This is a genomic window from Nocardia exalbida NBRC 100660, assembly GCF_000308575.1.
Taxonomy (GTDB): domain Bacteria; phylum Actinomycetota; class Actinomycetes; order Mycobacteriales; family Mycobacteriaceae; genus Nocardia; species Nocardia exalbida.
In genome coordinates this window covers 226,253-282,357 of the sequence record NZ_BAFZ01000089.1, presented here as the reverse complement: position 1 = coordinate 282,357, position 56,105 = coordinate 226,253, and the positions used below count along the sequence as shown (strand labels likewise).

50 protein-coding genes and 1 pseudogene (1 of these 51 cut by a window edge) are annotated in these 56,105 nt (G+C 69.5%); 16 read left to right on the top strand and 35 right to left on the bottom strand.

Translation table 11 applies throughout. The features are described 5' to 3' along the window. Positions 1-167: 167 nt before the first annotated feature. Positions 168-2,372, bottom strand: coding sequence for a hypothetical protein (locus ON29_RS22155; protein ID WP_040869005.1), 2,205 nt, complete (start codon positions 2,370-2,372; stop codon positions 168-170). A gap of 491 nt (positions 2,373-2,863) precedes the next feature. Here ON29_RS22155 and ON29_RS22150 point away from each other — a divergent pair, with 491 nt between their 5' ends. Next, on the top strand, positions 2,864-3,193 hold the full coding sequence (locus tag ON29_RS22150) for a TfoX/Sxy family protein (protein ID WP_040869004.1): 330 nt from the start codon (positions 2,864-2,866) through the stop codon (positions 3,191-3,193). Positions 3,194-3,205: 12 nt separating this feature from the next. On the opposite strand, the gene ON29_RS22145 is transcribed toward ON29_RS22150, so the two are convergent. After that, entirely contained in the window at positions 3,206-4,909 is a 1,704-nt protein-coding gene (locus tag ON29_RS22145) for a metallophosphoesterase (protein ID WP_040869109.1), read from the bottom strand. Between the two features lie 154 nt (positions 4,910-5,063). After that, the gene (locus tag ON29_RS22140; protein WP_063825359.1) at positions 5,064-5,762 is read right to left on the bottom strand and encodes a TetR/AcrR family transcriptional regulator; all 699 of its coding nucleotides are present in this window, start codon (positions 5,760-5,762) and stop codon (positions 5,064-5,066) included. Positions 5,763-5,895: 133 nt separating this feature from the next. Here ON29_RS22140 and ON29_RS22135 point away from each other — a divergent pair, with 133 nt between their 5' ends. Further along, positions 5,896-6,342, top strand: coding sequence for a cupin domain-containing protein (locus tag ON29_RS22135; RefSeq protein ID WP_040869003.1), 447 nt, complete (start codon positions 5,896-5,898; stop codon positions 6,340-6,342). A 53-nt stretch (positions 6,343-6,395) separates the two neighbouring features. Here the strand turns inward: ON29_RS22135 and ON29_RS22130 are convergent, their stop codons facing one another. The 12 genes from ON29_RS22130 to ON29_RS22075 form a co-directional block, all read right to left on the bottom strand. After that, positions 6,396-7,676 (bottom strand): ATP-binding protein, encoded by a 1,281-nt coding sequence (locus ON29_RS22130; protein WP_040869002.1) that lies wholly within the window; start codon positions 7,674-7,676, stop codon positions 6,396-6,398. A 155-nt stretch (positions 7,677-7,831) separates the two neighbouring features. After that, positions 7,832-8,566, bottom strand: a complete 735-nt coding sequence (locus tag ON29_RS22125; RefSeq protein ID WP_040869105.1) for a TVP38/TMEM64 family protein — start codon at positions 8,564-8,566, stop codon at positions 7,832-7,834. Between the two features lie 152 nt (positions 8,567-8,718). After that, positions 8,719-9,018, bottom strand: coding sequence for a gas vesicle protein K (locus ON29_RS22120; RefSeq protein ID WP_040869000.1), 300 nt, complete (start codon positions 9,016-9,018; stop codon positions 8,719-8,721). Continuing rightward, the gene (locus ON29_RS22115; RefSeq protein WP_040868998.1) at positions 9,011-9,241 is read right to left on the bottom strand and encodes a gas vesicle protein; all 231 of its coding nucleotides are present in this window, start codon (positions 9,239-9,241) and stop codon (positions 9,011-9,013) included. The genes ON29_RS22120 and ON29_RS22115 overlap by 8 nt, the downstream gene beginning before the upstream one ends. Next, positions 9,238-10,032, bottom strand: coding sequence for a GvpL/GvpF family gas vesicle protein (locus ON29_RS22110; protein WP_040868996.1), 795 nt, complete (start codon positions 10,030-10,032; stop codon positions 9,238-9,240). Before ON29_RS22110 ends, ON29_RS22115 begins: the two co-directional genes overlap by 4 nt. Next, the gene (gvpJ, locus tag ON29_RS22105) at positions 10,029-10,418 is read right to left on the bottom strand and encodes a gas vesicle protein GvpJ (protein WP_040868995.1); all 390 of its coding nucleotides are present in this window, start codon (positions 10,416-10,418) and stop codon (positions 10,029-10,031) included. The genes ON29_RS22110 and gvpJ (ON29_RS22105) overlap by 4 nt, the downstream gene beginning before the upstream one ends. Next, the gene (gvpO, locus tag ON29_RS22100) at positions 10,415-10,747 is read right to left on the bottom strand and encodes a gas vesicle protein GvpO (RefSeq protein WP_051175457.1); all 333 of its coding nucleotides are present in this window, start codon (positions 10,745-10,747) and stop codon (positions 10,415-10,417) included. The genes gvpJ (ON29_RS22105) and gvpO overlap by 4 nt, the downstream gene beginning before the upstream one ends. 28 nt (positions 10,748-10,775) lie before the next feature. Then, positions 10,776-11,006 (bottom strand): gas vesicle protein GvpG, encoded by a 231-nt coding sequence (locus ON29_RS22095; RefSeq protein WP_040868994.1) that lies wholly within the window; start codon positions 11,004-11,006, stop codon positions 10,776-10,778. A 3-nt stretch (positions 11,007-11,009) separates the two neighbouring features. Next, entirely contained in the window at positions 11,010-11,771 is a 762-nt protein-coding gene (locus ON29_RS22090; protein ID WP_051175456.1) for a GvpL/GvpF family gas vesicle protein, read from the bottom strand. Next, positions 11,771-12,187 (bottom strand): gas vesicle protein GvpJ, encoded by a 417-nt coding sequence (gene gvpJ / locus ON29_RS22085; RefSeq protein ID WP_157172854.1) that lies wholly within the window; start codon positions 12,185-12,187, stop codon positions 11,771-11,773. Before gvpJ (ON29_RS22085) ends, ON29_RS22090 begins: the two co-directional genes overlap by 1 nt. Beyond that, complete coding sequence (locus ON29_RS22080) at positions 12,184-13,392, bottom strand: SRPBCC family protein (RefSeq protein WP_040868992.1); 1,209 nt, start codon at positions 13,390-13,392, stop codon at positions 12,184-12,186. The genes gvpJ (ON29_RS22085) and ON29_RS22080 overlap by 4 nt, the downstream gene beginning before the upstream one ends. Positions 13,393-13,397: 5 nt before the next feature. Further along, positions 13,398-14,060 carry a hypothetical protein gene (locus ON29_RS22075; protein WP_040868991.1) on the bottom strand — a complete coding sequence of 221 codons (663 nt, stop codon included), beginning with the start codon at positions 14,058-14,060 and terminating at the stop codon, positions 13,398-13,400. Positions 14,061-14,379: 319 nt separating this feature from the next. Here ON29_RS22075 and ON29_RS22070 point away from each other — a divergent pair, with 319 nt between their 5' ends. After that, a complete protein-coding gene (locus tag ON29_RS22070) occupies positions 14,380-14,835 on the top strand; it encodes a VOC family protein (RefSeq protein WP_040869100.1) in 456 nt (151 codons plus the stop codon). A 111-nt stretch (positions 14,836-14,946) separates the two neighbouring features. Here ON29_RS22070 and narI read toward each other — a convergent pair whose 3' ends face one another. Genes narI through ON29_RS22050 form a run of 4 tightly spaced genes read right to left on the bottom strand, consistent with a single transcriptional unit; the run spans position 14,947 to position 21,812 of the window. Continuing rightward, positions 14,947-15,705, bottom strand: a complete 759-nt coding sequence (narI, locus tag ON29_RS22065) for a respiratory nitrate reductase subunit gamma (RefSeq protein ID WP_040868990.1) — start codon at positions 15,703-15,705, stop codon at positions 14,947-14,949. Further along, the gene (gene narJ / locus ON29_RS22060) at positions 15,702-16,382 is read right to left on the bottom strand and encodes a nitrate reductase molybdenum cofactor assembly chaperone (protein ID WP_040868986.1); all 681 of its coding nucleotides are present in this window, start codon (positions 16,380-16,382) and stop codon (positions 15,702-15,704) included. The genes narI and narJ overlap by 4 nt, the downstream gene beginning before the upstream one ends. After that, the gene (gene narH / locus ON29_RS22055) at positions 16,379-18,091 is read right to left on the bottom strand and encodes a nitrate reductase subunit beta (protein ID WP_245549064.1); all 1,713 of its coding nucleotides are present in this window, start codon (positions 18,089-18,091) and stop codon (positions 16,379-16,381) included. The genes narJ and narH overlap by 4 nt, the downstream gene beginning before the upstream one ends. A 10-nt stretch (positions 18,092-18,101) precedes the next feature. Continuing rightward, positions 18,102-21,812, bottom strand: a complete 3,711-nt coding sequence (locus ON29_RS22050) for a nitrate reductase subunit alpha (RefSeq protein ID WP_040869098.1) — start codon at positions 21,810-21,812, stop codon at positions 18,102-18,104. A 480-nt stretch (positions 21,813-22,292) separates the two neighbouring features. Here ON29_RS22050 and ON29_RS22045 point away from each other — a divergent pair, with 480 nt between their 5' ends. Further along, positions 22,293-22,628 (top strand): SDR family NAD(P)-dependent oxidoreductase, encoded by a 336-nt coding sequence (locus tag ON29_RS22045; protein ID WP_083863992.1) that lies wholly within the window; start codon positions 22,293-22,295, stop codon positions 22,626-22,628. 137 nt (positions 22,629-22,765) lie between these two features. On the opposite strand, the gene mtnC is transcribed toward ON29_RS22045, so the two are convergent. The 9 genes from mtnC to ON29_RS22005 all read right to left on the bottom strand — a co-directional run bounded on the left by mtnC (position 22,766) and on the right by ON29_RS22005 (position 30,648). Then, positions 22,766-23,458 (bottom strand): acireductone synthase, encoded by a 693-nt coding sequence (gene mtnC, locus ON29_RS22040; RefSeq protein ID WP_040868982.1) that lies wholly within the window; start codon positions 23,456-23,458, stop codon positions 22,766-22,768. Beyond that, on the bottom strand, positions 23,455-24,030 hold the full coding sequence (locus ON29_RS22035; RefSeq protein WP_040868981.1) for a 1,2-dihydroxy-3-keto-5-methylthiopentene dioxygenase: 576 nt from the start codon (positions 24,028-24,030) through the stop codon (positions 23,455-23,457). The genes mtnC and ON29_RS22035 overlap by 4 nt, the downstream gene beginning before the upstream one ends. Then, complete coding sequence (locus ON29_RS22030; protein WP_063825361.1) at positions 24,027-25,673, bottom strand: bifunctional S-methyl-5-thioribose-1-phosphate isomerase/methylthioribulose 1-phosphate dehydratase; 1,647 nt, start codon at positions 25,671-25,673, stop codon at positions 24,027-24,029. The genes ON29_RS22035 and ON29_RS22030 overlap by 4 nt, the downstream gene beginning before the upstream one ends. A gap of 78 nt (positions 25,674-25,751) precedes the next feature. Continuing rightward, positions 25,752-26,093, bottom strand: a complete 342-nt coding sequence (locus ON29_RS22025) for a DUF1330 domain-containing protein (protein ID WP_040868978.1) — start codon at positions 26,091-26,093, stop codon at positions 25,752-25,754. A gap of 170 nt (positions 26,094-26,263) precedes the next feature. Beyond that, complete coding sequence (locus tag ON29_RS36035; RefSeq protein ID WP_157172853.1) at positions 26,264-26,434, bottom strand: hypothetical protein; 171 nt, start codon at positions 26,432-26,434, stop codon at positions 26,264-26,266. A gap of 486 nt (positions 26,435-26,920) precedes the next feature. After that, positions 26,921-28,663: an NTP transferase domain-containing protein gene (locus tag ON29_RS22020; RefSeq protein WP_040868976.1), complete on the bottom strand. Its 1,743-nt coding sequence runs from the start codon at positions 28,661-28,663 to the stop codon at positions 26,921-26,923. Between the two features lie 82 nt (positions 28,664-28,745). Beyond that, complete coding sequence (locus ON29_RS22015) at positions 28,746-29,501, bottom strand: VOC family protein (RefSeq protein WP_040868974.1); 756 nt, start codon at positions 29,499-29,501, stop codon at positions 28,746-28,748. Between the two features lie 54 nt (positions 29,502-29,555). Beyond that, positions 29,556-29,867 carry an MGMT family protein gene (locus ON29_RS22010; protein ID WP_040868972.1) on the bottom strand — a complete coding sequence of 104 codons (312 nt, stop codon included), beginning with the start codon at positions 29,865-29,867 and terminating at the stop codon, positions 29,556-29,558. Positions 29,868-29,871: 4 nt separating this feature from the next. Next, entirely contained in the window at positions 29,872-30,648 is a 777-nt protein-coding gene (locus tag ON29_RS22005) for an alpha/beta fold hydrolase (RefSeq protein ID WP_040868971.1), read from the bottom strand. 72 nt (positions 30,649-30,720) lie between these two features. Between ON29_RS22005 and ON29_RS22000 the strand changes: the two genes are divergently transcribed. Both ON29_RS22000 and ON29_RS21995 read left to right on the top strand, forming a co-directional pair. Further along, entirely contained in the window at positions 30,721-34,152 is a 3,432-nt protein-coding gene (locus tag ON29_RS22000; RefSeq protein ID WP_051175466.1) for an ATP-dependent helicase, read from the top strand. Positions 34,153-34,195: 43 nt separating this feature from the next. Continuing rightward, the gene (locus tag ON29_RS21995; protein ID WP_083863977.1) at positions 34,196-38,371 is read left to right on the top strand and encodes an ATP-dependent helicase; all 4,176 of its coding nucleotides are present in this window, start codon (positions 34,196-34,198) and stop codon (positions 38,369-38,371) included. Here the strand turns inward: ON29_RS21995 and ON29_RS21990 are convergent. Then, a complete protein-coding gene (locus ON29_RS21990; RefSeq protein WP_040868969.1) occupies positions 38,328-38,741 on the bottom strand; it encodes a DoxX family protein in 414 nt (137 codons plus the stop codon). The two genes, ON29_RS21995 and ON29_RS21990, sit on opposite strands and share 44 nt — an antisense overlap. A gap of 141 nt (positions 38,742-38,882) precedes the next feature. After that, positions 38,883-38,951 (bottom strand): annotated as a pseudogene (locus ON29_RS37220) (hypothetical protein); the annotation flags it as partial. Positions 38,952-39,600: 649 nt separating this feature from the next. Here ON29_RS37220 and ON29_RS21985 point away from each other — a divergent pair. Both ON29_RS21985 and nudC read left to right on the top strand, forming a co-directional pair. Continuing rightward, positions 39,601-40,656, top strand: a complete 1,056-nt coding sequence (locus tag ON29_RS21985) for a potassium channel family protein (RefSeq protein WP_051175454.1) — start codon at positions 39,601-39,603, stop codon at positions 40,654-40,656. Between the two features lie 46 nt (positions 40,657-40,702). After that, entirely contained in the window at positions 40,703-41,608 is a 906-nt protein-coding gene (nudC, locus tag ON29_RS21980; RefSeq protein WP_040868968.1) for an NAD(+) diphosphatase, read from the top strand. A 43-nt stretch (positions 41,609-41,651) separates the two neighbouring features. Here the strand turns inward: nudC and ON29_RS21975 are convergent, their stop codons facing one another. After that, positions 41,652-41,882 carry a mycoredoxin gene (locus tag ON29_RS21975; RefSeq protein ID WP_085994930.1) on the bottom strand — a complete coding sequence of 77 codons (231 nt, stop codon included), beginning with the start codon at positions 41,880-41,882 and terminating at the stop codon, positions 41,652-41,654. A gap of 117 nt (positions 41,883-41,999) precedes the next feature. On the opposite strand from ON29_RS21975, the gene ON29_RS21970 reads away from it, so the two are divergent. From ON29_RS21970 to ON29_RS21950, 6 genes are all read left to right on the top strand, one after another. After that, positions 42,000-42,422 carry an SRPBCC family protein gene (locus ON29_RS21970; RefSeq protein ID WP_040868965.1) on the top strand — a complete coding sequence of 141 codons (423 nt, stop codon included), beginning with the start codon at positions 42,000-42,002 and terminating at the stop codon, positions 42,420-42,422. A gap of 108 nt (positions 42,423-42,530) precedes the next feature. Continuing rightward, the gene (locus ON29_RS21965) at positions 42,531-43,010 is read left to right on the top strand and encodes an EVE domain-containing protein (protein ID WP_051175453.1); all 480 of its coding nucleotides are present in this window, start codon (positions 42,531-42,533) and stop codon (positions 43,008-43,010) included. 9 nt (positions 43,011-43,019) lie between these two features. Then, entirely contained in the window at positions 43,020-43,484 is a 465-nt protein-coding gene (locus ON29_RS21960; protein WP_040868963.1) for a MarR family winged helix-turn-helix transcriptional regulator, read from the top strand. Positions 43,485-43,822: 338 nt separating this feature from the next. Beyond that, positions 43,823-45,970, top strand: a complete 2,148-nt coding sequence (locus ON29_RS21955; RefSeq protein ID WP_040868961.1) for an ATP-dependent DNA helicase UvrD2 — start codon at positions 43,823-43,825, stop codon at positions 45,968-45,970. Positions 45,971-46,080: 110 nt separating this feature from the next. Continuing rightward, on the top strand, positions 46,081-46,419 hold the full coding sequence (locus tag ON29_RS36025) for a hypothetical protein (protein WP_157114251.1): 339 nt from the start codon (positions 46,081-46,083) through the stop codon (positions 46,417-46,419). A 136-nt stretch (positions 46,420-46,555) separates the two neighbouring features. Next, complete coding sequence (locus tag ON29_RS21950) at positions 46,556-46,879, top strand: WhiB family transcriptional regulator (protein ID WP_157114250.1); 324 nt, start codon at positions 46,556-46,558, stop codon at positions 46,877-46,879. A 345-nt stretch (positions 46,880-47,224) separates the two neighbouring features. Here the strand turns inward: ON29_RS21950 and ON29_RS21945 are convergent, their stop codons facing one another. The 3 genes from ON29_RS21945 to ON29_RS21935 form a co-directional block, all read right to left on the bottom strand. Further along, positions 47,225-48,568 (bottom strand): ABC1 kinase family protein, encoded by a 1,344-nt coding sequence (locus tag ON29_RS21945; protein WP_040868959.1) that lies wholly within the window; start codon positions 48,566-48,568, stop codon positions 47,225-47,227. A gap of 48 nt (positions 48,569-48,616) precedes the next feature. Beyond that, a complete protein-coding gene (locus ON29_RS21940) occupies positions 48,617-49,492 on the bottom strand; it encodes a hypothetical protein (protein WP_040868958.1) in 876 nt (291 codons plus the stop codon). An 85-nt stretch (positions 49,493-49,577) separates the two neighbouring features. Next, a complete protein-coding gene (locus tag ON29_RS21935) occupies positions 49,578-50,990 on the bottom strand; it encodes a zinc-dependent metalloprotease (protein WP_040868956.1) in 1,413 nt (470 codons plus the stop codon). A gap of 127 nt (positions 50,991-51,117) precedes the next feature. Here ON29_RS21935 and ON29_RS21930 point away from each other — a divergent pair, with 127 nt between their 5' ends. Next, on the top strand, positions 51,118-52,143 hold the full coding sequence (locus ON29_RS21930) for a YlbL family protein (RefSeq protein ID WP_217999266.1): 1,026 nt from the start codon (positions 51,118-51,120) through the stop codon (positions 52,141-52,143). 262 nt (positions 52,144-52,405) lie between these two features. Here ON29_RS21930 and ON29_RS21925 read toward each other — a convergent pair whose 3' ends face one another. Continuing rightward, positions 52,406-52,987, bottom strand: coding sequence for a PPA1309 family protein (locus ON29_RS21925; protein WP_040868954.1), 582 nt, complete (start codon positions 52,985-52,987; stop codon positions 52,406-52,408). 210 nt (positions 52,988-53,197) lie between these two features. On the opposite strand from ON29_RS21925, the gene ON29_RS21920 reads away from it, so the two are divergent. After that, a protein-coding gene (locus ON29_RS21920) for a UPF0182 family protein (RefSeq protein WP_040869089.1) crosses the window boundary here: on the top strand, positions 53,198-56,105 show its 5' portion. Its footprint extends 95 nt past the window's final position; the window shows 2,908 of its 3,003 coding nt (coding positions 1-2,908); its start codon is at positions 53,198-53,200; the stop codon falls past the right edge of the window.

The following is a 56,105-nucleotide window of genomic DNA, read 5'->3' as shown; positions in this document are numbered from 1 at the left end:
GCTCTCGGCATCCCCTTCACGGCGAATCTCCGCCCCGCGGGCACGCATGCCTGGACCTATTGGCAGGACGACGTGCACGAGTCCTGGCCGCTGTTCGCGGGCGCGCTGGGCGTCTGATCGGGACGACCCGGCGGCCGGGCCGGATCGACCCGGTACGCGCGAGTTCGCTACGGATTCCAGGGGTCGAGTCCGCCCTCGGGATCCAGGTGGTCGAGGTTGGCGACGCGCCTGGCCGATCGCATCAAGGCTTCCCGGTTGATGTCGTTCGGATTCTCGTAGTAAGTACGGGCCGCCTGCTGGTGCAAGGTCGCGACTCGGTGCCCGATCGCCCATCGGGTGTCACGCCCCGCGCCGTCCCACTCGTCCGGCGTGATCGCCGCCCGCAGCGCCCGGTCCGAATGCCAATTCTGCTCGACCCGCTGTACGAATCCGTGATCGATGGCAGCGCCGGGGGCCGGTGCGTTGCTGTGCCGGACGAAACTGTCCGCCGCGATGACCGCCTGAGCGGCGAAGGCGTCGTGCGCTTCGTGGTCGACATGGTTGTCCACCGCCCAGGCCGCCGCGATCGCCTTCTGCAACGGTGCGAAGCTGTACGGATTCTGCGATGCCGTCGATTCCTGGACGGAGTACGCCGTGAACGCGTGGGTCACCCGCTCGTGGGTGGCGCCGGAGGAGAGCAGAACGGCATGGATCCGTGAATCGGGAACCTTGTTGTCCCGAAGCACTTTCAGGGCACGGGAGACGCCCAGCTGGGTGCGCATGCCCCCCATCGGCACGGCCGCGTCGACCGCGACGGCACGCCAGTTCGTGCGGGCCAGCTGGTGCTCGACGTACCCCTCTTCGCGGCTGGTCAGGATTCTCCTGGTGGAGCGTTCGATCCTCCTTCGTGTGCTCGACAGCGGGTTCAACGGATTGACCCGTCCTCCGGCGAGCCATGCCGTCACCGGCGAGGAGTTGACGGCATTGAGCGTGGTGAGGGTGCTCACCAAACCCATTCCGGGCGCGGACTTTCCAGCGCCGCCACCACCCATGCCGAGGGCGGTGCCGCTGCCGCCGCTCGCGGACTTGCCCTGACCCTGGATCGCGAGACCGAACCGGTTGGCAATCCAGTCGTTGCCGCGGCTGAGGCCGCTGCTGAGGCGTCTGAGCTGGAACACGGCGACGATCTCGACGGTGCCCGCGATGATGATCACCGCCATGACCTGGCCGCGGGCCTGCGCGAACAGGTTGCCCATGAACAGGATGTAGACCCCGAGAAAGATGGTGTACGCCGTCATGCGCGCCGCCGCGACGAAGCTGTCCACGATATTGCGAACCAGGAAGGTCTGCGTCGGGCCGTACACGAATCCGCCTGCGGCGAAACCGAATATCGACATGAACCCGTGATAGATCGTGTCCAGCGCGGCCTTGATCACCTTGAGCCCGAGGTACATCGCGAAGACCAGCAGGATGCCGCCGCAGGTCAGCAGCATGAGCCCGGTGGCGACCTGCCCCATGGAGGGGTTCTCGGCCTTCGCGTGCGCGGCGGCGTCGCCGCACGACTTCAAGCCGCTGATCACCCGGGCGTCGTCGCCTGCCGCCACACCGGCCGACCACGCCGACCGGCAGGCGGGCCGCTGGTCGACCGTATGGCCGAAATTCCACACCTGCAACGGCTGCCGGGCGAAATTGTCGGCGAGATCGCTCTGCATCGTCGCCACCAACTGGGTCGGATTCGGATCGGCGTCGCCGTTCAAGCCCGCCGCCACCGAGATGCCGAGATCGCGGCCCTGCGCCAGCAACCCGTGCGAGGACAGCACGTCGGCCAACGGCTCGGCCAGGAACAACGGACCCAGCAGCGCCACGCCCACCATCGTCACCACCTGAATGGTGGCCTTCGCGTGGTAGCCGCGCGCGATGAACCACCCCACGCAGACCGCGCCGATGCTCGCCGCGGTGACCAGCATGATCGGGGTGGCGATCTGTGCCGTCATGGCGTCGGCCACGCCGTGCAGGGCCGCACTGAACATGTCCAGCCACCGGAAGCTCAGCGCGTAGCCGATCAACCAGATCGCCGTCGTCACGATGGCTATGTAACCGATGAACTCGAAACCCAGCACGGCCCACAGGATGGTGGCGCGCGGCTTGAACAGGCTTTCGTCGCCGGTGGCGAACCGGTAGTCCGACAGCGCGATACCCGACGAGTCGTGGATGTTCATCCAGCTGAGGCCGTCGATCTGGGAGGTTCCGGCCGTGCCGCCCGCCGCGTCCTGTGCGGCGGCCAGCGCGCCGACGAAACCGGGGAAGACGAAGAGCGCGAAGATGATCAGGGCGGTCCAGACGGCCCGGCGCCGCCAAGGACCTGTTTCGAGACGCGGCCACCGGCTCGGCACCCCGCCGCGCAGTGCGCGCCCTGCCGTGCGGAACGTACCCGGGAACGGAATCGGATGCCGCCTCGACGACCTACGGCGGACAGCGCGTGATCGCACCGCTGGGGGGCAGATGTGCACGGAAGAGTCCTTCGTCCCGTCTGTGGGGGCGCAGCCGACTGCGAGAAGTGGAACGGATTGCGCGCTGAGGCCGATGACAATGCGTGGCCCCGTCTCACGCATGTATTACAGACAGGTACGGAAACATCCGCTTGAACGTCCAATGACAACCAGGCGGCTCGGGAGTGTACGTACGTACCTCGGCCGTATACCTAGAGGTCCGATCAAAAAGACTGTGGTGCAGTGATTTTCAGTGTCGGCCACGGTCGCCGGATGCATGCCGCGTCATCGATGTGCTCGGCCGCCTACGCGGCGCCGGGGTCCCGGAGACGACACGCGGGCGTTCTCGACCGGCGGAACGCCGACTTGTCGGATAGCCGGTGAACAATGCCGCTATGGCATACGACGAGGAACTGGCCGAGCGGATCCGGGAACTGATCGTGCCCGGCCCCGAACTCACCGAGCGGAAGATGTTCGGCGGACTCGCCTTCTTGATCGGTGGCAATATGGCGGTCGCCGCCAGCAGGCAGGGCGGTCTGCTCGTGCGGGTGGATCCCGACGAGGGCGAGCGGCTCCTGGGTGACGCCGTGCAGCCCATGGTCATGGGCGGTCGCGAGATGGTCGGCTGGTTGCGGGTCACCGCCACCGACGACGACGAAGTCCTGCGGGAATGGGTCGAGCGCGGCGTCGCCTACGCCCGGACCCTCCCGCCGAAGAAGAAATAGAACCGGCCCGGCTCAGGGCCGGACCTGCCGCCGGAACAGCACGCGGTCGAATTCGCGGCCGTACTCGTCGACCGCGACCACATCCATCTCGCTGGCGAACACGCCGGGCCGGACGTCGACGCGCAGGAACGAGTAATTCCGGAAGCGGACCCGTGACCATGGCGCGGCTTCGTCCTGCTTGCCGCCACCCGGCGTCCAGACGTAGCTGTTCGGCACCCCGGTGTCGGGCAATTCGTTGCCGCGGAAGGTCTCTCGTGAGCCCGGCTGGAATTCGTAGCGCGGGCGTCCGCCGCCGCCCACGGTGTAGTAGACGGTCCCGTCGGTCTCCGGGTAGACGATCGAGTTGTCGCCCGCGACCTTCGTCGCCTGGCCGCCGCGGATCGGATCGGTGCGCTCGTAGACGTGGTTGTGGCCTTGCAGCACCAGATCCACCTGGAATCGGTCGAACAGCCCTACCCACGCGTCCCGCACGCCGCCGTCGCTGGCATGCGATTCGGTGGTCGAGTACGCGCAGTGGTGGAAGAAGCAGACGATGAAGTCGATGTCGGGGTCGGTGCGGTAGGCGGCCAGGGTGCGCTCCACCCAGCTCGTCTGCGCGCCGCCGGAGTAGCCGCTGTTCGCGCGGATCTCGTAGGAGACGTCGTTGGCGTCCAGCGAGAGCACCGCGACGTTGCCGTAGGTGAACGAGTACGCCGACGGGCAGCCCGCCGGACCGTTGCCGGGGAAGTCCAGGCGCGCCAGGTGCCCGCCGTAGCCGTGCTCGCCGTAGGTGCCTTCCATGTCGTGATTGCCGGTGGCGAACATCCACGGCGTCTGGGCGGCGCTGGACTCGATGGCGTTGAAGTAGACGTCCCAGACGTAGGGGTTGTACTTGTCGAACCCGCTCGCCGGTCGGGCTCCGTGCGCGGCGAACTGTCCCGGCTTGCCCGCCCCGGAAGGATCGGCGTAGGCGATGTCGCCTGCGAGGATGTGGAAATCGGGCCGCGCGGCGGCGATCTGGCGCAACACGTTGCTCGCGTGCGGCGCGGCCGGATCGTTGTCGGCCTTGTAGTACTTGTCGTCGTAGTCACCGGGAGCGACGCCTTCGGGCAGCGCCGGGGTCTCGTCGGTGCCCTGGTCGCCCATCATGGTGAAGCGGAACGGAAGGACCGCGGGGCGTGCGCTGGGCATCGCGGGCGCGGCGGCGCGGATGTCGCCGACGAATCCGTCGGAGGTCCGCCAGCGGTAGAAGTGCGGCACCCGGCCGGGCAGGCCGTCCACCGGGGCGTGGACGTAGAACTGTTCGGCCGCGAGCACGCCGCCGTCGTCGGTGGGCAGTTGGGTGAGCAGGTTGCGCACTTCGGCTTCGACCGTGGCGCCCAATGCAGGCGTCGGTCCGTGGTCGAGGTAGACGGTGGCGCCCGCCGGACGCCGGGACAGCTGCGCCGAGAAACGCAACTGGCCGGCCGCCTCCGGGCCGAAAGCGACGCGTCGTCCGCCCACCGCCAGCTGGGCATCCTCGGCGTAGGCGCGCCTGCCGAACGGCGCCGTGCCGATCGTGGCCACGGCGGCGGCCGCCGCGGCGCCGCGCAGGATATTGCGCCGCGACACCGGATGACGGCGCAGGTAGGCGCGGTGCCATTCGTGCTGCTCGGTCATGGTCATGTGAGCGGCGAGATGGCCGGGGATTCCGGTGTCGGGAACGTCGCCTGCTGGATTCAGCGGTGTGGACGGCATACCGCAGATGCTGTACCGGCCGGGCGCGCGGAGCAACTCGCACCGCACCGCGGGCGGGAATACTCCGCGAACGGGCTTCGGCGTGTGCGAAATAGGCGCATGCCGGAACCGAACTGCGCAGGCCGTGCCTGGCGCGGACGCGGGTCGGCTCGGTCTACGCCGGTGGCTGGTCCGGCGGGTTCGGCGACTGATCTGGCTCGGCGGGGAGATCGGGGGTGAACGGGGAGACGAGCGAATCGCTCCACGCGAAGCTCCGCGCACCCGGTCGCGCGCGCCCGGCGGCGGCTGCCGATGGTTCGTTGTTCCCGGTCAGCCTCAGGACGGTCCGCTCCAGGGCGGGCAGGATCTCGGTGATGTCGAGATCGGCGTTCGCGAAGCGGCCGATCAGCGCGTAGGTCATATGGGTCAGCACGAGCGCGATGTCCGCGGTGTAGTCGGGGTCGGCGTCGGCGAAAAGGCCTGCGATGGCGGGCAGCACGGCGTTGAAACCTTGGGCGTCCAGTCGCCGGCCGCCGGGACCGAATCGTGCGCGATAGTAGGCTTCGAGCATCCGGGGATTTCGTTCCCAGGGTTCGAACACGTACCGCAACAACCGGATCAGGCCATCGCGAAGCGTCTCGCCTTCGATCTGCGGTGCCGGGGTGGCGTAGGTATTGGTCGCCATCCATCGCTCGACCGCGGCGAGCATCAGATCGTCACGGGTGGCGTACCGCTTGTAGACCGTGGCGAGGGAGACGTGCGCGTTCCGCGCGACCGCCCGCAACTGGACCGCGTCGTAGCCGTCCGACTCGAGCATCGACAACACGGCGTCGATGATCTTCGCCGCCGAATCCTCTTCGTCTGTCCGGACCACGTACCTACGGTAATCCAGTGATCTTGTCGTGGATACTCGCCACGACAGCGGTGTCGCTCGGCAGGATTCCGATTATCCCGCATCGTCACCGAACGAGGTTCCGGCGCGACACCCCCGTGACTAGGCTGCGGGGATGACGCTCTTTCTCCGCGTCGCCGTGGTGCCGGTGGTAGTCGCCGCCGCCCTGGCGAGTGCGGCGCAGGCCGACGCGACGCCCGGTAGCGACATCACCGCCGTCACCCTCGGTGAGGCCCGGATTCCCGCCGGGCTCCTACCGTTCGTCGCGGGCACGGATCTGGTCGTCCGCGAGATCACGATCGGCCCCGGCGGCTCCACCGGCTGGCATTACCATGTCGGCCCGGTCTTCGGCTTCGTCCGATCCGGAACGCTCACCCACCCCGGTCCCGAGTGTGACGCACCGGTCTATCGCACCGGCGAATTCATCTACGAGCCCGCGGGCGAATGGAACGTCCACGTCGGTCTGAACCGCGGCAGCGAACCGCTCGTCCTCGACGTCGTCTACGCCCCACCGGCAGGCGAGCCGCTGTTCATCGACGCACCCGCCCCATCCTGCGCGTAAGAAGCAGGCGCTGCGGGTGGGTTCGGCCTCCACCGGATGCTGTGCGCATTCCCTCACAGTCGGGTGTAGTCCTTTTGGTCCTGTTCGAACGCGGTCAGGATTCCGGGGGTCAGGGTCGGGCGGGTGCGGGCTACGGCGGTGAGGAAGTCCTCGGTGGTCGCGGGTTCGCGCGTGTCGTCGAGCATTGCGCGTTCGAACGCGGACTGCGCGCCGGCGCGGGCCGCGTACTCGATGTCGGCGGGGGTGAATTTCGCTGTGGCGCACACCAACCGCTCGAGGTCGACAGTCTCGGCGGCGGGGCCGAGATAGCGTCGCCAGATCGCCTTCCGCGCGGGTGCGTCGGGCGGGCCGATCGGGATCACGTAGTCGAATCGACCGGGTCGCAGGAATGCCGGGTCCAGCGCGCGCACCGAGTTCGTCGCGCAGATCAGCAGGCGACTGTAGTTCTCCCGGAACGTCGGAATGAGCTTGAGCAGCTCGTTGGTGACCCCGTGCGCCGGGCTCGTCGCCGTACCCGAACGTGTGCCCGCGATCTCCTCCACCTCATCGATGAACAGCAACAGCTCGTCGAGCTCGGCCAGGTCGGCGAAAACCTCACGCAGCGAGGCCGCGAGCCCTCCGGTCGCCGCCGCGGCCAACCGGGAGGGAAACAGTTCGACGAACGGCCAACAGAGGCGGGAAGCGACCGCTTTCGCGAAGCTGGTCTTGCCGGTCCCCGGTGGCCCGAAGAGGATGACACTCTTGGGCGGCAGAACCCGATACTGCTCGGCCACATCGGGATTCGCCAAGGGCAACACGACCCTGCGTTCGATGATCTCCTTTTCCCGGTCCATCCCGGCCATCGACTGCCACAGTCCCCGCGGGAGCAGCCGCCCGCCCAGTTCGGTCAGCAGGGTGGACTGGGCGGGGGCCAACGGCTCCAGCAGCTCGTAGTAGACGAGGCCCGCCCGGCGCGCGTATCCGGAATTCTCGAACGCCACCGACCCCGTGGCGCCCTCGGGAACGAGGGTGCAGATCCGTCGCACGCCATTCGAGCGCAGCCGCCGTTCCAGTTCGGCCAGCAGCGCGCTGCCGATCCCGCGACCCCGCCACCGCGCCGCCAGCGCCACGAGCAGGACCCAGGCCCGCTCGCCATGGATCTGGGCGACCGCCATCCCGACCATCTCGCCACCGACCTCGGCCACCACCGCCGGCTGCCCCGCTCGCGCGGCCGCCGTCACCTCCGCCAGCGCGAAGACCGGCTCGTCCGTCGTAGGCACACGGCTCTGCTCCCAGATCCGGATCGCCTGATCCAGATCATCGTCACGGAACTCGCGTAGTCGCCATACCGGCATACATACCTCGAAGAGCCGTCGGCCGGCCTCTGCGAACTCGGCCGTTCCTCTCAGTAAATACCCCTGGGCGAGCACCCGCCAGGATGCGGGAACCGAGCCGTGGTGATTGCTGATCGAAGACGGCGCAATCGCCTGGTCTCCCACCTACACGGAGTTCAGCTGCCCGGCTCCTGGTCGCGGTCGAGCACCGGTTCGGCCTCGTGACGCGCACCCCGGCCGCGCCAGCTCCGATATCCGCGATGGGCGGCGAAAGCGCCGATGATCGCGGTGGCACACCACACCGCGATCGCGGTGTAGGCCAGGGGGGCCGACAGGTCACCGATCGAGGCGCCGAGCGCGGTGTAGACGAAGGCTCGCGGCGCCGATCCGATGAACGCGCCGACCGCCATCTGCCACAACGGGATGCCGAACGCGCCGAAGACGTACGACGCCAGCGCGTCGGAGATCCCCGGAAGGAAGCGCTGGTCGACCACGGCCCACAAGCCGCGCCGCTCGATCCGGGCGTCGATGCGCTCGGCGCGCTCGGCGCCGAGCAGCCCGCGCGCACTCCCGCGCCCTGCCCGCCGCCCGAGGAAGCTGGTGATGAGCGCCGTGCCCACCGCCGAGCCCAGCGTCACGAACGTCCCCACCAGCGGCCCGAACAGTAGGCCGCTCCCGGCGGCCAGCAGCGGCCCGGGAACGAAGACGGCACCGAGGACAGCCGAGACCATCACGTACGCGAACGGTGCCGCAGGCCCCGTCTCCGCGACCACGCCGCGCACACCCTCGACATCGATCACCCGCGCGACGGCAACGAGATAGAACATCACGAGCAGGACCGCGCCGAACAGCGCGAGGCGGGCGATGTGCGACCGGCGGCCGCCGGGAGAGAGATCATCGTTGCCGGTCATGGTGACCACAATCCTGCCGCACGCGGACCGCGCCCTCGACTCGAGGCGGAGGCGAGCCCGTCACCGGGGCCGGAGGTCGCCGAGTGGCCCGGCGCGGCTGTGATCTCGAGACGCTGTCGCCGTGCTGTCGAAACGATGACACGCACCAGCAGTCAGGGTGTGTCGCGCGGGAGGAGGGTGCCGAGGGGGCCCAGGTCGATGTTGAGGTCTTCGGGGGTGAGGCCGAAGTGGTCGCGGAGTTCTTCCATGCGTTGTTCGAGCAGCATGAGGGTGGTGCCGATGCGCTCGATCTGGGTATCGGTGAGGTCGCCCGCGTCGACGCGGCGGATGGCTTGGCGCTCCATGAGCTGCCGGAGCAGCTCCACCAAGGTGAGGACGAGGCTCACCAACCCGCGCTCGACGGATTCGGGTTCGGTGTCGATACGCGGTGGGATGCCGCCGAATTCAGTCATCGCCGGGTGGTTCCATGGCGTCGCGCGTCGCGGGCCCGAGTGGCGCGGACAGGGTGCTGATCGAGGAGATGAGAGCCCGCAGCGAGATCTGGACCAAGTCGACGTCCGCGATGGCGAGCTTGATATCGCCGGTGATCACCACGCCGCCGGCGAGTACCCGATCCAGCAGGTCGACCAGCGCGACACGGCGCTCGTCGTCGACCCGCCGGGCGACCCGGCTCATGCCGGCTCTCGTTCCACGCCCGCGAACGAGTACGGCGGCCACGGGCCGGTGATCTCGAGGCGTATGCCGGGGAACTCGGCGCTCAGCGCGGTGACGGTCGCGGCGAAGTCGTCGGTGCGATCGTCGTCCACGAGGTAGGTCCCGTTGAGCACCATCCAGTCCCGGCGGCCACTCAGTGCCGGATCGGTCAGCGCTTGACGTCGTCCCGCCGCGGCCTGGCGCACCAGGCGGGTGTGGATCTCCTCGGCGCGCTCCGCCGCGTCGCGCTCCACGGTTTCCTGTGCGGACAGTTGCGCACGGCGTCGGGCCAGGTATGCCGCGCCCGCGCCGCTCGCGCCGCCTTCGCCTCCGGCGCGGGCCTCGGCCACGGCGGCGGTGAGTGCCGCGCGATCGCCGTACGCTTTCACGCCCCACTCGGTGCGGCCGCTCACCAGCGCCAGCGCCGCGGCGAAGTCCGCCCGCCGCTCAGCGAGCAGGTCGCGCACCCGGTCGTCGTCGTGGAAGACCGTGGCCAGTCGGAGCGGGACGGTGGGACCGCGGCGCACCAAGGCCGCCACGACGGCATCGTGCGCCCTGGCCGTCCCCTCCAGCCAGTCGAGATCCTCCAGATTCCGCCGGAGCGGCTGTTCCCCGAACACGTTCAGCGGCACCGAGCCGACGACCGCGGCCAGATCGTCCGAGACCACGGAGCGCACCGGCTCTCCCGCGACGCCGGTCAGCTCGACCGCTTCCCCCGCGCCGTCGAGGCTGGACGTCACCGCGTACAGCCAGACGCAGAGCCCCTCGGTCACGACCGGTCTTCTCTCGGCTCGCGGCGGCGCTCGATCGGTTGACGTTGTCGGTTCGCGGCCTCCAGCTCGGCGATTCGGTCGCGCAGCTCCCGATTCTCGAGTTCGAGATCGTGATCCTGCCGTTCCAGCGTGTGGGCCTTGCTGTTGAGCCAGGGATCGGTCTCCCACCAGTCGATGCCCACCGACTTGGCCGTCTCCAAGGACGCGATCACCAATCGCAGTTTGATCGTGAGCAGTTCGATGTCGAGCAGGTTCACCTGGATGTCGCCCGCGATCACGAGGCCCTTGTCGAGCACCCGCTCGAGGATGTCGGCGAGGTTCGTCGACGAATGGCCGCCGCCTCCGTACGGCTGCGGTGCGGACGATCCGCCGCCGACCACCGTCATTGCCGAGCCCTTCCGATATCGGTGCTGCCGCGGGCGTAGCGTCTGGTCCGGCGGTAGGCCAGCAGGTTCCCGTCGAGATCGATCTCGACCTCGTAGAGCGCGAGAATGTCCGCCGACGAGGGGATGCGGCGGTCCTCGAGCACTTCGATCTCCACCTGCCAGCCGTCCTCGGTCGGTTCCATCGAGGTGACGCCCTGCACCTGTTTCGAGGTCAGTTCCACGAAGAGTTCCACCGCCACCGCGACCGCCTGAGCCGTGGTGAGGGGAGGTGGTTCGTCGGAAGCCGAGTGCACGTCTTCGGAGTCTTCGGAAGTGGTCTTGCGTGCCACGCGAGTCACTCCTTCCGGTCGATCGCGATCACGCTTGCCGACCGGTCATGCGATCCAGGACCGCCTGCTGCGCTTGTTTCCGCTCTTCTTCGGACAGCTGACCGGCAGCCGCGGCCGCATCGATCTCCTCGAGTTCCCGCCGCATGGTGGCGGGGTCGTGCATCTTCTGGTCCACCTGGTCCTGGATCACTTCGCCCAACCAGATGACGCCGCGGACCGGCGCGACGGGCAATGACAAGATCGTCGACAGCAGACCCATGTCTCACCCCTCGGGTGTGCGCTTGGTGACGAAGTCGTAGGCCGCCATCGGACCGAGCAGGTTCAGCTCCACGCGGCCGTCCCACTCCTCGCCGAGCCGGCGCAGCGTTTCCTCCAGCTCTTCCTGCCGGGCCAGCTCCACCAGCACCGCGATGTGGACGGCCTCTTCCTCATGGGTGGGATCCCGCTGGTTGACGAGTGGCTCGAACTGCTCGAGTTCGGCGACCACCTTGCGGGTGTCCTCGGCTCGCTTGGCCTCGATGGACTGATTGATCAGCTCGCCCAGCGCGATCCGGGCATTGCGGGTGGCATCCTCGGGTTTGTCGCGGATCTCCTCGCGCAGCCGGGCGGCCTCGGCGTTCTCGTCGAGGAGTTCGCGCAAGATGGTGTTCTCGACGTAGCGCCCTCTGACCACGAACTGCGCACGGCCCTCGAGTTGCTCCAGCGCGGAGCGGAATTCTTCCTCGTTCGCCTCGAGCAATTCGTTCTCCACCGCCTCGGTGTCGGTCATGACCGCGCCGAACCGCAGCGGCAGCACCGGGGCCACGGCCGCCGAGCCGTCCAGCAGCTCGGCGTGCGTGGTGAGGTCATCGGGTGTGCCCAGCGGCCGATCGGATTCGAGCGTGCTGATCAGCGCGGCGATCTCGCCGTGGCGCACCACCCCGACCTCGCCAGGAGGATCGCCGACGCCGGTGGCATGCGGCTCGGGCTCCACATCGGCGGGCACGATGCCGTAGACATACACGGCGGCTCGAGCGGTAGTCATCAATCCTCCTTGCGCCTGGGCCGGCTCGCCGTCTGACGCTTGTCCTGTACGTCGCCGAGAAAGTCCATGACCTTCTCGCCGGCCGCCTCGAGCGCGCCGCTCGTCTTGTGCTTCGCCGCGCCCTGGGTGACGTCGCCGACGATGTCGGTGATCCCCTTCGGTTCGCTGGTGGAGATCTCCAGCCGGTTGACGGCCTCGGCGAAACGCAGATAGGTGTCGACACTGGCCACCACGACGCGGGCGTCGATGGTCACCAATTCGATGCCGACCAGCGACACGCGTGCGAACGCGTCGATGACCAGGCCTTTGTCGAGGATCGTGTCGATCACGTCGGCCAGGCTGGAGGAGTTGGGGCGCGCCATCGTGCCTGCTCCGCCTCCGCCTCCGCCGCCTCCGCCTGCGGGTTCGATGGTCATGTGTGTGCTCCTCGCCTCTCGCGCGACCGGCGGGTCACGGTGGTGCGGCGAGCGGCCGGGCGACGGCGGGGCGGCTCGGATTCGTCCTCCTCCTCGTCCTCGCTCTCGTCTCGCTCGTCGGATTCTTGCTCGTCGGTCTCGTCTTCTTCGTCGGGCTCCTCGTCGGGCTCCTCGTCGGGCTCTTCGTCCGGTTCTTCGTCAGCGGACGCCTCGTCGTCCGCTCGGTCTTCCTCGGTGTTCTCTTCCTCCTCGCGTCGTGCGGTCTCGTCGTCCTTGACGACCTCGCTGTCGCGGATCTCGCCGTGCCAGCCGACGATGTCGTCGGGATGCAACACGGCCTCGGTCATGACGTGCCGCTGAAAGTGCTTGAGTTCCAAGCGGCATCGGCGACCGGCCGCGCGCCACATGTTGGCGGTCTTCTCGAAAAACCCTTTGGGGTGGTATTCCAGCACCACGAGGATGCGGGTATAGCCCGGCGTGATCTCGTGGAAGGTGACCGCGCCATCGATGTAGCCCTTGGGGCCCTTGGAACGCCAGACGATCCGCTCGAACGGCACCTGCTCGAGAATCGTGGATTCCCAGGTGCGCCTGGACCAGAACACTTTGCCGGTCCAGCTGAGCTTCTCGTCGGCCATCTGCTCGACTTGCTCGAGCTTCTTGGTGAACTTCGGGAAGTCCGCGAACTGGGTCCACTGGTCGTAGGCCAGGTCGAGGGGAACGCCGACGTCGATGTGCTCGACGATATTGGTCAGCTTGATCTTCTTGCCGCCACCTTTGCCCTTGCCGCCGGTCAGCGACTCCTTCGCCGACTCGAACCCTTGGCGCAGCGTGTGACCGATCTTGCTCTTGCCCATGCTCATGGCCGCCTGCAACGGCGAGGCGCCGCCGGCGAGCTTCTCCACGCCGGTCACCGCCGACAGCAGATTGCCGCTACCGCCTTCGGCGTACTCGGTCAACCGGCCCGCGGTCTGCGACACCTTGTTCGTCAGCCCGGACACCGCCCGGTCGGCCAGGGTCCCGGCGAGGTTCTGCATCGACTCCTGCAGAAGGCCGGTCGGCTTGGCCGGTGGGGCCTTCTTCCCTGCGCTCGATCCCGCTTTCTTGGCGGTCGAACCCGCTCGGGTCGCGGTTTTGGTGGCCCTGCCCGCCGTGTCGGTGGCCAGTTTGCCGACTCCGGCTGTCGCGTCGCGCAACGTCTTCGCCATCGGGCTCATCTCCTCGTGCGACGCACGGGCGGCGCGTCGTCGGCATCGGAGCGACTACGGCGTCCACGGGTTCCGGTCGGCTTGCGGTCCGCGGAGCCGGACGAACGGTCCGCGGTCCGGGAGCCCGCTCCGCGCTTGGCGGAGGCGCCCGACCGGCGAGCGCGCGGCCGCGCGGCGGGCCGCTCGGCGTCGTCCTCGTCCGCGGGCCGCTCGGTGTCGTCCTCGTCTTCCTCGTACTCGTCCTCGAGATCCTGATCCTGATCCTCATCGGAGGACGTCTGCTCCTCGTCCTCGGCGGACGCTTGTTCGTCGTCGTACTCGTCCTCGCCGGAATCCGTCTCCCGGGAGCCGCCTCGATCCTCGTCCGCGAGCAGCGTCGAACCCTGCTGCAACCGGGTGTTCAGCGCATCGAGCCGGTTGCTCGCCGCGGTGACCGCGGCGGACCGCGCCGCGCCGAGCAACTCGCCGCGCACGGTGTCGGTGATCTTGGACAGCTCGGGCGACGATTTGAGCAGCGACGTCCCGCGCTCGAGCAGGTCGCCGGTCGTTCCTCCGGATCGCTTGGCCATCGCGGCGCCCGCCAGCGACAACGCGAAGCGCATCTTGCGCGTGCGGCCCAGGAAGTACCCGATGCCCACCCCTAACGCGATTCTTCCTCCACCCTTCATTGCTCACTGCTTGCTCGCCTCGACGGCCACTGCACCGCCGGAGCCGGGGCGCTGAGACTCGAGTCCCCGAAAGTGGGATAGACCACATCGCAGCGGCCAAACTTCAGCGTATGCCTGGTTACCCCGATGGGTCGATGGTTCTGCCTGCGAAAAGCTGCGAAGTAGAGGGCTATCGAAGCTCTCCCAGCGATCACCTGGCCCAGAGTGTGCGACGCTCCCGGAAGAATATTTCGAGAAACTTCGCGAACTATGTCGAAGACGGACGGGTGGCTCCGACCGGTAGGTGACAGCCAGTCACACCACAGCGCAGGAGCACATCATGTCCGTCAACACCTTCTTCTGGTTCGACAACGCCGCCGAGGAAGCCGCCGCCTTGTACGTCTCGGTGATTCCGAACTCGCGGGTGGTCGAGGCATCCCGCAACTCCGATGGGTCGGCGTTCATCGTCTCGCTGGATCTCGACGGTCACCCGGTCACGCTGATGAACGGCGGGCCGGACCACCCGCTCACCGATGCCGCGTCACTGCAGGTGGTCGTGGACACTCAGGACGAGATCGATCGCCTGTGGGACGCCCTCACCGCCGACGGCGGCGAGCCCGGGCCGTGCGGCTGGTTGACCGACCGCTACGGCCTGTCCTGGCAGGTCGTGCCCGCCGCGCTGCCGAAGCTGATGGGCGGCGAGGATCCCGCCAAGACCATCGCCGTCGGCACCGCCCTGCGGTCGATGTCCAAGCTCGACGTCGAGGTGCTGCAAGACGCCTACGACAACGCCTGACCCTTCGGGAGACCGCACCGCCGACCGGTCGAGTGCCGCCGCGACGCCCGCCGACGCGGAAGACCCCGCTCGAACGCCATTGTCCGGACGGGGTCTTCATGCGCGGCGTCTCTAACGCCAGCGTTCGGGAGTGACGGGCGCGTCCCACGCCCGGGCGTAACGCCGCTTGTCGGGAGCGTCGTATTCCTTGCTGCGGTAGATCACGTACGGCCGCATCAAGTAGCCGACGGGCGCACTGAACATGTGCACCAACCGGGTGTAGGGCCACAGCCCGATCAGCGCGAGCACGACCAAACCGTGCAGCTGGAAGGTCCACGGCGTGTCCACCATGAGTTCGGGCTCAGGGGCGAGGGTGAACAGGCTGCGGAACCAGGGCGAGACCGTTTCGCGGTAGTTGTAGGTGCCCCACAGCAGATTGCTGCCCCACGTGTTGAGCAGTCCGGTCACCAGCGCGGCGGCCAGCAGCGCGTACATCAGCTTGTCGTTGCCGGTCGTCGCCTTGCGGACGGCGGGCACCGTGAAACGCCGGTAGAGCAGGATGCCCACGCCCGCCAGCACGGCGAGACCGGCCGCCGAGCCCGCCGCGACGGCGATCACGTGGTAGAGGTGCTCGGAGATCCCCACGGCCGAGGTCCACGATTCCGGGATCAGCACGCCGAGCACGTGACCGCCGAACACCCCGAGCATGCCGAAGTGGAACAGCGGGCTGCCCAGGCGCAGCAGGCGGCTCTCGTAGATCTGTGAAGAGCGCGTGGTCCAGCCGAACTGGTCGTTGCGGTAGCGCCACAGGTGCCCGAGCACGAACGAGGTGAACGCGATGTACGGCAGGATCAGCCACAGCGCGATCGGCAGGTGCGGCGTTGCGTTCATCGTCGGCCTTCCGATCCGTCGAACAGGGAGGGGTCCATCGCGAAGGGTTCCAATCCGACTTCCTCTTCGGGCGGCCCCTGGGCGGCGAGTTCGGCGATGCGCCTGCGATCCGCGGTGGTCGGCGGCGGCAGCGTGGCCCCGATCGCCGCGAGCACTCCGGCATAAGGGGAGCCGTTGTCCGACAGCGAAAGCCGCAGCAGCTCCAGCACCGGAACGTGCTCGCCGAGCAGCCGTTCGCCGCCGATCGGATCGACGGTGGCGGCGAACTCCAGCAGCACGGGCAGGTGGTCGGGCAGCTCTTCGTCACCGAGTTCGACACCGGCGTGCCGGTAGGCGTGCTTGAACCGCAGCAGCGCCATCCCGCGCTTTCGGGTGTCGCCGTAGGCGTAGAAGGTCAGGTGCAGGCTGGCGCGGCGGCGCATGTCGAAGGTCGCGACGTAGTCCGCGGCGAGTTCCAGCGGCGGAGTCGTCCGCAGGTAGTCGAGGCATTCGTCCAGGTGGGCGCGCACTTCGTCCGGTAGGGCGGTCGCGGCCGTCGCCAACTGGTCGACCATGGCCAGCGTCTGCTCGCCCGGGTAGTCCAGCAGCAGCGCGGCGATCCGCCAGACCAACTGACGGTCGCGCTGGGCCAGTTCGACCGCCGGTTCCGGGCGGCGCCGCAGTTTCAGCAGGCTCATCGCCCCGCTCCGGTCGGAGTCGAGGCCCGATCACCGGCGGCGTTGCTCGCGCCGTCGGCGTGCCCGTTGCCGGAGCCGCTGCCGTTGGTGTGGCCGTTCGCGTGCCCGTTGCCGTCGACGGCGCCGTTGCTCGGCAGCAAACCGTCGGTGCTCTTCCCGTCCCAGTTCAGCAGATTGATCCGGGACGACTTCTCCTGCGGCGCGGCGCCGTTGGAGTCGGTGAGGTGGAACTTCTCCACCATCTGGTCGAACGCCGTCATGCCCGGCCCGCCGTCGGTGTCCAGGCTGCATCCGGTGGCGAGCGAATCCAATTCGTGCGCGCGGGCTCCCGCGCCGGTCGGGATGACGTAGCGATGCTCGTACTTGGCGATGGCCAGCAGCCGGTACATCGCCTCGATCTCCTCCGGCTCCAGCCGCACCGACGGCGCGATCGAGGGATCGGGCTCCTCCCCGAGGTTCACCGACCGCATGAACGAACGCATCGCCGCCAGGCGCTGCAACGACGCGCGCACCGGGCCCACGTCACCCGCGGTGAACAGCTCGGCCAGGTACTCCACCGGAATGCGCAGCGCGTCGATGGCGCCGAACAGGTTCGACGCGTTCTCGCCGTCGTGCCCGGTCTCGGTGAGCACGTCCACCACCGGCGACAGCGGCGGCACGTACCAGACCATCGGCATGGTGCGGTACTCCGGATGCAGCGGCAGCGCGATCTGGTAGTCCACGATCAGCTTGTAGACCGGCGAATCCTGGGCGGCCTGAATCCATTCCGGCGAGATCCCGGCGCGCTCGGCCTCGGCGATCACGCGCGGATCATGGGGATTGAGGAACACACCGAGCTGGGACGGGTAGAGATCGGCGTCCTCGGTGACCGACGCGGCCTCCAGCACGGCGTCGGCGTCGTAGAGCATCACGCCGATGTAGCGCAATCGCCCGACGCAGGTCTCCGAGCACACCGTCGGGATGCCGACCTCCACACGCGGGTAGCAGAAGGTGCACTTCTCCGCCTTGCCCGTCTTGTGGTTGAAGTAGATCTTCTTGTACGGGCAGCCGGACACGCACTGCCGCCAGCCGCGGCACTTGTCCTGGTCCACCAGCACGATGCCGTCCTCGGCGCGCTTGTAGATCGCGCCGGAGGGGCACGACGCCGCGCACGACGGATTGAGGCAGTGCTCGCAGATCCGCGGCAGGTAGAACATGAAGGTCTCTTCGAACTCCAGTTTCACCTGATCGGACAGCTTCGCCAGCAGCGGGTCCTTGCCGACCTGCTCGGGACCCGAGCCGAGGTCGTCGTCCCAGTTGGCGCCCCAGGTGACCTTCGTGTCCTCGCCGGTGATCAGCGATTTGGGCCGCGCCACCGGCGTGGTGTCGATCGGCGGCGAGGACAGCAGGTTGTCGTAGTCGTAGCTCCACGGCTCGTAGTAGTCCTCGACCGTGGGCAGATCCGGGTTGGCGAAGATGTTCAGCAGCCGCTTCAGCCGGGAGCCGGACTTCAGGGTGAGCTTGCCGCGCTTGTTCAGCGTCCAGCCGCCCTTCCACTTCTCCTGATCCTGGTATTGCCGCGGATAGCCCTGTCCGGGCCGGGTCTCCACGTTGTTGAACCAGACGTACTCGGTGCCGCCGCGATTGGTCCAGGCCTGCTTGCAGGTGACCGAGCAGGTGTGGCAGCCGATGCACTTGTCCAGGTTCATCACCATGGCCAGCTGTGCCATGACTCGCATGTCAGTACTCCACTTCCTGCGACCGTTTGCGGATCGTCGTGACCTCGTCGCGCTGATTTCCGGTGGGGCCGTGGTAGTTCAGCGCGAAGGACTGCTGCGCGTAGCCGCCGATGAGATGGGAGGGCTTGATCATGATGCGGGTGAGCGCGTTGTGGATGCCGCCGCGCTTGCCCCGGCCCTTGGTGTCCTCGCCGATGCCCTCGATGCGCGGCACGTCCACCGCGCGGTCCTGCGCGTGGTACATGAACACGGTGCCCTCGGGCATCCGGTGGCTGACGATGGCGCGGGCCACCACGATGCCGTTGCGGTTGATCGCCTCGATCCAGTCGTTGTCGGCCACACCGATCTTCGCCGCGTCGCGATCGGACATCCAGATCGTCTGCCCGCCGCGCGAGAGCGTCAGCATGTGCAGGTTGTCCTGGTAGGCGGAGTGGATCGACCACTTCGAGTGCGGGGTGAGGTAGCGCACGGTGACACCCTTGTCGCCCACGTCACCGATCGAGGGCTCGTGGAACAGGGCGGTCATGTCCAGCGGCGGGCGGAAGATCGGCAGCTGCTCGCCGAGCTCGATCATCCAGTCGTGATCGAGGTAGAAGTGCTGGCGCCCACTGAGCGTGTGCCAGGGCTTGAGCCGCTCGGTGTTGATGGTGAACGGCGAGTAGCGGCGTCCGCCGGTCTCACTGCCCGACCACTCCGGCGAGGTGATCACCGGAACGGGGCGGGCCTGGGTGTCGGCGAAGGTGATCCGCTTGCCCTCGTGCTCTGCGGCCAGGTCGGCCAGCTTCGTGCCGGTGCGGCGTTCCAGCGCGTGGAAACCCTCGACGGCCAGACGGCCGTTCGTGGTGCCCGACAACGCGAGGATCGCCTCGGCCGCGTGGGTGTCCTTGGCCAGCGACGGGCGGCCCTGCGCCACACCGGACACGACCGTGCCGTTCACCCCGGCGAGGTACTCGACCTCCTGGTCGGGATAGGTGGTGACGCCCTTGGTGGTGACGCCCAGCGTGTCGATCAGCGGCCCGAGCGCGGCCATCTTCTCCGCCAGCTTCGGATAGTCGCGTTCGACCACGACCAGTTTCGGCATGGTCTTGCCCGGAATCGGTTCGCACTCACCGGCTTTCCAGTCCAGCACGCGACCGCCCGCCTGCGCCGTCGCGTCCGGCGAGTCGTGCTGCAACGGCACCGCGACGATGTCCTTGCGCTTGCCGAGATGCTTCTCGGCCATCCAGGAGAACCCGCGGGCGATCCGGTGGAAGGCGTCGAAGTCGGTCTTGGCCTCCCAGGGCGGCGAGATTGCCGGGGAGAAGGCGTGCACGAACGGGTGCATGTCGGTGGAGGACAGGTCGTGCTTCTCGTACCAGGTGGCGGCGGGCAGCACGATGTCGGAGAACAGCGTGGTGCTTGTCATCCGGAAGTCCAGCGACAACAGCAGATCCAGCTTGCCGGTGGCCGCGGTCTCCCGCCAGGTCAGCTCCTGCGGCCGCACGCCGGTGGCGTCGGTGGTCTGCAGGTTGGAGTCGGCGCCCAGCAGATGACGCTGGAAGTACTCGTTGCCCTTGCCCGAGGAGCCGAGCAGGTTCGCCCGCCACACGGTCAGGCACCGTGGGAAGTTCTCCGGCGCGTCCGGGTCCTCGCAGGCGAACCGCAGGTCGCCGGACTTCAGCCCGTCCACCACGTGCTCGGGAGCGGTCTTGCCCGCGGCCTCGGCCTCGTCCACCAGGTCGAGCGGGTTGCGGTCGAAGGTCGGATAGCTGGGCATCCAGCCCAGCCGGGTGGCGAGGGCGATGTTGTCGGCGGCGGTGCGGCCGGCGAACTTGCCCGTGCCCAGGGGGGAGGCGAACGGCTCGGCGGTGAACGGGTCGTAGCGCCATTGGTCGTTGGTCAGATACCAGAACACCGTGCCCTGCATCTGCCGTGGCGGGCGCTGCCAGTCCAGGCCGAAGGCCAGGGTGGACCATCCGGTCACCGGACGGCACTTCTCCTGCCCGACGTAATGCGCCCAGCCGCCGCCGTTCACGCCCTGGCAGCCGGTCAGCAGGGTCAGGGTGAAGAACGCGCGGTAGATCTGGTCGGAGTGGAACCAGTGGTTGGTGCCCGCGCCCATCAGGATCATCGAGCGGCCGCCGGAACGCTCGGCATTGTCGGCGAACTCGCGCGCGATGCGCTGGGCCTGCACGGCGGGCACTCCGGTGATGGCTTCCTGCCAGGCCGGGGTGTAGGGCTCGTCCGCGTCGTCGTAGCCGCGGGGCCACGTGCCGGGCAGACCGTCGCGGCCGACGCCGTATTGCGCGAGCAGCAGGTCGAAGACCGTGGTGACGCGCCTGCCCGCGACGGTCGTGGTCGGCACGCCGCGGGTGAGCACGCCGGGAGTGTCGCTGTCGAAGCGGGGAATCCGTACAGCCGCAACGTCGTCGGTGCGGCCGTACAGACTCAGGAGGGGATCGACGTCCCCGAGATCGAGGTTCCAGCGCCCGGCACCCTCGTCGCCGAAACGATGGCCGAGCGAGCCGTTCGGCACCACCGGCTGCGCCTGCGCGTCCAGCAGCACCGTCTGGAACTGCACGCCCTCGCCGGTGCGGCCCAGGTCGGCGGCGGTGAGGAACTTGCCGGGGACGTAGGCCCCGTCCCGCTCGTCGAGGGTGATGAGGAACGGCAGGTCGGTGAAGCGCTTGATGTAGTCGAGGAAGCGCGGCGTGGTCTTCTCGACGAAGAACTCCTTCAGCACCACGTGACCCATCGCCATGGCGAGGGCCGCGTCGGTGCCGGGGCGCGCGGGCACCCACTCGTCGGCGAACTTGGTGTTGTCGGCGTAGTCGGGGGAGACCACGACCACCTTCTGGCCCCGGTAGCGGGCCTCGGTCATGTAGTGCGCGTCCGGTGTCCGGGTGACCGGCACGTTCGAGCCCCACATGATGAGGTAACCGGCGTCGAACCAGTCCGCCGACTCGGGCACGTCGGTCTGGTCGCCGAACACCTGCGGCGAGGCCACCGGCAGGTCGGCGTACCAGTCGTAGAACGACAGCATGGAGCCGCCGAGCAGCGAGATGAACCGGGCGCCGACGGCGTGGCTGACCATGGACATGGCCGGAATCGGCGAGAACCCGGCCACCCGGTCCGGGCCGTACTGCTTGATCGTGTAGACGTGTGCGGCGGCGGCGATCTCGGCCGCCTCCCACCACTCGGCGCGCACGAATCCGCCCTTGCCCCTGGCGGCCTTGTAGCTGCGCGCCTTCTCCGGGTCTTCGACGATGTCGGCCCAGGCCAGCACCGGATCCTTGAGCCGGGACTTGGCTTCCCGGTACAGCTCGAGCAATGTGCCGCGCACGTAGGGGTAGCGCACCCGGGCGGGCGAGTAGGTGTACCAGGAGAACGACGCACCGCGGGGACAGCCGCGCGGCTCGTACTCCGGCTTGTCGGCGCCCACCGACGGGTAGTCGGTCTGCTGCGACTCCCAGGTGATCACACCGTCTTTCACGTAGATCTTCCACGAGCACGAGCCGGTGCAGTTCACGCCGTGCGTGGAGCGCACCACCTTGTCGTGGGACCAGCGATCGCGGTAGAACTCGTCGGCACTGCGCCCGCCGACCTTGTGCAGCGTCCGCTGATCGGACGACACCTCGCCCCGGTGGAAGTACTTCCCCAGCCGCAAGAGCGCGTCCCCGGCGTCGGCGGCCGGGGCGGAGGGTGCGTGACCCTGGGTGCGGGAATTAACCACGACGTCCCCTTCGAGCTGTGCGATCGGGTGGATGTTCCGACTGTAAAGAGGCACGCACGGCTGGCCAAACCTCTTTCTCACAGCCCATTCGAGAGCGTGGTGAGTTGTGAGACCGGCGCAACCTCCCGGTCACGGTAGTGCGCGGCTTCCCGGGGTGGTCCGGTGGGTCGACCAGGGCGAACCCGCTCTGAACTGGAGGGAATCGGAGCGGAGGGGTTCACGCGGGCCCGCGTCGGTGATGCTTTGGAAACGGCCGGTTCTCCAGTGCTTTACATTTGTTAACACAAAGGAGCGGCTGTCCGGGGCGCCCCGCTTATCCGTTTCGGAGTGTTTCGGCCTGTGTTTCCTGACAGCGTATTGTAAGCACAATCACAATTCGCTGAGAATTCGCTCGACACTGCGAGAAATTGCCGTCCCCGCGTGGTTCCAGGAATCGCCGTCCACGAATTCGTCTGGCGCCGAGCGGTCCACGCCGTCCCGATGGCTCGTCTGTCTACCATCGACCGGACGACACTGTTCTACGTGGTGACCGGTGGCGGACGCGGAATCGGCCGCGCGATCGTGGCTCGATTGCTGGCTCGCGGCCACGCGGTGGTGGTGGTCGAGCGCGACGCGGAGTCGCTGTCCTGGGCGGTCGGACGGGTCACCGTCGTGGCGGGCGACGCGGGCGCCGAGGAGACCGCCGAACGGGCCACCGATCGCGCGCAGGAGCTGGGCGCGTGCCGTCGAATTCCTGCTCTCCACCGACGGCGGCTGCGTCAACGGAGCCACCCTGGCCGTGGACGGCGGCCGCTCGGTCCTGGCCGTCGATCCTGAATCTCGCTGAGACGCAGCCGATCACGCTTCGCCTCGACCGCCTGCGCGGGTAGCCGGTGCCGCGTCACCTAAAGCCCCGGCGAGGCAGGGAACGAAAGTGGTTGCGGGATGGGCGGATTAACGCGTCGGCCAGCGTCTCAGGCCGGGGCGGCGGGATCGATATCGGCGAACGTGTCGACCCAGCGGTGCGGCGGCCGAGGCGGATTGGGCTCGCCGGGCCGGGCGAGGCCGACCACGCGCCACCCCGCGGCGACAGCGGCATCGAGTTCGTCCGGATGATCGGACAGGAACAGGATGCGTTCGGCGGGCGCGGCGATCGAGCCCGCGATCTTGTCGTAGGAGGACGACTCGCGCTTGCCGCCCGCCGTCGACAGATCGAAGTACCCGCTGATCAGCTCGGACAGGCTGCCGCCGCGCGCGAAGGCGAACCAATCCCGCTGATTGCGTACCGATCCCGAGGAGTAGACGTACAGCGCGAGCCCGGCGGCGTGCCACGCGGCGAGCGCCGGTGGCACGTCCGGGAAGAACTCGCCGTGCAGTGCGCCGCCACGGAAGCCCTCCGCGCAGATCAGGCCCTGCGCGGTCTTGAGTGGCTCGGCCTTGACGTCGGTGTCGAGCCACTCGCGCAGGATCCCGGCGACTTCCTCCGGGCCCGCGTCCGGGCGTCCGGCCAGTTCCCTGGTCGCGGCCAGCACGGGAGCCGCGTTCGTGGAGCCGTTCTCGGCCAGCCACTCCGGGAGCCGTTGCCGGGTATAGCCGTACAGGTCTTCGCGGACCGCGGCGGTGGGGCTGGTGGTGCCCTCGATATCGACGACGACGGCGTCGATCACGGCGCGGTCAGCAGCTCGTCGAGGGTGGGGAAGCCCGCGCTGATCTTGTCGCCGGTGAAGTCGCCGACCCAGCCGTCCGCTTCCTCGAAGAAGCGGATGGCGATGAAATCGGGGCGCTCGCCCATGTCGAACCAGTGCAGCGTGCCCGCGGGTACCGAGAGCAGGTCGCCGCCCTCGCACACCACCGCGAAGACCTCCTCGCCCAGGTGCAGATAGAAGCAGCCGCGTCCGGCGGCGAAGAAGCGCACCTCGTCCTCGGCGTGCCGGTGCTCGTCGAGGAACTTCCCGCGCGCACCCGCGGCGATCTGCGGCCACTGCGGGTCGGCGTCGTCGGGGTGGATGCGGGCGATGTCGATGTGCTTGTAGCGCCCGGAGCCGTTCAGTTCCGCGACGTTCGTCGCGTAGTGCGCGAGCAGCTCCTCGGAAGACGCCGACGCGGCGTTCTCGACAACCGGCCAGCGGCCGAAGGTTACGCCGTGCTTCGCCAGTTCGGTGCCGATCACCTCGTCGTCGCTGGTGCGTACGCGCACGTCGGCCGCGTCACCCGCGGCCATCACCTGCAGGAGGGTCATGTCAGTCCAATCTCGAGAAAGTCGTCGCGCGGGGCGAACGCCGCCGGACTGCCGGTGCGGGACACCAGCTCACACAATGCTTCCAGGCATTCGGCGCGATCGCGCGCCTGGGCGAGATCATCGCCCCAGGCGGTGATGCCGTGACCGGCGATGACCAGGACGGGCAGCGCGCCGGGATGGTCGAGCAGGTAGCGTTCGATGTCCGCGCCGATGCGCGGCACCTCGGGCCAGTTCGGGAAAACCGGGATCTCCGCGACGGCCGGATCGCCGCCGCCGAGCCCCTTGATCAGTTCGTAGTCGGTGATCCGCAGCGTCGCGAGCGTGCCGGGGGACGCCGAGCGGGTGGCCAGTGCGGTGGCGAACGGCGGATGAATGTGCACGACCGCCTGGGCCGGACGGGTCCGGTAGACGGCGGTGTGGATCGTCGTCTCGGCGGAGGGTTTGCGTCCGTGGCCTGCCACCGGCGCGGAGTCCGCTACCCGCACGGTGACCATGTCGCGCTCGGTGAGTTCGCCTTTGGACAACCCGCTTCCGGTGACCAGGGCGGTGGCGCCGGTGCGCACCGAGATGTTGCCCGCCGTGCCCGGCATCCAGCCGCGCCGGTAGAGCTCGCGAGCGATGTCCGCGATGGCCGCGCCGTGCGAACGATCGGATCGGTGCACCACGCCGTGCTCGGTGACCACCGCGGTCACCAATTCGGCCGGCGTCACGTCGAAGGCCGGATTGAAGACCTCGGTGTGCTCGGGAGCCGTTGCGACGCCACCGAATCCGGTCACCTCGGCGGCCGCGCGTTCCTCCACGACGATCTCCCGGCCGGTGGCCATCGACAGGTCGCGGGTCGACTCCGGGGCGACCACGACGAACGGGATGCCGTGGTGGCGGGCGGCGAGCGCGAGACCGTAGGTGCCGATCTTGTTGGCGACGTCGCCGTTGGCGGTGACCCGGTCGGCGCCGACGAGCACGCAGTCGACCTGTCCGGTCGCCATCGCCCAGGCCGCGGCGGAATCGATGGTGAGCCGGTGCGGGATGCCCGCTTCGGCGAGTTCCCAGGTGGTCAGCCGCGCGCCCTGCAACAGCGGCCGGGTCTCGTCCACCAGCACCTGTTCGATCGCGCCGCGTCCGGCCAGCACCCGCAGCGTTCCGATGGCGGTGCCGAACGCGCTGGTCGCCAGCCGCCCGGTGTTGCAGTGGGTGAGCACACGCAGCGGCCGGTCCGCACACAGGCGCTGCACCAGGTCGGCGGCGTGGGTGGCGGCGGCCCGGTTGACCCGGCCGTCCTCGGCGAGCATATCGAGCGTCTCGGCGAGGACCGCGCCCGCGCCGTGGCCCACCTTCGTCCGAACCCGCCGCACCGCCCAGGCCAGATTCACCGCGGTCGGCCGGGCGGCGGCGATCCGGTCCGCCTCGGCCTGCACCGCCGCCTCGTCCACCACGCCGTCCACGGTGTGCGCGGCGGTGGCGATGACGACGCCGAAAGCTCCCGCGATGCCGATGGCGGGCGCGCCCCGGATGGCCAGCGCCTTGATCGCATCGATCACCTGGTCGACGGTGCTCAGCCGCAGTTCACGCACCTCGTGCGGCAGGCCGCGCTGGTCGATGGTGACGAGCGTGCCGTCGTCCCAGACCAGAGAGCTGTCGTCCATCAGGCGCATCCTTCTCGCGTCGAACCGTGTCGTGCCTGGTCAACGGTATCGGACGGGGGATGGCGCGCCGAAATCGCGTCAGGCGGCCGGTGTGCGCAGTTTCGCGGCGCGTTCGCGTGGGTCGTAGTCCGGGCCGACGCCCTCGATCAGCAGCAGGTCGCCGTCGATGTGCTCGGCGCGCAGCGGCAGGATCTCCTGGTAGGCGGGCGAGTGGTACCACTCCCGCGCCTCGGTCATCCCGGGGAACTCGATCAGCACCATGCTGCCGGGCCAGTCGCCTTCCACGACCTCGGCCGGGGGCCCGTGGATGACGAAGCGGCCGCCGAACGGGTCCAAGGTGGCCTGGATGCGCTCCAGGTATTCGAGGATGTCGGGGTGGGCCCTGCGACTGCGGAGGTGGGCGAAGCCATAGGCGGACATGGCGTTTGGCCTTCCTTCGTTCGATCACGCCGGGGATGGCGTCGCACCGACGGTAGGTCCGCCGCGCGCGGTGCGGCAATTACCTGAGGGGTAAGCGCACTGGTCTCGAACGACCGCGGCCGCCGGTCCCGGGAGGAGGTGGGGCCGGCGGCGCGGGTGGCGCAGATCAACTAGCGGCGACGCTCCTGCTCGCCGCGCCGGTCGGGCATCTCGCTCCTGGTGCCCCGACGGCCTTCCATGTCCGTGCCCTCGCGCATGTCCTGCTCTTGGCGCTGTTGCTGTTGCTGCCTCGGCATCTGCTTCGGCATTTTCTTAGGCGTTTTCTTCGACTTTTCAGTCATCTCCACACGGTCCTTTCCGGGGGATTGATATTCGCCTAACGAACTCACGATAGCGAGCGGACATGGCGCCCGGAAGGGGAAATGAAAAATATGCCCCGTAGCGGCGGATATGTCATGTTTGCGCAGGTGGAGGCAATATTCACATTGAATTTAGATAACGAATTCGGTTGCGGTGTGCCTCTGGTTGACATTCTTCTTACCAGCACGCCGGAGAGTTGGGTCAAAGGGTGAACAGGGGCAAGTGGTGACGCTTGCGCCGGGTGCGTCGGTGTTTATCGCGGTGAATTCGATTCCGCTGTCGTGAAGAAGCGTACGGATCATTCGAGTGGTCGCCGCCGCTACCGCTGATTCCGCTGTGAGACAACGACTTCGGCTCGACGCCTGGACCGGGTCTCAGCGCTTTCGGCTTCCTGTGCGCACTCGTTCTCCTGGAAAGGCTGCGCTGCAAGCACTTTCGTACCCGAAGGCGACGAACTACACGTTGCCTCAGCGGCGCAGCGGCAGGAATTCGACGATCGCTCCGTCGTCGGCGTCGGGCGGGACGATGACCAGGCCGTCGCGGTCGACGAGGCCACCGAGATGCGCCGTGCGAATGGTCGGGTCACCGATCCAGCCCCCTTCCCCGGCGGCGCGGGCCGGAACGATGCGGGGCACCGGTCCGGTGATCTCGGCCGCGTTGTGCAGCGGTCCGCGCAGTGGGCGCGCGGGAGCGGCGCCGGTGCGGCCCTCGACGATCGCCGGCGCGAGCGCCATGAGCGTCGCGACGGCGGCGAACGGGTTGCCGGGCAAGCCGAGCACCGTGATGCCGGAGGCGAGCTGGGCTACGACGGTGGAACCGCCCGGGCGCAGCCGCAGCCGCGGCACCAGGATCTCGGCTCCGGCGCGGGCGAGGGCACCGCGGAGTTGGTCGGCGGCCCCGCCGCCGGTCGCCCCGACGATCACCAGCAGGTCGCACTCCGGCGCGACCGTCATGACCTCGTCGAAGCCGTGCGGAGTGTCGCGTAGATGCACCCGATCGGCAACGCGAATACCATTCCAGGACAACAGATCCGGCAGGACAGGACCGATCGAGTCGCGGGTCTGCCCCGCTTGCAGCGGCCCCTCGCTGCGGATCTCGTCCCCGGTCATCACGATGCGCGCGCGGACCGGGCCGCGCACCGGCGCCACGGTGACTTCGACGCTCGCGGCCGCGGAGACCAACGCCGCGGTGACCGGCGTGCCCTCCGGCGCCACCGGATCACCGGCCGCGCGGTCCTCGCCCCGGCGGCGGATGTCGTCGCGAAGCGGGGTGTCCGGCAGGCGGTACAGCGTCTCGTCGGCGATGTGCGCGAATTCGTCGCGCAGCACACCAGTGGTGCCGTCCGGGACGTGCGCCCCCGTGGCGATCCGCACCGCCTCGCCCGGCAACAGTCCCACCGGTCGCCGCCCGCCCGCGAAGCCGATGTCGCGGCGCAGGCGCCACGGGCCGTCGCCCGCCACCGCGTAGCCGTCCATCGCCGAGACGTCGAAGCGGGGCAGCGGCCCGGCCGCCGTCAGCGGGCCCGCGAGCGCCGCCCCGAGCACCGAATGCAGATCGGCTTCATATGTGGTGAGCCGGGACAGGTCGCGGCGCAGGATGTTTCGTGCCTCGTCGAGGTCGAGCGGTGGTTGCTGCCGTGGTGCGTCGACCGCCGCCCTGGCCTGCCGTACCTGCTCGTCGGTGTCGCAGTCGCCGACGCCGGAGAGCGGGATGATCGCGGCGGCGGCGGGCACCAGGGCTTTCATCGGCTGGTTGATCAGCGCGTCGAGCTCGTCCAGCGCGGCGGCCAGCGCGGAGCGCCGCCACACCCCGATCAGATACTGCGGACGCCCCGACTCGTCGGCGGCGAACACCGCGTCCGCGCCGGATTCGGTGGCGTGCCGGATGAGCTCGGTGATCGCCCACGGCGACAGGAACGGCAGGTCGGCGGCCAGCACCACCACCAGCGGGGCGGCGGAGCCGAGGGCGCGCAGCCCCGTGTCGATCGCAGGCACCGGACCCGACCCGGGCGGCACCTCGCGCACCTGGATGATCTCCGGCGCCAGCTCGGGCCGATGCGGTCCGACGACCACCGTGTGCGCGCACGAGGCGACGGCGGCGAGCGCCACCTCGAGCATGGAACGGCCGCCGATGACGATGGCCGGTTTGTCCACGCCGCCCATCCGGCTGGCCCGGCCGCCCGCGAGCACGATCGCGTCGGCGGGGATCACACGCCACGACCTCGAGCTAGGTACACCATGGCGGCCATGCTAATTCGTCACCGCCGGGAAGCCCGGGAGCGGACGGTGCGGATCAGGCGTTCGACCAGAAGCGAGCCGCGGGCAGCAGCCGGAACTCGTTGAGTTCCGGGTCGGCGAGCACGAGGTCGGTGTCCCTGGCGGCCACCGGGGCGCCCCGGTCGATCGTCGTGGCGCCCGCCGCGTGCAGCCGGGCCACCTCCGCGGCCCGGTCGTCGGCCGGAAACGAGGTGAGATCCAGGCGCAGCCTGGTCCGGCCGGACCCCGCGTCGGGGGTGCGCACGAACTCCAGCCAGGAGCCGAGCCCGGTCGGTGAACGCAGCCCGGTCAGCCGCTCGCCGCGATGCGTGGACGGCCAGCCCGTGGCGGCCGACCAGAATTCGGCGAGGCGCCCCGGGTCGCGCGTGTCGACCACGATCGCCGCGACGGATCCGGTGTCCACGTACTCCTCCCTGGGTTCGAGCACGCAGAACTCGTTGCCCTCCGGGTCGGCGAGCACAGCCCAGGGCACCGCGCCCTGGCCGATGTCGACCGGTCGTGCGCCCAATGCCAGCGCCCGGTCCACCTGGGTGTGCTGGTGGTCCAGCGAGCGGGTGGCCAGATCGAGATGCAGGCGATTCTTGCCGACCTTGGCCCGCATCGCGGGCAGGAAGGTGAGCGTCAGCTCGCCACCGTCGGCGTCGGGGGCCGCGACGTTCACTTCGTCGGGGCGGTCGAGGGTCACGCTCCAGCCGAGCAGTTCGGCCCAGAAGTCCGCGACCGGACGCGGCCGGTCGGCATCGAAGGCGACGCATGCCAGGCGGGTGGGCATGGATCAACGGTACTGTCCGCCATTCGGGCACGGAGGCATTTCGGAAAGCGGTACTCAGTCGCGCGGGAGATCGGGCAGCGGGAAACGCGCGGCGCGCAGGTCGACGCGCCCGTCGTGGATCGGCACGCCCTCCGCGGCGAGCAGGCGCAGTTGACGGTGGGCCAGGTGCGCGGCGGGTTTGCCGCTCGCCCCGAGCACGCGGTGCCAGGGCAGGTCGGCCGAGTCGGTGCGCATGATCCAGCCCACCGTGCGCGGCGTGGACAGACCGGCGGCCGCCGCGATATCGCCGTAGGTGGCGACCCGTCCGGGCGGGATCGCCGCCACCAGCGCGCGCACCTGCTCTACCTGGGCGTCGGTGGTCGGCATCGGCTCAGAGCACCGAGCGCACGAGTTCGCCGGTCTGTGCGGGATACGCCTGGGCGACCATGTGATCGCAGTTCCATTCGAGCACGGTCAGACGGGCGCCCATGTGCGCGGTGAGCGCCGCGCGGAACTCCGGTGTGACGAACGGCGGGTGCACCTTCATCGCCTGCACCAGCACGGTGGGCAGGTCGGCGGGCGGCAGCACCCAGTGGCGGGCCAGCTGGCCCCAGTAGGAGTTGACGGCGGGCAGGCTCATCCGCCAGCCGAAGCGCCCGTCCGCGGTGGGCATCAGGTGTTCGTCGAGTTCGGCTTCCAGCAACCGCGGCTCGACGTCGCCCCAGCCGGTGTCCAATTTGTCCTGGCGCGCGTGCTCGACGCTGTCGTAGTCGGCCGAGACGAGGGTGGACAGCGCGATCTCGTTGAGCCATTCCGGTTCCAGTGCGATGGCCGGATCGAGCAGCACCAGCTTGCGCACCAGTTCGGGATGCCGATGCGCCAGGTGCAGCGCGCACGCGCCGCCGAAGGAGTGCGCGACCACTACCACCGGGCCGTCCGCCTCGGCGGTGACCAAGCCGACCAGATCCTCGACGATGGTCTCGAAGTTCCACGGCGGCAGCGAGGTCGAGCGACCGTGTCCGCGCAGGTCGGGCGCGAGCACACGGACATCGGGCAGATGCCGGGTGGCCAGGTCTTCCCAGCGTTTGCCGTGGCCGGTCACGCCGTGCAGGGCCAGCACCACCGGTCCCGTCGTCGGACCGAACCGATGGACATTCAAAACAGACACCGGTCCATTTTGACCTGCGCCGCAGTCGCGCGCACCGGCGGTCGGACGGAGGCGTGTACCGGCGTGTCGGTCGTGTCTGTTGCAATAGCCCGCGTGGTGCGATCGGATGGCGCGGTGCGACTGGTTCGCCGGACAGTGGTGGCGCCCCGGCCGCGAGACTGGGGCGCCGACGTTCGCGCGCTGCTGGACGCCGCCGCCGCGGCCGGTCCAGCGCGTCCGGGGTGGCGGCCCTGGCAGGTACTCGGCGGACCGGGCACGGGCAAGACCGCCCTGCTGGTCGATCTCGCCGCCGAGCGCATCGCCGCCGGAGCCGATCCCGGATCGATCCTGGTGCTGACCCATTCGAAACAGGCGGCAGGCGCCGTGCGCGACGCCATCACCACCCGGTTGAGCGGACCCGAACCCGGCGCGGAAGGCGGTGTGCCCGGCGCCACACGAGAACCCTTGGTGCGCACGCTGCACTCGTATGCCTTCTCCGTGCTGCGCAGGCACGCGCTGGCGCACGGCAACCCGCCGCCGCGTCTGCTCACCGGCGCCGAACAAGACGCCGTGGTGCGCGAGATGCTGCGCGGCGATCTGGCCGATATGGCCGACGGCGCGAGCGGATTATGGCCGGAGCGGCTGCGGCCCGCGCTCGCGCTCGGCGGGTTCGCCGAGCAATTGCGCGATCTCATGCTCCGGGCCACCGAACGCGGCCTCGGACCGGAAGACCTGGTGCGCCTCGGCCGCGAGCACGCCAAACCCGAATGGGTGGCGGCGGGCAGGTTCGCCATCCGCTACGAGCAGACGATGCTGCTGCGCTGGTCGGTCGGCGTCGAGGCGCCGGAGGCGACCGCTCCCGCGCTGGACGCCGCCGAACTGGTCGGCGCGGCGCTCGACGCGCTGGCCGCCGACCCGAATCTGCTTGCCGCCGAACGCGCCAGGATCGAATACCTGCTGGTCGACGACGCGCAGCACCTGGACCCGCAGGCGGCCGTCCTGGTCAGGGCGATCGGGCACAGCGCGCGGACCACGGTGATCGCGGGCGATCCCGATCAGGCCGTCTTCACCTTCCGCGGCGCGGACGCGCGGTTCGTCGCCGAACTCGACGTGCCGCCCGAGCGGCGCATCGTGCTGCGCGACAGTCATCGCTGCGGCGGTCAGGTGGAGCTGGCGGTGGCGCGGATCGCCGCACGCCTGCCGGGCAGTGCGCCGCAGCGCATTCCGGTGCCCGAAGGCACCCGACCGCGGGAGGACGGCACCGAGGTACGGGTCCGGGTGCTGGCCACCCCCGCGAAGGAGGCCGCGCTCATCGCCGACCACTTGCGCCGGGCGCATCTCACCGGCGGAGTGCCGTGGTCGCGGATGGCGGTGATCGTGCGTTCGGTGCCGCTGTCGCTGGCGCCGCTGCGCCGTGCCCTGCTCGCCGCGGGCGTGCCCGTGCAGCAGCCCGCACTGGACACACCACTGGCGCGCAGGCGCGGCGCGGCCTGGATGCTGCTGTCGCTGCGCGCGGTCCTGGCGGGCGAGGCGGCCGAGCGGGGCGCGGAACCGGCATTCGAACCGGAGGACGCCCTCGATTTGCTGTCCGGCCCGCTCGGCGGCGCCGACCAGATCGCCTTGCGCAGGCTGCGGCGGGGCATCCGGCGCGCTGCGCTGGAATCCGTGCGCACCGGGGCGAAAACCCCGGACACGGCCGACGATCCGCCGCCGGACCGCGACACGGACATCGACCGCCCCTCCGCGCAGGTGCTGCGCGACCTGTTGATCGGGACCGGCGATCCGGCGATCCTGAACCGGCTCACCGAGGTCGAGGCCGCGCCGCTGCGCCGCGTCCTGGACGCGCTGCGCCGGGCACGGAAGGCGCGCGGGCGCGGTGCGAGCCTGGAGGACGTGCTGTGGGCGCTGTGGACCGGTTCCCGGCTGGAACGGCGCTGGGTGGCCCAGTCGGAGCGCGGCGGCGCGGTCGGCATGCAAGCCGATCGCGATCTGGACGCCGCGGTCGGGTTGTTCGACGCGGCCGCCGCCTACGTCGACCGGTTGCCGCGCGCGAGCATCGAAGGGTTCGTCGAATACCTCTCCCAACAGGAGATTCCGCAGGACGCGGCGCCGCGAACGGCACCGGGCGAGGCGGTGGCGCTGCTGAGCGCGCACGCCGCCGCCGGGCGGGAATGGGATGTGGTCGCCGTCGCCGCAGTCCAGGAGGGGATCTGGCCCAACCCGCGTGCCCGGGGCACCCTGCTGCACACCGAGGACCTGGTCGATCTCACCGCCGGGGTGTCCGACGCGGGGGAACGGGTGAGCCGCGCGGCGCCGATCCTCGCCGAGGAACGCAGGCTGCTGCTCGTCGCGTGCAGCCGGGCCCGGCGCTCGCTGCTGGTCACCGCCGTGGAATCGGTCGCGGGCGAACGCGATCTGGTGCCCTCGCGCTTCCTCGCCGAACTGCTCGGACACGACGACGACGGCGAGCCAGGTGCGCTGCCGGTGGTCGATCCCGGCCGCGCCTTGGTGATGCACTCCCTGGTCGCCGAATTGCGCGGCGTGGTCTGCGATCCCGAGGCCGATCCGGAGCGCAGGCGCCGCGCCGCGCATCAGCTCGCGCGGCTGGCGCACGCGGGTGTGCGGGGCACCCACCCCGAGGACTGGTACGGCACCGCCGAGCTCAGCTCGCGGCGACCGCTGTGGACCGACGACGACAGCGCGGTGGCGCTGTCGCCCTCGACCGTCGAATTGCTGCGCACCTGCCCGCTGCGCTGGGCGCTGGAACGCAACGGCGGCACCGACGGCGACAACCCGCACGCCGTCAAGGGCAACCTGGTGCACACCCTGGTGCAGGCGCTCGCGGGCAAGGTACCCCCGGACCAAGTGCGCGAGGCGCTGGATCGCGCATGGCAGGCGGTGGATCCGGGGACCGGTTGGCATTCCCGGCAAGAGCTGCGCCGCACCGAGGCGATGCTGGAGACCTTCTCGGCCTGGGTCCGCAACACCCGCGGCGAACTCACCCAGGCCGGTGTCGAGGTGCCGGTGGACTGCGTGTTGCCCGCGCGCACGGAAGAAGAACCCGCCGTGCGGATCCGGGGCCGCGTCGACCGGCTGGAGCGCGACGCGCAGGGACGATTCGTGATCGTCGACGTGAAGACCGGCAAGTCGCCCGTCACCAAGCAGGCCGCCGTCGATCACGCGCAGCTGGCGACCTATCAGGTGGCGGCCGCGATGGGCGCTCTCGACACACCTGCGGAACCCGGCGCCGCCGATACGGACACCGAGGCCGGTCCGTCCGGCGAACCCGGTGGGGCCCGGCTGGTGTACGTCGCGAAGCCGAGCAAGGCGGAGGGCGCTACCCAGCGCATGCAGCCCCCGTTGGACGCCGAGGCGCTCGAGCACTGGCGGGACACCATTCACCAGGCCGCCGCGTCCACGCAGGGCCCCGGCTACCTCGCCATGCGCAACGACGGATGCCGCCACTGCGCGGTGGCGGGCAGCTGCCCCGTGCAGGACAGCGGGAGGCAGGTGACCGACGAGTGAGCGCGCCCTCGGCCTCGCCGCGGCCGGTCGCCGGGGCGCTGCCGTGACCGGCCGGGTGACGCCGCATCAGCTGGCGCAGGCGCTGGGCCTACCGCCGCCGACCGACGAACAGGCCGCCGTGATCGCCGCGCCGCCGGGCCCGACCCTGGTGGTCGCGGGCGCGGGCGCGGGCAAGACCGAGACCATGGCCGCCCGCGTGGTGTGGATGGTCGCGAACGGGCTCGTCCTGCCCGACGAAGTGCTCGGGCTGACGTTCACCCGCAAAGCCGCCCAGCAGCTGACCGCCCGCATCCGGACCCGGCTGGCCCGGCTGGCCGGCGCGCCGCTGCTGCGCGAACTCGACCCGAGCGGCCGGCTGCGCGCCCAGCTGACCGGCGCGGAACCGGAGATCAGCACCTACCACTCGTACGCGGGCCGGTTGCTCACCGAACACGGCCTGCTGCTTCCGGTGGAACCCTCGGCGGCCCTGCTCACCGAGACCCAGCTCTGGCAGCTCGCCCACCAGGTGGTCCGTACGTGGGACGGCGACCTGGAGACCGAACGCACCCCCGTGTCGGTCACCGAGGCGGTGCTCGCGCTGTCCGGACAGCTCGCCGAGCATCTGGTCGAGCCGGAGGAACTGGCCGAGGCGCACACCGAACTGGCCAAGCTGGTGCACACGCTGCCCGCCGGTCCGCGTCAGCGGGGCGGGCCGAGCCAAACGCTGCTCAACATCGTGCAGGTCCAGCGGGAACGGGTCGCGCTGCTGCCGCTGGTGCAACAGCTCAGCGAGGCGTTGCGCCGCCGCGGCGCACTCGATTTCGGCGCGCAGATGTCCCTGGCGGCGCGCTTGGCCGCCGAGCACCCCGAGGTCGCCGCCGCCGAACGCGCTCGGTTCCGGCTGGTGCTGCTCGACGAATACCAGGACACCGGCCACGCCCAGCGCGTCCTGCTCGCCGCCCTGTTCGGCGGTGCGCCGGAGGGCGCGTCGGACCGGACATCGAATGTGTCTGGTGGAAGCGCTTCCCAGGGCGAGCCCGACGGTTCCGGCGGAGGATCGGACGCGCTGCGCTCGCAACCGCACGACGCGCAACGTCTTGCCGTGACCGCTGTGGGCGACCCGATGCAGTCGATCTACGGCTGGCGTGGTGCCTCGGCGGCGAATCTGCCCCGGTTCGCCACCGACTTCCCCACTGCGCCGGGCGTTCCCGCCCCCACGCTGGCGTTGCTCACCAGCTGGCGCAATCCGCCGGAGGCGCTGGCTCTGGCGAACTCGGTCGCGGAACCGTTGCGACGCAAGGCGATCGAGGGCGGCGGAGTGACGGTCGACGCGTTGCGCGCCAAGCCCGAAGCCGGGCCGGGCGTGGTGGCGCTCGCGTCGACCGACACCGTCGCCGCCGAACGTGACTGGGTGGCCGAGCGGATCGCGGCGGAGTGGGCCGCCCGGCGCGCCGCGCAGCAGCCTCCGCCCACATCGGCGGTACTGGTGCGACGCAACGCCGACGCCGCGCCGCTCGCGGAAGCGCTTCGCGCGCAAGGACTTCCGGTGGAGATCGTCGGACTCGGCGGATTGCTCGCCACGCCGGAGGTCGCCGACATCGTCGCCACCCTGCGGTTGATCGCCGAACCCGGCTCGGGCAGCGCCGCCATGCGCGTGCTGACCGGTGCGCGCTGGCGCATCGGTGTCGCCGACATCGCCGCGCTCAACCGCCGCGCCAGGGACCTGTCCATCCGGCGTCCCGGTTCGCAGGGCCCGGCCGAGATCGCCGACGGTGCCGCGCTGGACGAGGCGTTGCGCGAAGTGGCGCCCGAACCCGCCGAACAGGCCGGGCTGGCCGACGCGATCGCCGACCCCGGCCCACCGGACCAGTACTCCTCCGCCGGGTTCGCCCGCATCGAGGCACTGGGCCGGGAGCTGGCCGCGTTGCGCGAACGCAGCGGTCAGCCCCTGGCGGAATTGGTCGCCGACGTCGAGCGCACCATCGGCGTCGGGGTGGAGACCCAGACCCGGCGAGCCATGGCGGGTACCGGGGCCGGACGCGAGCATCTGGACGCGTTCGCCGAAGTGGTGGCCGGGTACGCCGCGGACACCGGCGCCTCGCTCGGCGGACTGCTCGCGTTCCTCGCCGCCGCGGAGGAGGTCGAGAACGGTCTGGAGCCGGGTGAGGTCGAGGTCGCCAAGGACCGCGTGCAGGTACTGACCGTGCATGCGGCGAAGGGCCTGGAATGGGAGATCGTCGCGGTCCCGCACGTGGTGGAGGGCGTGTTCCCGTCCAAAGTCGGTTCCGGTACGTGGCTGGGCGCGCTGGCGGAACTGCCGACGTCGCTGCGGGGTGACCGTCAGCAGGACGACGCGGCCGAGGGCGTGCCCGTACTCGATCTCACCGACCTGTACGACCGCGCGGACCTCGACCGCGCGATCAAAGCGCACAAGGAGGCGCTGGAACGCCGCCGGATCGATGAGGAACGCCGCCTGTTCTACGTCGCGCTCACCAGAACCGAACGCGTCCTGCTGGTTTCGGCCCATCACTGGGCGGAGACCGGCAGTTCCCCGAAGGGCCCCTCGGACTTCCTGCTGGAACTGAAACGCGCACACGAGGACCCGCGAAGCCCCGCCCACGACGTCTTGACGATCGACCGCTGGGACGACCCGCCCGCCGCCGACGCCGTCAACCCGTTCACCGACAACCCGGCGACTGCCGAGTGGCCACGAGACCCGCTCAGCACCCGCCGCGACCCCATCGAACAGGGCGCCGCGCTGGTCCGCGCCGCGCTGGCCGAGCTGCGTGCCCGCCCCGCCGATGCCGAGCGCCACGGCCCGGACGCGTCTGGCGCTGCGGACCGCAGCGCCGGTTCGGGGCGTGCCGATCCGGGTGCGGGTCCTGCCGGTGTCGAGCGCCATGGCCCGGACCTGCGTCGGACCACCCCGAACCGCGACTTCGAATTCGGCGATGTCGACTCGCGTGCCCATCATGCCGATGCCGATGCTGATCACCGTGGCCCGGACGTCCCGAGGGCCGTCCCGGTTGGTGGCGTGGGTCCCGGTCGCGCCGACTCACGTGCCCGTCCCACCGATGCCGGGCAGGGTGACCCGGATTCGTCCGAGCCCTCGCCGGGCCGTGCCGTAGCTTCCGGTCGTGCCGATGCCGCCCACGCCGGGCACAGCGACCCGGACGCACCGGGCATCGTCTCGAATCGCAGCGCCGGACCCGACCGTGTCGAGATGGCGCCCCAGCCGCCGGACGAGCCGGATCTCACATACGAAGCGGACTACTACCCGCCCGACGACGAGTACCCGCCGGACGAGTTCGCGGATGACTTCGAAGTCATCGCAACCGAATACGCCGACCCCTACGCGGACATAGAACCCTATTTCGGCACGGCGCCGGACCCGGTGGAGGAGTACCTGTCCGCGGGCGAACCGGCATTCGCCGCGACCGGTTTCGCCCCGCCCCCGCCGGAGGACCGGTTCCGGCCCGAGCACACCCGGCCCGCGCCGGACCCCGGCGATCCCGAAGGCTGGGCCGCCGACGTCGATGCCCTGCTGGCCGAACACCGGGCCGCGGCGGTTGCCGCCGAGGAGGTCGAGCTACCCGGTCAGATCGCGGCGACCGCCTTGGTCGAGCTGCGCGCCGACCCGGCGCGACTCGCCGCCCGCCTGCGTCGCCCGTTGCCCTATCCGCCGAATCCGCTGGCCCGCCGCGGTACCGCCTTCCACGCCTGGGTGCAGCGGTGGTTCGGCTCCACTCGCCTGCTCGGTCTGGACGAACTGCCCGGTGCGGCCGACAGCGGCGCGGCCGACGCGGGCCTGGACGCGGAGCTGACCGCGATGCAGGAGGCGTTCCTGAACTCGCGGTGGGCCGACCGCAGCCCGATCGAGGTGGAGATTCCGTTCGAGACCTCGATCGCGGGCACCGTGATCCGCGGCCGGATGGACGCGGTGTTCGCCGAACCGGGCGGCCGCTGGACCGTGGTCGACTGGAAGACCGGCGCCGAGCCCAGCGCCGCCGAGGAAGCGGCGGTCGCCATGCAGCTGGCCGTCTATCGCCTGGCGTGGGCGCGGCTGATGGCCGCGCGCGAGGGACGGCCCGAGCACGAGATGCTGGACCGGATCGGCGCCGCGTTCCACTACGTGCGTACCGGTCGCACCATCGCGCCGGTGAACCTGGCCGGTCCGGAGGAACTGGCCGAGTTGATCAGGAACGCCGCGCCCGCCGGCTCACCGCCAGCGCCTGAGTGATGAGCGGAACCTGCAACGGCAGCCGCAGCGCCGAGCCGATCTTGACCAGCCGCGGTGCCTTCTCGCTGGCCAGCATGTCCGCGGTGAACTGCACGTTGGCCGGGAGCACCGCGATGAACAGCAGCGCGGCGAGGCGTCCGCCGAAGCTGCGGGTACGCGGGATCGCGAGCGCGGCGGCGACGCCGATCTCGGCCACCCCGGAAGCGTAGGTGTAGTCGCGGGCGCGCCCGGGCAGGAAGCGCGGCACGATCGAATCGAAAGGCTTCGGCCGGACGAAATGCAACACCCCCGCGCCGAACAGCAGAGCGGCCAGCGCCAGCGCAGGCCGCCGCCCGCCGTCGGACACGGATGTCAGCGTGTTTTCAGCCATGAGGAACCTTTACATCCAGGCTGCTTCGCGTCGAGCACGGGTCGCCCCGCTGCGGACCTGATGGTCCGCTTCACGAACTGCGCGCCATGGCCCACCCCGGTTCGAGCTGAGCAACACCTGGCACCGCCTGCCGATCCAGAGGCCCGCGTCGGGGGCGGCGTGGCGGATGTTCTCCCACACGGTGGCGTTGTCGTCCAGGGTGTCGTGCTCCTATCCAGCGGCGTCTTACCGCAAGCCGCGGGCTCGGCGACCGCGAATACCGATGGCACTTTCGAAACCAGCACGGCCCTGTCGTCCACCGCGTCGGCGGTGAGCGACGAGTCGGTCACCCGACGCGCATCCCGAGCCGCGTGCACCGCGTCGAGGTATCGCCTCAACGCACTCCTGCTCTGCCAGGCTCGAGATTACCGGCCTGCGGGAAAGCCCAAGCCTGCGCCGGTGCGCGACCCAGGCGATCACGCCAAGCCGCGGCGCGGCGGCCCTCCACGTCGACTTCGGTGAGCAGGCTGCGGCGGGAACCGACAATCACCCGTAGCAAGCATCGTCCGTTCACGGCCCGGCGCGCTCGATCCCGGCTGGCCGGTACGCCGTGAGCACGAGTAGCGGCCGACAGGATGGACAACCGCTGAGCCACGCACACCAAATCTGGAGTTCGAATGTCAACGCGCCCCGCGTACCTCCACTCCCGGTTTCGAGCGAAGCGAGACCGAGCATGCGCCGTTCGCGGCCACAAAGGGGCCGCGAACACCCAGCGCCGCAGGCGCTGGAAAAACAAACACAGTAGGCTCCCCTGCTGTGCCGGAGGGACGAGGAATACCGGGGATGACCGACGCTGGCGACGAGATGACGGGTGTGCCCGGTGTTCGGTGAGCGAGCGCGCGGACTGGGATTGGCCAGCCGCCCGGATTTCGCCTTGGTCGGCGTGTTGCGCATCCCGGAAGTGCAAACCAGTCCGTGGATTTCGCTGACCAGGCGGGTGCTGTTCGCGACCGCGCTGCTGTTCCTGGCCGCGCTGGTGGTGTACATCGGGCGCGACGGCTACCACGACAACTCGGCCAACGAACTGTCGTTCCTGGACGCGTTCTACTACGCGACGGTGTCGCTGTCGACCACCGGATACGGCGATATCCACCCGGTGACGCCCGAGGCGCGGCTGGCGAACATCATCATCATCACGCCGCTGCGCATCCTGTTCCTGATCGTCCTGGTCGGAACCACACTGAGCGTGCTGACCGAACGTTCCCGGCAGGCTTTCAAGATTCAGCGATGGAGGCACACCGTGCGCAATCACACCGTGGTCGTCGGATACGGCACCAAGGGCAGGACCGCGATCGACGCCATGCTCGGTGACGGGGTGCAGCCCGCCGACATCGTCGTGGTCGACACCGACGTGATCGCTTTGGAGGCGGCCGCGAACGCCGGGCTGGTCACCGTGCACGGCTCGGCCACCCAGTCCGATGTGCTGCGGCTGGCCGGTGCGCAGAACGCCGAGTCGGTGGTGGTCGCCACCAATCGGGACGACACCGCCGTGCTGGTCACCCTGACCGCGCGGGAGCTGAACAAGGCCGCCAAGATCGTGGTGTCGATCCGGGAGGCGGAGAACACCCATCTGGTTCGGCAGTCCGGCGCGAACTCGGTGGTGGTGTCCTCGGAGACCGCGGGCCGGTTGCTCGGCATCGCGACCACCACCCCGACGGTCGTGGAGATGATGGAAGATCTGCTCACTCCGGAGGAGGGCTTCGCCGTCGCGGAGCGTGAGGTGGAGTCGTCCGAGATCGGCGGTTCGCCAAGGCATCTCAGCGATATCGTCCTCGGCGTGGTGCGCAACGGGGTGCTGTACCGGGTCGGTGAGCCGGAAGTGGACGCGGTCGAGGCGGGCGACAAACTCCTGTACATCCGCCGGGCGGGCAAGTGACCCCGGCGCGGGCCGGGTGGTAGCTCGGGCGCGATAGTCTCGAACCGTGCCGGCATTTCAGCTCAATGGTGTTCCCTTGCTCTCCCGTACCGTCATCGATCGGGCCGAGCAGATCCGAGGTGATGCCCAGGCTCTGAAGGAGGGCTGGGCCACCGCCAAGCTGCTGCGGGTCAACCGTCGCGGGCAGGTGCGCTTCGAGGGGAACGTTCTGGTCCTCGACGCGGCCCTGGAGTTGTCCGCCGAACCCAGTCCGGCCGCGGTGTTCCTCGGCGTCGAGGACGGCATTCATCTGTGGGCCGTGCGCGATCCGGAACTGGAGGGCACGCTGACCGATCTGCGCGCGCTGGCCGGCGGCACCGTCGACGACCGCACCGCCGGACTGCTGTCCACCGCGATCGCGCTGCTGAACTGGCACGACAAGGCCGGTTTCCACGGCGCGGACGGCACGGTGACCATGTCGTCGAAGGCCGGATGGTCGCGCGTCACCGAGAGCGGTTACGAGGAGTTCCCGCGGATCGATCCGGCGGTGATCTGCCTGATTCACGACGGCGGCGACCGGGTGCTGCTGGCGCGCCAGAGCAGCTGGCCGAAATCGCTGTTCTCGCTGCTGGCGGGGTTCGTCGAGGCGGGTGAGTCGCTGGAACGCTGCGTGGAGCGCGAGATGCGGGAGGAAGTCGGGCTCGACGTGCGCGAGATCAGCTACCTGGGCAGCCAGCCGTGGCCGTTTCCGCGCTCACTGATGCTCGGCTTCGCCGCGGTCGCCGATCCCGCGCAGCCGCTGGTCTTCTCCGATGGCGAGATCGCCGAAGCCGACTGGTTCACCCGCGCGCAGGTGCGGGAAGCTCTGGCGGTGGGCGACTGGTCGCAGCGGGACGAGGGTACCCGGCTGCTGCTGCCCGGCTCGATCTCGATCGCGCGCACCATCGTCGAATCCTGGGCCGCGCTCGACTGACGCGCCCGCGCGCGGGCCGATGCGACCCGCGCGCGGCAGCGGATCAGGACAGACCGGCGAGGACCTGCTTGACGGCGGCCAGCGACGGGTTCGTCGCGGTGGAGCCGTCGGCGAACTTCACGGTGGGCACCACGTGGTTGCCCCCGTTCACGCTGCCGACGAACTCGGCCGACGCCGGATCTTGCTCGATGTCGATCTCGACGTAGGTGATGCCCGCCTCCTCCAGTTGCTTCTTGAGCCTGCGGCAGTAGCCGCACCAGGTGGTCGAGTACATCGTCAGAGTGGGATTCGCGTCAGTCACGGACACTGCAACGCCGGACGGTGGCCCGCTGTTCCAACTCGAACTTCTTCCCGTCTTGCGCGGCATTTAGTATGCGCGCATACTAAATGAATGACGCTCATCGCCACCGCGCACGCCTGCTCGAGTGCCCCGCCCACCGCTTTCTTCGCCCGCTGGGCCGACATGGCGACCTGGCCGGAATGGAACACCGACACCGAGTGGGCTCGGCTGGACGGACCGTTCGCGGAGGGCTCGACCGGCACATTGCGGCCGAAGGGCGGTCCGAAGGTCCGGTTCGTGATCGAGCGCCTGACCGACCGCGAGTTCGTCGATGTGTCGAAATTGCCCGGTGCGCGGCTCACCTTCGCCCATGAAGTCGCCGCCGTCGACGGCCGCACCACGATCACGGTGACGGTCTCGATCGACGGACCGCTGCGGCTGCTGTGGACGAAGATCCTCGGTGCGGGGCTGGCGAGAGCCGTGCAGCCCGACTTGGACGCGCTGGTCGCCGTCGCGGAGGGGATCGCGGCGTGAGCGGCCGCAACCCTCGGCGGACGGTCGCCACACCGGCGGATCTGTCGTGGTGAGCGAGCGTCGGCCGAAGCACCCACCGAGATTCACACGCATGGAAGGAGCACCGACATGAGTGCCCGGTCATCAAGGAGTGGCGTCGACTGCGGAACGGTCACCGGATCGCCTACCAGATATTGGCTGGCGGTCGTGTCCCGGGAACACGTCCGGCGCGGTGTCGAAATCGCCATAGCGCAGGCCAACCACGGCAAGCGCACGGCCGTGGAACGCATGCGGCCGGGCGACGGGCTGATCTACTACTCGCCACGCGAGGGCATGCGCGCCGGAGCACCGGTGCGTTCGTTCACCGCGATCGGCACCATCGACGACCGCCCGGCCTGGCAGGCCGACCCCCAGGACGGCGGCTGCTTCCAGCCGTGGCGCCGTTCGGTCAGCTACCGAACCGGTGCGCGGGAAATCCCGATCGAGGAGTTGCGTGCCGATCTGGAATTCACCAGCGTGCCGAACTGGGGGATGGTCCTGCGCCGCGGCCTGATAGAACTCAGCCCGCACGACTACGCGCTGATTTCGCGGGCGATGACCGAGGAATGAGGAAGGCCGATGCACGAGGCGGAGGACGGGAGGCTGCGCTCCAGATTCCCCACGGCCGAGGAAAGCCCCGGCCTGCTGCTGTGGCAGGTGACCAATCGCTGGCAGGCGGCGCAGCGGGCGGCACTCGCACCGTTCGATCTGACCCATGTGCAGTTCGTGCTGCTCGCCTCGCTGACCTACCTCGCCGCCGGTCGCGCGGACCCGGTTCGACAGCGTGACCTGGCCGAATACGCCGCCACCGACCCGATGATGACCTCCCAGGTGGTGCGCACGCTGGCGCAGAAGGGCCTGCTGGAACGCCGCGACCACCCGAGCGACCGCCGGGCGAAGGCCCTGGTCGCCACCGAAGCCGGGGTGGCACTGGTCAACCGGGCCATCGTCGCGGTCGAGGCATGCGACGAGGAGTACTTCGCCCCGCTCGGCGCATCGGGCGGCGCTTTTCTCCAGGCCTTACAGCTATTGCGCGACCACTGATCGGTGGGAGGCTGTCCACCCGCTCGGCGCCCGCTTGCGAGTCGTGGCGTTACCACGCGTGTGGGCAAGCGGCGGCCCCTGGACCTTCCGCGCAGGTGCGCGGAAAACGGTGCCGCACTCGCCTCGAAACCCGGCACGTCGGCAGTGATGTGGAGGGCCGAGTTCGATGTGTCGGTGATGTCGATGGGTCGCGGTTCTCAGTTGCGCCGCCGACATCAGGATGTGTCGGATGACGTCGACAGCGGTCGGGCCGTCCCGTTCTTCGCTGCGGTTGTCCGTGATGACGTCGGTGCAGGCTCGGGTCGACGCCCGGACGGTGGGTGTCGGTGGGCGCTGTCATGATGGACCGCGTGCCCGCTCTCGACCTCGCAGACCTCGATCCCGAGCAGGCCGCCGCCGTGCGCGCGCCGCGCGGCCCGGTGTGCGTGCTCGCGGGCGCGGGGACCGGCAAGACCAGGACCATCACCTATCGCATCGCGCATCTGATCGCGCAGGGCCATGTCAAGGCCGATCAGGTGCTCGCGGTCACGTTCACCGCGCGGGCGGCGGGGGAGTTGCGCACCCGGCTGCGCGCGCTCGGCCTCGGCGGCGAAGCGACCCAGGTGCAGGCGCGGACGTTCCACGCGGCGGCGTTGCGGCAGCTGAAGTACTTCTGGCCGCAGATCGTCGGTGACGTGCCGTGGCGGCTGATCGATGCCAAGTTCCCGATCGTCGCGCAGGCGGCGCAGCGGGCCGGGCTGTCCACGGCCACCGACAGCGTCCGCGACCTGCTGAGCGAGATCGAGTGGGCGAAGGGCTCGCTCATCGCGCCGGAGGACTACATGGCGGCGGTCGCGAAACAGCGACGCGAGACGCCCTACGAGGCGCTGCGGGTCGCCGATGTCTACGCGGGTTACGAGAAGCTCAAGGCGACGCCGGACGGGCTGCTGCTGGACTTCGACGACCTGCTGCTGCACACGGCGGCGGCGCTGGAGGACTATCCGGCGGTGGCCGACGAATTCCGCGGCCGCTACCGCAGCTTCGTGGTGGACGAGTACCAGGACGTCACGCCGTTGCAACAGCGCGTGCTCGACGCGTGGCTCGGCGACCGCGACGACCTGACCGTCGTCGGGGACGCGAACCAGACGATCTATTCGTTCACCGGCGCCACGCCGAGCTACCTCCTGGACTTCTCCCGTCGCTTTCCCGACGCCACCGTCGTCCGCCTGGAACGCGACTATCGCTCGACTCCGCAGGTGGTGTCGCTGGCCAATCGGGTGATCGGCGCGGCGCGCGGGCGCATCGCGGGCACCAGGCTGCAATTGATCGGCCAGCGCGCCGACGGACCCGAGCCGGTCTTCGCCGAATACGACGACGCGCCCGCGGAGGCCGCGGCGGTGGCGGCGGCGATCGGCAGGCTGATCGAGGCGGGCACACCGGCCGCCGAGATCGCCGTGCTCTACCGGATCAACGCCCAGTCCGAGAGCTACGAGCAGGCGCTGACCGAGCGCGGAATTCCCTACCAGGTGCGCGGCGGCGAGGGGTTCTTCGCGCGGGCGGAGGTCAGGCAGGCCGTGCAGGCGCTGCGGCAGGCCGCGTCGCGCGAGGACCTGCCCGACCAGGCGCGCAGTGGCAATGCCCTGGTCTCGCTGGTGCGCGCGGTGCTCGCCCCGCTCGGGCTCACCGCCACCGAGCCCGCGGGCGCGCAGGCGCGGGAACGGTGGTCCTCGCTGATCGCCTTGGTGCGCCTGACCGAGGAACTGATCGGCCACGACGAGCGGCTCGACCTGACCGGCCTGCTGCGCGAACTCGCGACCCGCGCCGAGGCCAGGCACCCACCCACGGTGCAGGGGGTCACGCTGGCCTCCTTGCATGCCGCCAAGGGCCTGGAGTGGGATGCCGTGTTCCTCGTCGGCTTGTCCGACGGCACCATGCCGATCGCGCACGTCCTCGCCGATGACGGCTCGGTCGCCGACGAGGCGGCCCTCGAGGAGGAGCGGCGTCTGCTCTACGTCGGCGTCACCAGGGCGCGCGAACATCTGCGGCTGTCCTGGGCGCTGGCCAGGAACGAGGGCGGTAGGCGTTCCAGGCGGCGTTCGCGATTCCTCAACGGCCTCGTCCCCGACGATTCGCCCGCCTCGCGAATCGCGGCCCCGCCGTCGGCGTCGCGCGGCGTCCGCCCGGCCTGCCGGGTCTGCGCGAAACCGTTGATCGGCACCTACGCCACCATGCTCGGCCGCTGCCGTCGCTGCCCGGCCGAACTGGACGCCGAATTGCTTGCGGCACTGCGGGACTGGCGTGCGGAGAAGGCGCAGGCACTGCGGGTCCGCGAATTCGTCGTGTTCACCGACACCACACTCACCGCGATCGCCGAACAACTGCCCGCCGACGACGCCGCGCTGGCCGCGATCGCGGGCATCGGTGCGAAGAAGATCGACCAGTTCGGGGCCGACGTGCTCGCGATCGTCGCGTCCCGGCTTCGATCAATATCACAAAACCGCAGGTAGAAAATAGGTTGTCGCGCTCGAAGATCTTGCCTATGGTGTTTTTACGCACCGGGAGGGCATCTCGGCGCGCACAGTTAGCGACACAACGAGTACAGGAGGGAGGCAGAGCAGTGGACAACATCATGAACCTCGGCGCCAGTGGCGTTGCGGTCTATGCGCCCATGGCGGCCTCCCGGGGGATCCTCGCCTTGCAGGGGATCGGTGTGTCCGGAATCGGTGCGTTCGGCACGTCGTGCAAGCAAGTGAATTCCGTTGCGATGCATACGTCTATCCGTACCGAGATCCAGGGCAAGCCCAGCGCGGGCTGGCACCCGGCGGCTGCCGAGGCAGCAGTCGGTGTCTTCGCGGCTGAAGCCGGCTTCGAGCCGGCGGATCCGCGGGCAGCACGCCTCCGCACCGCACACCCAGCGATCGTGTTCAGGACTCGACACAGATGTCGACCTAGGTAGGGAAACTCCTCCCCGACCTCCTGGCCACGGATCGCACGACAGCGAAACCGTGGCCAGTATTCTCCGGCCCTTCAGCCGACCGGCACCGGTTTCGCCACAACAAACGAACCGCTGCAACGAGCTGAAGGAGAACGACGTGTTCACCGCACAGGGTTGGCCGCAGGCCACTACTGACGTGACATGCCGAACCGTGGCGTCGACTACCCGGACCAAGGAGATCACCAAGGTCCTGCCCTGCCGTGCTGGAGACCCGGACCTCTGGTTCGCCGAGAGCCCGGTCCAGTTGGAGCAGGCCAAGGCGCTGTGCGCGACCTGCCCGATCCGCAAGGGCTGCCTGAGCGCCGCCATGGATCGTCGTGAGCCGTGGGGTGTTTGGGGCGGCGAGATCTTCGACCAGGGTGTCGTGATCGCCCGCAAGCGTCCCCGCGGTCGTCCGCGCAAGGTCGCGGTCCCGGCATGAGCCGGGGAGTGATTTCCCTCCCTCCGGTCGATGTGCTCGATTCCGTCGGTCCCGACACGGACCGAGCCAACGAACGAGAAAGCAGATCAGCCGCCCACCGTCATCCGGTGGGCGGCTGTGTCTGTGTTTGATTTGCAGCGCCTGCGGCGCTGCGTGTTCGCGGCCCCGAACGGTGCTCGTAAGACTCGCACCTCGGCGGGTTGGCAGAGTGCGACGGTCGGGCATCTGTGGTTGGGCGGAATAGTGCTGGACTCGCACCTCGGCGGGTTGGCAGAGTGCGACGGTCGGGCATCTGTGGTTGGGCGGAATAGTGCTGGCGGCTCGACCGAGTCGGGTGGGTGGAACTCAGGAGGCCGTGCGCTCCTCGCTGAAGCCGGGCATCCAGGTTCGGACGAGTTCCATGAACGGCAGCTCGGCGTCGAGTTGCGCAAGGATGCCGACGGAACCGCCGAGCACGCGGAAGATCATCACGTATTCCGCCGGAAGTTGCAGTGCCCGCGCTGTTTTCATTTCCGGGCTGGCGAACTCCGACGCCTTGCCCGCCACCCGCTGCATCCACCTGCGGGTGAAGTGGAACGAGTCGGTCTGGATCGGGTCGGTGAACGGCCGCAGATAGTCGGCGATCTCCTGGTGGGTGACCACCCGGCCGGGGATCACCCAGCCGTGGTCGTACAGCAGTTCGGTGAGTTCGGCGAAGCGCTCCTCGACCGCGAGGGCCAGCATGCGGCCCAGCACCGCGGGGAAGCCGTCCGGCATCGGTGCGCACGCGCCGAAATCGATGACCGCGAGCTTGCCATCGGGCAGCATCATGAAATTGCCGGGGTGCGGGTCGGCGTGCAGGAGTCCGACGACCTCCGGGGAGGAGAAGTGGAACCGGCCCATCAGCCCCGCCACGCGATTGCGCAGCGCGCGGGTACCCGCCGGATCCTCGGCGCCCTGCTTGATGATCGTCGAAACGGCGACGCCGTCCAGCCACTCGGTGACGATCACCTTCGGCGCGCTGGCCACCACCTTGGGCACCACGATCTCGGCGTGCCCTTCGAAGCCTTTGGCGAAGGCACGCTGGTTGGCGGCCTCGTTGCGGTAGTCCAGCTCTTCCTCGGTGCGTTCGGTGATCTCGGCGAGGATCGGCTTGACGTCCGCACCGGGGATCACGGACGCGACCAGACCGGACATCCGGGACAGGGTTTTGAGATCCGCGCGCAGCGCCTCGTCGGCGCCGGGGTACTGCACCTTCACCGCCACGGTCCGTCCGTCCGACCACACCGCCCGGTGCACCTGCCCGATGCTGGCCGACGCGGCCGGGGTGTCGTCGAACTCACGGAAGCGAGTGCGCCACTGGGTGCCGAGCTGCTGGTCGAGCACCCGGTGAACGGTGGCGGCGGGCATCGGCGGCGCTGCGGCCTGCAGCTTGGTGAGCGCCTCCCGATAGTGCTCGCCGAACTCCTCCGGGACCGCGGCCTCCATCACGCTGAGCGCCTGCCCGAACTTCATCGCGCCGCCCTTCAGCTCGCCCAGCACCGTGAACAGCTGCTCGGCGGCGCGTTGGTTGAGCTGCGCGTTGATCTCGGACTTGTCGCCTCCGGCGAGCTTCTTGCCGAACCCCACGGCCGCCCGTCCGGCGATGCCGAGCGGAATCTTGGCCAACTTGGCGTTGCGGGACGAGCGACGGCGCACGATCTCAGACACGTACCCATCATGGCGGACGGAGCGGCCGATCTGCCACGGCAATCTTGATCACGTCGGGGCTCCGGCCGCGAGGCCTGCGGAAACGCGCGCACACGCGCATGCGGGATGGCGGTCCCACTTGCGCCGATCGAGGACATGTGAATCGAGATCCAGTTCCAGAGTCGCGTCCAGGGTGGCCGGCGTGCGCCGCGCCGAGCAGGCGATGATCGCCTCCAGCTCGCCGAGGGCGACCGCCGTCGTCGCCGCGATCCCGGCGGGGGAGGCGTGTCCGACGCGGCCGAGCAGCTGGGCCGCCAGGTGCGGCCAATCGGCGTCGTTCTGCGAGCGGATCAGGTCCGCGCAACGCAGGCAGCTGGTCGCGCCGGGCAGCACCAAAGGCCCTATGACGCCCTTGTTGTCCCGGATGCGCATTTGCAGATGGGGAATGCGGTGCAGTACCAATTCGCTCACCAGCCGCGGATCGGGCATCAGCGTGTCGGCGAGTACGACGAGGTCCGCTCCCCAGGACCGCACCGTCGCCGTGCCGGACGGATAGTCCCGGGACCGGCTCGGTTGCACGCCGAGCGCGCGCAGCCCGGCCGATACCGCGTCCGAGAGCGGACCGAGCCCGTGCACCCGCACCGCGCGCACCTGGCCGGCTCGGTCCTGCGGGTGGTCCAGCAGCCCGGCCTCGTCCACCAGCATGAGCAATGCCACAGCCCGTTCGGCGTCTATGCCGCATTCTCCGGCTCGCCAGATGATCTGCGGCTTGGTGCGCAGACCGTCGAGCAGGCGGAGGAAAGTGAGGACCGTCTCGGCGTCCATGCCTTCCGGGCCGAGCACCACCGCGGTTTCCGGATCGCACCCGAGTTGGACCACACCGGTCGGGCGGACCAGCACGGTCACCCTCGGGCGCAATCGAGGACCACGACATATCGCTGTCATGTCAACAGTATGCGGATCGCGGGGTGCGCGGCTCGCTCCGAAATCCTCAGTTATCCACAGGATCTCGCTTCGTCCACAAGGCGGCTCAGGCGGATTCGCCGCCCTGTTTGCCCAGGTCGGGCCCGGCGTCGTCATCCTTGTGCTCGCGCGCGGCCTGCTCGCGCGCCTCGGTTTCGGCCAGTTGCGCGAGCGGATCGTCGAACACGGCCGCGCCGCCGCCGATCACCGAGTCGATGAAGCCGGCGGGGGAGTCCAGATCGTCGGAGTCCGGCAGCAGGTCGGGGTGTGCCCAGACCTGGTCGCGCGCGGTCATGCCCGCATCGCTGGTAAGCCTGCGCCACAGCGCCGCTGCCTCGCGCAGCTTGCGCGGACGCAATTCCAGGCCGACCAGCGTCGCGAAGGTCTGCTCCGCGGGCCCGCCGGTGGCGCGCCGCCTGCGCAGCGTCTCGGCCAGCGCGCCCGCGCCGGGCAACCGGTCGCCGACGGCCTCGGCGACCACTACCTGCACCCAGCCCTCGATGAGCGCCAGCAGTGTTTCCAGCCGTTCCAGCGCCTGCTTCTGCTCGGGAGTGGTCTGCGGCTCGAAGGTGCCCTGCGCGAGGATCTCCTCGAGCTTCGCGGGATCGGCCAGCGACATCGGGTCGATGTCCTGCGCGGCCTGCTCCAGCGCGGAGAAGTCCATCCGGATGCCGCGCGCGTAGTCCTCGACCGCGCCGAGTACCTGCTGGCGCAGCCACGGCACATGGGCGAACAGTCGCTGGTGGGCGGCTTCCCGGGCGGCGAGGAACACCAGGATCTCGCTCTCCGGCTGCTCCAGCCCCGCACTGAACTCCGAGATCGCCGCGGGCAGCAGCGCCGCGGTGCCGGTGGGTCCCAGCGGGAGTCCGATGTCGGTGGAGGTCAACACCTCCTTGGCCAGCTGGCCGAGCGCCTGGCCGAGCTGTGAGCCGAAGGCCAAGCCGCCCATCTGGGCCAGCATGCCGACCATCGGCGCGGCGAACTGCTTGGCCTCCTCGGGCAGCGCCGAAGTCCACATTCCCGAGATCTGCTGAGCCACCGGGTCGCACAGGCGTTGCCAGGTGGGCAGGGTCTGCTCGATCCAGTCGTTGGCGGTCCACGCGACCGTCCTGGTGGCGCCCGCGGGCAGGGTGGTCGCGCTGTCGAGCCAGAGTTCGGCCAGATGCGCGGCATCGGCCACCGCGCTCGCGGCGCCCGCGGAGACGGGGGCGATGGTCGAGCCGAGCTGCTGGCGGGCCAGCCGCTTGGCGACGTCGTAATTCACCGGCCCGGCCTGCGCCGAGCCGGGTTGCCCCATGCCGCTGAGCATCTGGCCGAGCGAGGTCAGCATCTGCCCGAGTTGCGCCGGGTCGAATCCGCCCGCGCCGGACCCGCCGATACCGAAACCGAGCGGGTCGTTCGGACCGGGACCGCCCGGCTCGTCACCGCGCTTACGATCGTCGTCGTCGCGGTTCGAGAATCCGAAGGGGAGGTCGTTCATGCCCTTCACGTTACGCGCGTAGCACAGCGTCCCGATGTTCGCGCGGCGCGAAACCGGGGGCGGCGCGCCCGGGGAAAATGACCGCCTCCGGCGCCTCGCGTCGCCTGCTGTCATTACTGTGGTCCGGGTGAATCGTCGGATCCTCACCCTGGTGGCCGCTCTGATCCCGGTGCTCGTGCTCGGTGTCGTCGGCAGTGTGCTGACTGTGCCGTTCGTCGCACTCGGGCCCGGCCCCACCTTCGACACCCTCGGCGAGGTGGACGGCAAGGACGTCGTCGACGTGCGCGGCACCGAAGTCGATCCGACCACGGGCCATCTCAACATGACCACGGTGTCGGTGCGCGACGGGCTGAGCATCTTCGAGGCGTTCGGCTTCTGGGCCAGCGGCAAGCACGGCCTGGTGCCGCGTTCGGAGGTCTACCCGCCGGGCGTCTCGCGCGAGGAGATCGACAAGTCCAACCAGGAGGACTTCAAGGACTCCGAGGGCAACGCCGAGGTCGCCGCGCTGCATTACCTTCGGCTGCCCACGGTGGTGCTGCTGCGCAAGGTGACCGATGACGGGCCCGCCCACGATGTGCTGCGCGCGGGCGACGAGCTGATCAGCATCAACGGCACGCCCGTGACGGCGCCCAAGGACGTCGTCACCGCGGTCGCGTCCCAGGCGCCCGGCAGCACGCTGACCGTGGTGTACCGGCGCGACAGCGCCGAGCAGACCGCGACGATCGTCCTCGGCGCGCGCCCCGACGACCCGGCCAAGGGCTACCTCGGCGTGACGCCGGGGGAGGGCGCCCGCCCGCCGGTGCAGGTCGCCTTCAATCTCGCCGACATCGGCGGGCCCTCCGCGGGACTGATGTTCAGCCTGGCCCTGATCGACAAGCTCTCCCCCGGCGAGCTGGACGGCGGCAAGTTCGTGGCGGGGACCGGGACCATCGACCAGGACGGCAAGGTCGGTCCGATCGGCGGCATCCAGTACAAGATGATGGCCGCGCGCGAGGCGGGCGCGGAGACCTTCCTGGTCCCGGCCGCCAACTGCAACGAGGCCAAGCAGCGGACCCCGGACGGCCTGCGGCTGGTGCGCGTCGAGAACCTCACCGGCGCGGTGCAGTCGCTGAACGAGATCAACACCGGCAAGGAACCGGTCAGCTGCGGCTGAGGTCGCGACGCGAGGCAGGTGACCCCGGCCGGAAGCCACGCGACCCGCTCTGGGTGTTCACCGCGAGCGCGTAGCAGGGCACGTGGGCGGCTTCCCGTGCGGCAAGGAGCAGCAGGCTATCGCTCTCCGGCTGCACCGGGCCCGCATCCGAGATTGCGGCGGGCAGCAGCGCCGCTTGTGGCGGTGGTCCCAGCGGGCGTTCGATGTCCGTGGAGTCAGCGCGCCTTGTCGGCGAGCCGGTCGAGCGCCTGACCGGGTTTGTTCACTCGAACGTATGGTGCAGGGCCTCGACCAGGTTGGGTGCCAGGTTGGGATAGGTGCGCAGGTCGAGGTCGCCGAAGTCGTCGGCGTCGTCCTCGGGGCGCAGCTGCAGCAGGCACAGCGACGCGCCGTCGCGCAGCACCGCGGCGAACAACCGGGCCTCCCTGCGCTCCGGGTGCGCCTCGGCGGCGGCGCGCGCGGCCGCGTCGGCGGCGTCGTGATCGGCCAGCAGCGGCGCGAGCGCGTCGTCGAGCGTCGACTCGGCGTCCGGCGGGAGCACCACGATCTCCTGCACCAGCACGCAACCGCGGACGGCGGGAGGCCAGCTGGTGGTGGCCAGGAACTCGTCCAAGGCGATCGAGCCGCCGGTGATGTCGTCCGGGAAAGCCTCCTGGGCGACCGGCGTCAGCTCGTCGCCCTCGTCGAGTTGCTCCTCCAGTTCGGGCTGCGCCGCGACCAGGTCCGCGGTCGGCACCAAGGCGAACATCTGCGGGGGATTGCCCCACCCCTCGGCGTCGACGAATTCCGCCACCTCCCGGACGGATCGGGCAAGGACGAGTTCGGCGTGCAGGTCTGGGGTCACGCGACCATCCAACCAAACCGCCGACGGGGGCAGCCGGAAGCCCGCATGTTGGTTTCTCCGGCGCGGCAAGCGCAACCCTGCCAGCTGCATGGTGTCCGATTTCCGTAGAGTGGGCCGGGACGGTCCGGAAGGACCACCCGCAACATCGGACTGCGGCGCATCGGCCGGGCCTCTCGGTGCGAGCGTCGCCGGACCTTGGAGAGTGGCATCGTGGGCATGCGGCCCCCCACCGGCTTACCTTCGCTGTCCCGACGCAGCCGTGTGCTGCTGGTGGCAGCCATCGTCCTGGCGGCATTGCTGCTGCTCGGGCCGCGGCTGACGGACACCTACACGAATTGGCTGTGGTTCGGCGAGGTCGGTTTCCGCAACGTGTATCTCACGGTGTTGCGAACCCGGGTCCTGCTATTCCTCGTCGTGGCGGCGTTCGTCGGACTGGTGGTCTGGCTGGCGCTGCTGCTGGCCTACCGATCCAGGCCGGTGTTCGTGCCGGTGGCGGGCCCGAACGATCCGATCGCGCGCTACCGCACCACCGTGATGAGCAGGCTGCGGCTGTTCGGCGTCGGCATCCCGGTGCTGCTCGGCCTGCTGTCGGGCCTGGTGGCGCAGTCGAACTGGGTGACGGTGCAGTTGTTCCTGCACGGCGGTTCGTTCGGCGAGAAGGACCCGGAGTTCGGCCTCGACGTCGGCTTCTACGCCTTCGACCTGCCCTTCTACCGCATGGTGCTGAACTGGCTTTTCGTCGCGGTGGTCATCGCGTTCTTCGCCAGCCTGGTCACCCACTACGTCTTCGGCGGATTGCGTCTGACCGGTCGCGAGGGCACGCTCACCCGCGCCGCGCGAGTCCAGCTCGCGCTGCTGGCCGGAACCTTCGTGCTGCTCAAGGCGATCGCGTACTGGTTCGACCGGTACGAACTGCTCTCCAGCAGCCGCAAGGAGCCCACCTTCACCGGCGGTTCGTTCACCGACATCAACGCGGTTCTGCCCGCGAAGCTCATCCTGCTGTCCATCGCGGTGATCTGCGCGCTGGCCTTCTTCGCCGGCATCGTGCTGCGCGATCTGCGGGTGCCCGCGATGGCCGCCGCGCTGCTGGTGCTGTCCTCGATCCTGGTCGGCGCGGTGTGGCCGCTGGTGGTCGAGCAGTTCTCCGTGCGACCCAACGCCGCGGACAAGGAGAGCGAGTACATCGAACGCAACATCGCCGCGACCAGGCAGGCGTTCGGCATCACCGATGACAGGATCGATTACAAGGACTACAAGGGCGAGAGCAACAAGAACCCGCTCGACGTGCCGGTGGACGCCGCCACCATCGGCAACGCCAGGTTGCTCGATCCGAACATCCTCTCGCCCACGTTCACTCAGCTGCGCCAGCTGAAGAACTTCTACGGTTTCCCGGAGTCGCTGGACATCGACCGCTACAACCTCGACGGCGACGTGCAGGACTACATCGTCGCCGCCAGGGAGCTCTCGCCCGCGGCGCTGAGCGGCAACCAGACCGACTGGATCAACCGGCACACCGTCTACACGCACGGCAACGGCTTCGTCGCCGCCCCCGCCAACCGGGTGAACAAGCCGCCGTCGGACGATCCCAACGCCGCCGGGGGCAGCGGCGACGGCGGTTACCCGATCTTCATGGTGAGCGACCTGTTCACGCCCGCCGACAAGCAGCGGATCAGGGTGGACCAGCCGCGGGTGTATTTCGGCGAGCTGATCTCGCAGGCGAACCCGGACTACGCGATCGTCGGCGCGATGGACGGCCAGCGTCCGCGCGAGTACGACTCCGACACCGCGCAATTCACCTACACCGGCAAGGGCGGCGTGCCGATCGGCAACTGGTTCAACCGGTTGGCCTTCGCGGCCAAGTACGCCGAGCGCAACATCCTGTTCTCCTCGGCCATCGGTGACGACTCGAAGATCATCTTCAACCGCAGTCCGCGCGAGCGGGTGCAGAAGGTCGCGCCCTGGCTGACCACCGACGGGAACGCCTACCCCGCGGTGGTGGACGGACGGATCGTCTGGATCGTGGACGCCTACACCACGCTGGACAACTACCCGTACGCGCAGAACACCCAGCTGGAAGGCGCGGTCGAGGACAGCATCGACAAGAAGACCGGGCGCATGCTGCCGCGCAAGTCGGTCAGCTACATCCGCAACTCGGTGAAGGCCACGGTCGACGCGTACGACGGCAGCGTCACCCTGTACGAGGTGGACTCGTCGGATCCGGTGCTGCAGGCCTGGCGCGGGGTGTTCCCCGGCGCGGTGAAGCCGGAGAGCGAGATCTCGCCGGAACTGCGGGCGCACTTCCGCTATCCGGAGGATCTGTTCAAGGTCCAGCGCGAAATGCTGTCGAAGTACCACGTGGACGATCCCCGGGAGTTCTTCACCAACAACGCCTTCTGGTCGGTACCCGCCGATCCGACCACCGAGGGCGGGACCACCGCCAATCAGCCGCCGTATTACGTGCTGCTGGGCGACTCGAAGACGAACAAGCCCACGTTCAATTTGACCAGCGCGATGACCGGCTACAACCGCCCGTACCTCGCGGCGTATATCTCGGTGCGCTCCGATCCGGACGGCTACGGGAAATTCACGATTCTTCGATTGCCCACGGATACACAGACATTGGGTCCGCAGCAGACGCAGAACCGGATGACGACCTCGCCGGACGTATCGCGCGAGAAAACGCTGCTGTCGAATTCGAACAAGATCAAATATGGCAATCTGCTGACCTTGCCGGTCGCGGACGGCGGCATTCTCTATGTGGAGCCGTTCTACAACGAACGCAACACCGGGCCGAACACGGCGACCTTCCCGCAGCTGCTGCGCGTGCTGGTGAGCTATCGGGACGAGGCGGGCAACGTCAAGGTGGGCTACGCCTCGACATTGGCGGACGCGCTGAACCAGGTCATCCCCGGTGCGGGCGCGTTGGCGACGCCGTTCGGCGGTGACTCGGGCACCAGGCCCAAGCCGGGCACCGTTCCGCCGCCCGCCGATCAGGGCAACAACGGGACCGGCACCGCCGCGACGCCGCCGCCCGCATCGGTCTCGCCGCCCGCGCCCGGATCGTCCCCCGCAAAGGACGCCGCGGCCGCCGAGCTCAACCGGAAGATCGAGAATGTGC

What these genes read in the sequence shown, in the direction of transcription:
- ON29_RS22090 (WP_051175456.1), bottom strand. Translation starts at nt 11,771, where the DNA reads ATGACTACCGCTCGAGCCGCCGTGTATGTCTACGGCATCGTGCCCGCC.
- ON29_RS22120 (WP_040869000.1), bottom strand. Translation starts at nt 9,018, where the DNA reads ATGACTGAATTCGGCGGCATCCCACCGCGTATCGACACCGAACCCGAA.
- ON29_RS21990 (WP_040868969.1), bottom strand. Translation starts at nt 38,741, where the DNA reads ATGGCTGAAAACACGCTGACATCCGTGTCCGACGGCGGGCGGCGGCCT.
- ON29_RS21965 (WP_051175453.1), top strand. Translation starts at nt 42,531, where the DNA reads ATGAGTGCCCGGTCATCAAGGAGTGGCGTCGACTGCGGAACGGTCACC.
- ON29_RS22135 (WP_040869003.1), top strand. Translation starts at nt 5,896, where the DNA reads ATGACGCTCTTTCTCCGCGTCGCCGTGGTGCCGGTGGTAGTCGCCGCC.
- ON29_RS22070 (WP_040869100.1), top strand. Translation starts at nt 14,380, where the DNA reads ATGTCCGTCAACACCTTCTTCTGGTTCGACAACGCCGCCGAGGAAGCC.
- ON29_RS22150 (WP_040869004.1), top strand. Translation starts at nt 2,864, where the DNA reads ATGGCATACGACGAGGAACTGGCCGAGCGGATCCGGGAACTGATCGTG.
- gvpJ (WP_157172854.1), bottom strand. Translation starts at nt 12,187, where the DNA reads ATGACCATCGAACCCGCAGGCGGAGGCGGCGGAGGCGGAGGCGGAGCA.
- gvpJ (WP_040868995.1), bottom strand. Translation starts at nt 10,418, where the DNA reads ATGACGGTGGTCGGCGGCGGATCGTCCGCACCGCAGCCGTACGGAGGC.
- ON29_RS21955 (WP_040868961.1), top strand. Translation starts at nt 43,823, where the DNA reads ATGATGGACCGCGTGCCCGCTCTCGACCTCGCAGACCTCGATCCCGAG.
- ON29_RS22075 (WP_040868991.1), bottom strand. Translation starts at nt 14,060, where the DNA reads ATGAAGGGTGGAGGAAGAATCGCGTTAGGGGTGGGCATCGGGTACTTC.
- ON29_RS22035 (WP_040868981.1), bottom strand. Translation starts at nt 24,030, where the DNA reads ATGACCCTCCTGCAGGTGATGGCCGCGGGTGACGCGGCCGACGTGCGC.
- narJ (WP_040868986.1), bottom strand. Translation starts at nt 16,382, where the DNA reads ATGAGCCTGCTGAAACTGCGGCGCCGCCCGGAACCGGCGGTCGAACTG.
- ON29_RS22095 (WP_040868994.1), bottom strand. Translation starts at nt 11,006, where the DNA reads ATGGGTCTGCTGTCGACGATCTTGTCATTGCCCGTCGCGCCGGTCCGC.
- ON29_RS21935 (WP_040868956.1), bottom strand. Translation starts at nt 50,990, where the DNA reads ATGAACGACCTCCCCTTCGGATTCTCGAACCGCGACGACGACGATCGT.
- ON29_RS22145 (WP_040869109.1), bottom strand. Translation starts at nt 4,909, where the DNA reads ATGCCGTCCACACCGCTGAATCCAGCAGGCGACGTTCCCGACACCGGA.
- narH (WP_245549064.1), bottom strand. Translation starts at nt 18,091, where the DNA reads ATGGCACAGCTGGCCATGGTGATGAACCTGGACAAGTGCATCGGCTGC.
- ON29_RS22125 (WP_040869105.1), bottom strand. Translation starts at nt 8,566, where the DNA reads ATGACCGGCAACGATGATCTCTCTCCCGGCGGCCGCCGGTCGCACATC.
- ON29_RS22115 (WP_040868998.1), bottom strand. Translation starts at nt 9,241, where the DNA reads ATGAGCCGGGTCGCCCGGCGGGTCGACGACGAGCGCCGTGTCGCGCTG.
- ON29_RS22030 (WP_063825361.1), bottom strand. Translation starts at nt 25,673, where the DNA reads ATGGACGACAGCTCTCTGGTCTGGGACGACGGCACGCTCGTCACCATC.
- ON29_RS22010 (WP_040868972.1), bottom strand. Translation starts at nt 29,867, where the DNA reads ATGCCGACCACCGACGCCCAGGTAGAGCAGGTGCGCGCGCTGGTGGCG.
- ON29_RS22130 (WP_040869002.1), bottom strand. Translation starts at nt 7,676, where the DNA reads ATGCCGGTATGGCGACTACGCGAGTTCCGTGACGATGATCTGGATCAG.
- ON29_RS22080 (WP_040868992.1), bottom strand. Translation starts at nt 13,392, where the DNA reads ATGGCGAAGACGTTGCGCGACGCGACAGCCGGAGTCGGCAAACTGGCC.
- ON29_RS36035 (WP_157172853.1), bottom strand. Translation starts at nt 26,434, where the DNA reads ATGACTGAAAAGTCGAAGAAAACGCCTAAGAAAATGCCGAAGCAGATG.
- ON29_RS21940 (WP_040868958.1), bottom strand. Translation starts at nt 49,492, where the DNA reads ATGACAGCGATATGTCGTGGTCCTCGATTGCGCCCGAGGGTGACCGTG.
- ON29_RS21970 (WP_040868965.1), top strand. Translation starts at nt 42,000, where the DNA reads ATGACGCTCATCGCCACCGCGCACGCCTGCTCGAGTGCCCCGCCCACC.
- narI (WP_040868990.1), bottom strand. Translation starts at nt 15,705, where the DNA reads ATGAACGCAACGCCGCACCTGCCGATCGCGCTGTGGCTGATCCTGCCG.
- ON29_RS21960 (WP_040868963.1), top strand. Translation starts at nt 43,020, where the DNA reads ATGCACGAGGCGGAGGACGGGAGGCTGCGCTCCAGATTCCCCACGGCC.
- ON29_RS22025 (WP_040868978.1), bottom strand. Translation starts at nt 26,093, where the DNA reads ATGTCCGCCTATGGCTTCGCCCACCTCCGCAGTCGCAGGGCCCACCCC.
- ON29_RS21975 (WP_085994930.1), bottom strand. Translation starts at nt 41,882, where the DNA reads ATGTACTCGACCACCTGGTGCGGCTACTGCCGCAGGCTCAAGAAGCAA.
- ON29_RS22045 (WP_083863992.1), top strand. Translation starts at nt 22,293, where the DNA reads ATGGCTCGTCTGTCTACCATCGACCGGACGACACTGTTCTACGTGGTG.
- ON29_RS22015 (WP_040868974.1), bottom strand. Translation starts at nt 29,501, where the DNA reads ATGCCCACCCGCCTGGCATGCGTCGCCTTCGATGCCGACCGGCCGCGT.